Source organism: Phenylobacterium sp. 58.2.17 (assembly GCF_026411515.1).
Lineage (GTDB): Bacteria > Pseudomonadota > Alphaproteobacteria > Caulobacterales > Caulobacteraceae > Phenylobacterium.
The window spans coordinates 105,845-158,357 of sequence record NZ_JAPMTQ010000004.1; the positions used below are offsets into that span (position 1 = coordinate 105,845).

At 66.1% G+C, this 52,513-nt stretch carries 64 protein-coding genes and 1 other annotated feature (2 of these 65 cut by a window edge); of the genes, 25 read left to right on the forward strand and 39 right to left on the reverse strand.

Translation table 11 applies throughout. The features are described from left to right. A protein-coding gene (locus OUA97_RS04960) for a universal stress protein (RefSeq protein WP_267230709.1) crosses the window boundary here: on the forward strand, positions 1-116 show its end. 721 nt of this gene lie to the left of the window's left edge; only the last 116 of its 837 coding nucleotides appear in the window; its start codon lies off the left edge, out of view; it ends in the stop codon at positions 114-116. Positions 117-126: 10 nt separating this feature from the next. After that, positions 127-942 carry a universal stress protein gene (locus tag OUA97_RS04965; RefSeq protein ID WP_267230710.1) on the forward strand — a complete coding sequence of 272 codons (816 nt, stop codon included), beginning with the start codon at positions 127-129 and terminating at the stop codon, positions 940-942. 4 nt (positions 943-946) lie between these two features. On the opposite strand, the gene OUA97_RS04970 is transcribed toward OUA97_RS04965, so the two are convergent. The 5 genes from OUA97_RS04970 to OUA97_RS04990 all read right to left on the reverse strand — a co-directional run bounded on the left by OUA97_RS04970 (position 947) and on the right by OUA97_RS04990 (position 5,212). Next, positions 947-1,336 (reverse strand): response regulator, encoded by a 390-nt coding sequence (locus tag OUA97_RS04970; RefSeq protein ID WP_267230711.1) that lies wholly within the window; start codon positions 1,334-1,336, stop codon positions 947-949. A gap of 76 nt (positions 1,337-1,412) precedes the next feature. Next, positions 1,413-2,012, reverse strand: coding sequence for a response regulator FixJ (gene fixJ / locus OUA97_RS04975; protein WP_267230712.1), 600 nt, complete (start codon positions 2,010-2,012; stop codon positions 1,413-1,415). Next, on the reverse strand, positions 2,002-3,486 hold the full coding sequence (locus OUA97_RS04980) for a sensor histidine kinase (protein ID WP_416362410.1): 1,485 nt from the start codon (positions 3,484-3,486) through the stop codon (positions 2,002-2,004). The genes fixJ and OUA97_RS04980 overlap by 11 nt, the downstream gene beginning before the upstream one ends. A gap of 236 nt (positions 3,487-3,722) precedes the next feature. Then, entirely contained in the window at positions 3,723-4,550 is an 828-nt protein-coding gene (locus OUA97_RS04985) for a universal stress protein (RefSeq protein ID WP_267230713.1), read from the reverse strand. Between the two features lie 17 nt (positions 4,551-4,567). Then, on the reverse strand, positions 4,568-5,212 hold the full coding sequence (locus tag OUA97_RS04990; RefSeq protein WP_267230714.1) for a helix-turn-helix domain-containing protein: 645 nt from the start codon (positions 5,210-5,212) through the stop codon (positions 4,568-4,570). Between the two features lie 202 nt (positions 5,213-5,414). Here OUA97_RS04990 and OUA97_RS04995 point away from each other — a divergent pair, with 202 nt between their 5' ends. From OUA97_RS04995 to OUA97_RS05010, 4 genes are read left to right on the forward strand one after another with little or no spacing between them, the layout of a single operon-like run. Continuing rightward, on the forward strand, positions 5,415-5,720 hold the full coding sequence (locus tag OUA97_RS04995) for a hypothetical protein (RefSeq protein WP_267230715.1): 306 nt from the start codon (positions 5,415-5,417) through the stop codon (positions 5,718-5,720). 20 nt (positions 5,721-5,740) lie between these two features. After that, complete coding sequence (locus tag OUA97_RS05000; RefSeq protein WP_267230716.1) at positions 5,741-7,390, forward strand: MBL fold metallo-hydrolase; 1,650 nt, start codon at positions 5,741-5,743, stop codon at positions 7,388-7,390. Positions 7,391-7,401: 11 nt separating this feature from the next. Continuing rightward, positions 7,402-7,740: a host attachment protein gene (locus OUA97_RS05005; RefSeq protein ID WP_267230717.1), complete on the forward strand. Its 339-nt coding sequence runs from the start codon at positions 7,402-7,404 to the stop codon at positions 7,738-7,740. Positions 7,741-7,767: 27 nt separating this feature from the next. After that, entirely contained in the window at positions 7,768-8,562 is a 795-nt protein-coding gene (locus OUA97_RS05010) for a sensor histidine kinase (RefSeq protein ID WP_267230718.1), read from the forward strand. 22 nt (positions 8,563-8,584) lie between these two features. Here OUA97_RS05010 and OUA97_RS23405 read toward each other — a convergent pair whose 3' ends face one another. From OUA97_RS23405 to OUA97_RS05030, 5 genes are all read right to left on the reverse strand, one after another. Further along, positions 8,585-8,734 (reverse strand): BON domain-containing protein, encoded by a 150-nt coding sequence (locus OUA97_RS23405; protein ID WP_416362411.1) that lies wholly within the window; start codon positions 8,732-8,734, stop codon positions 8,585-8,587. Positions 8,735-8,822: 88 nt separating this feature from the next. Further along, the gene (locus tag OUA97_RS05015) at positions 8,823-9,026 is read right to left on the reverse strand and encodes a dodecin family protein (protein ID WP_267230719.1); all 204 of its coding nucleotides are present in this window, start codon (positions 9,024-9,026) and stop codon (positions 8,823-8,825) included. Positions 9,027-9,137: 111 nt separating this feature from the next. Next, entirely contained in the window at positions 9,138-9,599 is a 462-nt protein-coding gene (locus OUA97_RS05020; RefSeq protein WP_267230720.1) for a host attachment protein, read from the reverse strand. Positions 9,600-9,629: 30 nt separating this feature from the next. Then, a complete protein-coding gene (locus tag OUA97_RS05025) occupies positions 9,630-10,052 on the reverse strand; it encodes a DUF2267 domain-containing protein (RefSeq protein WP_267230721.1) in 423 nt (140 codons plus the stop codon). Between the two features lie 34 nt (positions 10,053-10,086). Beyond that, positions 10,087-10,335, reverse strand: a complete 249-nt coding sequence (locus OUA97_RS05030) for an Hsp20/alpha crystallin family protein (RefSeq protein WP_267230722.1) — start codon at positions 10,333-10,335, stop codon at positions 10,087-10,089. Between the two features lie 369 nt (positions 10,336-10,704). Here OUA97_RS05030 and OUA97_RS05035 point away from each other — a divergent pair, with 369 nt between their 5' ends. Further along, complete coding sequence (locus tag OUA97_RS05035; RefSeq protein ID WP_267230723.1) at positions 10,705-11,196, forward strand: pyridoxamine 5'-phosphate oxidase family protein; 492 nt, start codon at positions 10,705-10,707, stop codon at positions 11,194-11,196. Here the strand turns inward: OUA97_RS05035 and OUA97_RS05040 are convergent. The 3 genes from OUA97_RS05040 to OUA97_RS05050 all read right to left on the reverse strand — a co-directional run bounded on the left by OUA97_RS05040 (position 11,193) and on the right by OUA97_RS05050 (position 12,315). Further along, complete coding sequence (locus OUA97_RS05040) at positions 11,193-11,480, reverse strand: hypothetical protein (protein WP_267230724.1); 288 nt, start codon at positions 11,478-11,480, stop codon at positions 11,193-11,195. The two genes, OUA97_RS05035 and OUA97_RS05040, sit on opposite strands and share 4 nt — an antisense overlap. A gap of 76 nt (positions 11,481-11,556) precedes the next feature. Then, entirely contained in the window at positions 11,557-12,069 is a 513-nt protein-coding gene (locus OUA97_RS05045) for a pyridoxamine 5'-phosphate oxidase family protein (protein WP_267230725.1), read from the reverse strand. 96 nt (positions 12,070-12,165) lie between these two features. Beyond that, the gene (locus tag OUA97_RS05050) at positions 12,166-12,315 is read right to left on the reverse strand and encodes a hypothetical protein (protein WP_267230726.1); all 150 of its coding nucleotides are present in this window, start codon (positions 12,313-12,315) and stop codon (positions 12,166-12,168) included. 173 nt (positions 12,316-12,488) lie between these two features. Between OUA97_RS05050 and OUA97_RS05055 the strand changes: the two genes are divergently transcribed. Next, a complete protein-coding gene (locus OUA97_RS05055) occupies positions 12,489-13,325 on the forward strand; it encodes a universal stress protein (protein WP_267230727.1) in 837 nt (278 codons plus the stop codon). A gap of 26 nt (positions 13,326-13,351) precedes the next feature. Here the strand turns inward: OUA97_RS05055 and OUA97_RS05060 are convergent, their stop codons facing one another. After that, positions 13,352-13,738, reverse strand: a complete 387-nt coding sequence (locus tag OUA97_RS05060) for a DUF302 domain-containing protein (RefSeq protein WP_267230728.1) — start codon at positions 13,736-13,738, stop codon at positions 13,352-13,354. A 199-nt stretch (positions 13,739-13,937) separates the two neighbouring features. On the opposite strand from OUA97_RS05060, the gene OUA97_RS05065 reads away from it, so the two are divergent. From OUA97_RS05065 to OUA97_RS05075, 3 genes are all read left to right on the forward strand, one after another. Then, positions 13,938-14,900: a bifunctional enoyl-CoA hydratase/phosphate acetyltransferase gene (locus OUA97_RS05065; protein ID WP_267230729.1), complete on the forward strand. Its 963-nt coding sequence runs from the start codon at positions 13,938-13,940 to the stop codon at positions 14,898-14,900. Then, complete coding sequence (locus tag OUA97_RS05070; protein ID WP_267230730.1) at positions 14,897-16,126, forward strand: acetate/propionate family kinase; 1,230 nt, start codon at positions 14,897-14,899, stop codon at positions 16,124-16,126. The genes OUA97_RS05065 and OUA97_RS05070 overlap by 4 nt, the downstream gene beginning before the upstream one ends. 183 nt (positions 16,127-16,309) lie before the next feature. After that, on the forward strand, positions 16,310-17,302 hold the full coding sequence (locus tag OUA97_RS05075; RefSeq protein WP_267230731.1) for a zinc-dependent alcohol dehydrogenase family protein: 993 nt from the start codon (positions 16,310-16,312) through the stop codon (positions 17,300-17,302). Positions 17,303-17,340: 38 nt separating this feature from the next. Here OUA97_RS05075 and OUA97_RS05080 read toward each other — a convergent pair whose 3' ends face one another. The 4 genes from OUA97_RS05080 to OUA97_RS05095 form a co-directional block, all read right to left on the reverse strand. Further along, positions 17,341-17,940, reverse strand: coding sequence for an NAD(P)H-dependent oxidoreductase (locus OUA97_RS05080; protein WP_267230732.1), 600 nt, complete (start codon positions 17,938-17,940; stop codon positions 17,341-17,343). Further along, the gene (locus tag OUA97_RS05085; RefSeq protein ID WP_267230733.1) at positions 17,937-18,380 is read right to left on the reverse strand and encodes a hypothetical protein; all 444 of its coding nucleotides are present in this window, start codon (positions 18,378-18,380) and stop codon (positions 17,937-17,939) included. The genes OUA97_RS05080 and OUA97_RS05085 overlap by 4 nt, the downstream gene beginning before the upstream one ends. Positions 18,381-18,388: 8 nt before the next feature. After that, positions 18,389-19,156, reverse strand: a complete 768-nt coding sequence (locus OUA97_RS05090) for an SDR family NAD(P)-dependent oxidoreductase (RefSeq protein ID WP_267230734.1) — start codon at positions 19,154-19,156, stop codon at positions 18,389-18,391. Between the two features lie 79 nt (positions 19,157-19,235). Continuing rightward, on the reverse strand, positions 19,236-20,750 hold the full coding sequence (locus tag OUA97_RS05095) for an AAA family ATPase (RefSeq protein ID WP_267230735.1): 1,515 nt from the start codon (positions 20,748-20,750) through the stop codon (positions 19,236-19,238). Positions 20,751-20,915: 165 nt separating this feature from the next. On the opposite strand from OUA97_RS05095, the gene OUA97_RS05100 reads away from it, so the two are divergent. Continuing rightward, positions 20,916-21,560 (forward strand): phosphoribosyltransferase, encoded by a 645-nt coding sequence (locus tag OUA97_RS05100; RefSeq protein WP_267230736.1) that lies wholly within the window; start codon positions 20,916-20,918, stop codon positions 21,558-21,560. A gap of 35 nt (positions 21,561-21,595) precedes the next feature. Here OUA97_RS05100 and OUA97_RS05105 read toward each other — a convergent pair whose 3' ends face one another. The 6 genes from OUA97_RS05105 to OUA97_RS23345 all read right to left on the reverse strand — a co-directional run bounded on the left by OUA97_RS05105 (position 21,596) and on the right by OUA97_RS23345 (position 27,220). Next, positions 21,596-22,195, reverse strand: a complete 600-nt coding sequence (locus tag OUA97_RS05105; protein WP_267230737.1) for an SCO family protein — start codon at positions 22,193-22,195, stop codon at positions 21,596-21,598. Beyond that, positions 22,192-22,656, reverse strand: coding sequence for a copper chaperone PCu(A)C (locus tag OUA97_RS05110; RefSeq protein WP_267230738.1), 465 nt, complete (start codon positions 22,654-22,656; stop codon positions 22,192-22,194). Before OUA97_RS05110 ends, OUA97_RS05105 begins: the two co-directional genes overlap by 4 nt. A 51-nt stretch (positions 22,657-22,707) precedes the next feature. Next, positions 22,708-24,753: a TonB-dependent receptor family protein gene (locus tag OUA97_RS05115; protein ID WP_267230739.1), complete on the reverse strand. Its 2,046-nt coding sequence runs from the start codon at positions 24,751-24,753 to the stop codon at positions 22,708-22,710. An 85-nt stretch (positions 24,754-24,838) separates the two neighbouring features. Then, positions 24,839-25,261, reverse strand: a complete 423-nt coding sequence (locus OUA97_RS05120; RefSeq protein ID WP_267230740.1) for a DUF2946 family protein — start codon at positions 25,259-25,261, stop codon at positions 24,839-24,841. Positions 25,262-25,305: 44 nt separating this feature from the next. Beyond that, positions 25,306-26,655, reverse strand: coding sequence for a PepSY-associated TM helix domain-containing protein (locus OUA97_RS05125; protein ID WP_267230741.1), 1,350 nt, complete (start codon positions 26,653-26,655; stop codon positions 25,306-25,308). A gap of 241 nt (positions 26,656-26,896) precedes the next feature. After that, positions 26,897-27,220: a hypothetical protein gene (locus tag OUA97_RS23345; RefSeq protein ID WP_323690526.1), complete on the reverse strand. Its 324-nt coding sequence runs from the start codon at positions 27,218-27,220 to the stop codon at positions 26,897-26,899. On the opposite strand from OUA97_RS23345, the gene OUA97_RS05130 reads away from it, so the two are divergent. Further along, positions 27,144-27,359: a hypothetical protein gene (locus OUA97_RS05130; RefSeq protein WP_267230742.1), complete on the forward strand. Its 216-nt coding sequence runs from the start codon at positions 27,144-27,146 to the stop codon at positions 27,357-27,359. The two genes, OUA97_RS23345 and OUA97_RS05130, sit on opposite strands and share 77 nt — an antisense overlap. 89 nt (positions 27,360-27,448) lie before the next feature. Here the strand turns inward: OUA97_RS05130 and OUA97_RS05135 are convergent, their stop codons facing one another. The 4 genes from OUA97_RS05135 to OUA97_RS05150 form a co-directional block, all read right to left on the reverse strand. Continuing rightward, a complete protein-coding gene (locus OUA97_RS05135; RefSeq protein ID WP_267230841.1) occupies positions 27,449-28,918 on the reverse strand; it encodes a SulP family inorganic anion transporter in 1,470 nt (489 codons plus the stop codon). Between the two features lie 57 nt (positions 28,919-28,975). Further along, positions 28,976-29,030: a sequence feature (sul1 is cis-regulatory element that is thought to sense ions involved in sulfur or methionine metabolism; They are found in Alphaproteobacteria), on the reverse strand. 95 nt (positions 29,031-29,125) lie between these two features. Continuing rightward, a complete protein-coding gene (locus OUA97_RS05140; RefSeq protein WP_267230743.1) occupies positions 29,126-31,060 on the reverse strand; it encodes a BCCT family transporter in 1,935 nt (644 codons plus the stop codon). A 44-nt stretch (positions 31,061-31,104) separates the two neighbouring features. After that, positions 31,105-32,364, reverse strand: a complete 1,260-nt coding sequence (locus OUA97_RS05145) for a mechanosensitive ion channel family protein (RefSeq protein WP_267230744.1) — start codon at positions 32,362-32,364, stop codon at positions 31,105-31,107. 264 nt (positions 32,365-32,628) lie between these two features. Further along, positions 32,629-32,922, reverse strand: coding sequence for a hypothetical protein (locus tag OUA97_RS05150; RefSeq protein WP_267230745.1), 294 nt, complete (start codon positions 32,920-32,922; stop codon positions 32,629-32,631). A gap of 436 nt (positions 32,923-33,358) precedes the next feature. Here OUA97_RS05150 and OUA97_RS05155 point away from each other — a divergent pair, with 436 nt between their 5' ends. Then, positions 33,359-33,757 (forward strand): DUF2177 family protein, encoded by a 399-nt coding sequence (locus OUA97_RS05155; RefSeq protein ID WP_323690527.1) that lies wholly within the window; start codon positions 33,359-33,361, stop codon positions 33,755-33,757. On the opposite strand, the gene OUA97_RS05160 is transcribed toward OUA97_RS05155, so the two are convergent. Genes OUA97_RS05160 through OUA97_RS05170 form a run of 3 tightly spaced genes read right to left on the reverse strand, consistent with a single transcriptional unit; the run spans position 33,754 to position 35,848 of the window. Next, entirely contained in the window at positions 33,754-34,503 is a 750-nt protein-coding gene (locus tag OUA97_RS05160; RefSeq protein ID WP_267230747.1) for a DUF1295 domain-containing protein, read from the reverse strand. The genes OUA97_RS05155 and OUA97_RS05160 overlap by 4 nt on opposite strands. Before the next feature lie 53 nt (positions 34,504-34,556). Continuing rightward, on the reverse strand, positions 34,557-35,195 hold the full coding sequence (locus OUA97_RS05165; protein WP_267230748.1) for a ChrR family anti-sigma-E factor: 639 nt from the start codon (positions 35,193-35,195) through the stop codon (positions 34,557-34,559). Beyond that, positions 35,192-35,848 carry a sigma-70 family RNA polymerase sigma factor gene (locus OUA97_RS05170; protein WP_267230749.1) on the reverse strand — a complete coding sequence of 219 codons (657 nt, stop codon included), beginning with the start codon at positions 35,846-35,848 and terminating at the stop codon, positions 35,192-35,194. Before OUA97_RS05170 ends, OUA97_RS05165 begins: the two co-directional genes overlap by 4 nt. Positions 35,849-35,925: 77 nt before the next feature. On the opposite strand from OUA97_RS05170, the gene OUA97_RS05175 reads away from it, so the two are divergent. The 6 genes from OUA97_RS05175 (at position 35,926) to OUA97_RS05200 (ending at position 42,533) form a co-directional block, all read left to right on the forward strand. Then, positions 35,926-37,263, forward strand: coding sequence for an NAD(P)/FAD-dependent oxidoreductase (locus OUA97_RS05175; RefSeq protein WP_267230750.1), 1,338 nt, complete (start codon positions 35,926-35,928; stop codon positions 37,261-37,263). Next, complete coding sequence (locus OUA97_RS05180) at positions 37,260-38,063, forward strand: DUF1365 domain-containing protein (RefSeq protein ID WP_267230751.1); 804 nt, start codon at positions 37,260-37,262, stop codon at positions 38,061-38,063. Before OUA97_RS05175 ends, OUA97_RS05180 begins: the two co-directional genes overlap by 4 nt. A 220-nt stretch (positions 38,064-38,283) precedes the next feature. Next, on the forward strand, positions 38,284-39,507 hold the full coding sequence (locus OUA97_RS05185; RefSeq protein WP_416362412.1) for a class I SAM-dependent methyltransferase: 1,224 nt from the start codon (positions 38,284-38,286) through the stop codon (positions 39,505-39,507). 38 nt (positions 39,508-39,545) lie between these two features. Further along, complete coding sequence (locus tag OUA97_RS05190) at positions 39,546-40,631, forward strand: efflux RND transporter periplasmic adaptor subunit (RefSeq protein ID WP_267230752.1); 1,086 nt, start codon at positions 39,546-39,548, stop codon at positions 40,629-40,631. Position 40,632: 1 nt separating this feature from the next. Next, positions 40,633-41,838 carry an ABC transporter permease gene (locus tag OUA97_RS05195; protein ID WP_267230753.1) on the forward strand — a complete coding sequence of 402 codons (1,206 nt, stop codon included), beginning with the start codon at positions 40,633-40,635 and terminating at the stop codon, positions 41,836-41,838. Further along, positions 41,835-42,533, forward strand: a complete 699-nt coding sequence (locus tag OUA97_RS05200; RefSeq protein WP_267230754.1) for an ABC transporter ATP-binding protein — start codon at positions 41,835-41,837, stop codon at positions 42,531-42,533. Before OUA97_RS05195 ends, OUA97_RS05200 begins: the two co-directional genes overlap by 4 nt. 26 nt (positions 42,534-42,559) lie before the next feature. Here the strand turns inward: OUA97_RS05200 and OUA97_RS05205 are convergent, their stop codons facing one another. The 4 genes from OUA97_RS05205 to OUA97_RS05220 form a co-directional block, all read right to left on the reverse strand. Next, the gene (locus OUA97_RS05205) at positions 42,560-43,414 is read right to left on the reverse strand and encodes a class I SAM-dependent methyltransferase (protein WP_323690521.1); all 855 of its coding nucleotides are present in this window, start codon (positions 43,412-43,414) and stop codon (positions 42,560-42,562) included. A gap of 1 nt (position 43,415) precedes the next feature. After that, positions 43,416-43,898, reverse strand: coding sequence for a GNAT family N-acetyltransferase (locus OUA97_RS05210; RefSeq protein WP_267230755.1), 483 nt, complete (start codon positions 43,896-43,898; stop codon positions 43,416-43,418). An 87-nt stretch (positions 43,899-43,985) separates the two neighbouring features. Then, on the reverse strand, positions 43,986-44,429 hold the full coding sequence (gene cueR / locus OUA97_RS05215; RefSeq protein WP_267230756.1) for a Cu(I)-responsive transcriptional regulator: 444 nt from the start codon (positions 44,427-44,429) through the stop codon (positions 43,986-43,988). Positions 44,430-44,440: 11 nt separating this feature from the next. Continuing rightward, the gene (locus OUA97_RS05220) at positions 44,441-46,918 is read right to left on the reverse strand and encodes a heavy metal translocating P-type ATPase (protein ID WP_323690522.1); all 2,478 of its coding nucleotides are present in this window, start codon (positions 46,916-46,918) and stop codon (positions 44,441-44,443) included. Positions 46,919-47,061: 143 nt separating this feature from the next. Here OUA97_RS05220 and OUA97_RS05225 point away from each other — a divergent pair, with 143 nt between their 5' ends. Then, the gene (locus tag OUA97_RS05225) at positions 47,062-47,256 is read left to right on the forward strand and encodes a heavy-metal-associated domain-containing protein (RefSeq protein WP_267230757.1); all 195 of its coding nucleotides are present in this window, start codon (positions 47,062-47,064) and stop codon (positions 47,254-47,256) included. A gap of 3 nt (positions 47,257-47,259) precedes the next feature. Here OUA97_RS05225 and OUA97_RS05230 read toward each other — a convergent pair whose 3' ends face one another. From OUA97_RS05230 to OUA97_RS05240, 3 genes are all read right to left on the reverse strand, one after another. Further along, entirely contained in the window at positions 47,260-47,568 is a 309-nt protein-coding gene (locus OUA97_RS05230; RefSeq protein ID WP_267230758.1) for a YMGG-like glycine zipper-containing protein, read from the reverse strand. Between the two features lie 63 nt (positions 47,569-47,631). Further along, positions 47,632-48,777: a patatin-like phospholipase family protein gene (locus OUA97_RS05235; protein ID WP_267230759.1), complete on the reverse strand. Its 1,146-nt coding sequence runs from the start codon at positions 48,775-48,777 to the stop codon at positions 47,632-47,634. A 54-nt stretch (positions 48,778-48,831) separates the two neighbouring features. Then, complete coding sequence (locus OUA97_RS05240) at positions 48,832-49,227, reverse strand: MAPEG family protein (protein WP_267230760.1); 396 nt, start codon at positions 49,225-49,227, stop codon at positions 48,832-48,834. Positions 49,228-49,365: 138 nt separating this feature from the next. Between OUA97_RS05240 and OUA97_RS05245 the strand changes: the two genes are divergently transcribed. The 4 genes from OUA97_RS05245 to OUA97_RS05260 all read left to right on the forward strand — a co-directional run bounded on the left by OUA97_RS05245 (position 49,366) and on the right by OUA97_RS05260 (position 52,269). Next, the gene (locus OUA97_RS05245; protein WP_267230761.1) at positions 49,366-50,271 is read left to right on the forward strand and encodes a DMT family transporter; all 906 of its coding nucleotides are present in this window, start codon (positions 49,366-49,368) and stop codon (positions 50,269-50,271) included. A gap of 122 nt (positions 50,272-50,393) precedes the next feature. Beyond that, positions 50,394-50,951, forward strand: coding sequence for a tetratricopeptide repeat protein (locus OUA97_RS05250; RefSeq protein WP_267230762.1), 558 nt, complete (start codon positions 50,394-50,396; stop codon positions 50,949-50,951). A 31-nt stretch (positions 50,952-50,982) separates the two neighbouring features. Continuing rightward, positions 50,983-51,351 carry a hypothetical protein gene (locus tag OUA97_RS05255; RefSeq protein ID WP_267230763.1) on the forward strand — a complete coding sequence of 123 codons (369 nt, stop codon included), beginning with the start codon at positions 50,983-50,985 and terminating at the stop codon, positions 51,349-51,351. A 69-nt stretch (positions 51,352-51,420) separates the two neighbouring features. Beyond that, positions 51,421-52,269, forward strand: a complete 849-nt coding sequence (locus OUA97_RS05260) for a neutral zinc metallopeptidase (protein WP_267230764.1) — start codon at positions 51,421-51,423, stop codon at positions 52,267-52,269. 7 nt (positions 52,270-52,276) lie between these two features. Here OUA97_RS05260 and OUA97_RS05265 read toward each other — a convergent pair whose 3' ends face one another. Then, positions 52,277-52,513, reverse strand: the 3' portion of a protein-coding gene (locus tag OUA97_RS05265; RefSeq protein WP_267230765.1) for a DUF1971 domain-containing protein. The gene runs 69 nt beyond the window's last position; 237 of the gene's 306 nt are visible here — the last part of the coding sequence; the start codon falls outside the window, past its right edge — the gene reads right to left on this strand; its stop codon occupies positions 52,277-52,279.

The following is a 52,513-nucleotide window of genomic DNA, read 5'->3' on the forward strand; positions in this document are numbered from 1 at the left end:
CCGATCTCGTTGTCATGGGGCTCTACGGCCGTCCGCGGGTGAGCGAGTGGGTGCTGGGGGGCGTGAGCCGCGAGTTCCTCGACGACCCGCCTGCGCCATTGCTGGTGTCGCACTGAGATGCGCCAGATGGCGGACTTGCTGATGGTGGCGGGCAATGGCCCGGCCGACGCTTACCACGCAAGATCCCTGGCATTGGCGCGACGCCTCAAGGCGCGGCTCACTGGTGCGTTCGTGCGCCCTGTCTTGCCTCCACCCAGTGGCGTCGAAGGCAGGTGGATGTCGGACGACCTTCTTCGCCAATTGATCACGGCGCAGCGCTCGGCCGCGGAAGACGCCGAGGCGCGAGCGCGCGCCGACCTCATGGAAGCGGCCGGCCAGGCCGGGGTCGAAGCCGACTGGGTCGCGGTTGACGCCTTTGGAGGATTGGTTGAGCGCGCGCGGCTGAGCGATCTGGTGATCGCGCCGGTCGGTGGACTTGCAGGCGGCGGTGACGTGGACTTCGACGTCGGTCGACTGGGGCTGGCCTGCGGCCGGCCGCTAGTGGTGGTATCGCAGAGCGAGCCGGCGAGACCCATCGCCCGTCGCGTCATGATCTGCTGGAATGGGACGCGGGAGAGCGCCAGGGCCTGGCGCGACGCTTGGCCCATCATCCTGGTGGCGGACGAGGTCGCCCTGGCGGTCGTATGTCCCAAGGTCGACTTCGACGACCTGGCGGATCTGAGGTTTCGGCTCTCGCGGTGGGAGCGGCGCGTCGACACCCTCGTCGAAGCCGCAGACGAGGGGCTTGCGGCCGAAGTTCTTCGCCGCCATGCGAGCGATTGGGGATGCGATCTGCTGGTTATGGGACTCTACGGACGATCGCGCCTGTCGGAACAGCTCTTTGGCGGGGTGAGCCGCGAGTTCATCGCCGATCCTCCGTGTCCGCTTCTGGTGTCACACTAGATCGTCAGCCCCTGAGCGTCGGTCCGCCGGTCAGCTCGCGGATGGTCGCGAACAAGGCGTCTGTCAGCAGCGGCTTCTCGACGATCGGTATGGCCAGGTTCGTCGCCCGAATCCTCAGATGCGTCGGCAGGTTGGTGGTGATCAAGACGGACGGCGTCGCGACACCCGATGCGCGCAGCCGCATGATGAGCTCCAAGCCGGTCGTGTCGGCCAGCTTCTGGTCGATCACAAGGCAGGCTGCATGCGCGCCGTGGGCCGCATCGAGCAGCGCCCTTCCGGTCGCGAAGGCGCCGACCTGGTAGCCCTCCAATTCCAGGGCGAACCTCAGGGCGTTGAGGACTTCGCAGTCGTCGTCGGCGATCAGCACAAGGCGAGAGTCGGGCGGGGTGATCATCTCTATCCCCCGAACAGCGGGAACAAGACCACCTTGGAGGATTCGGCGGGCGTCGACTTGATATGGCGCAAGTCCCTCAGAGGCCGGCGGACAGTGCGATCCGCATCAGTTCTGAGAAGTTTCGGGCGCCTGTCTTGGCCATCAGATTAGCCCTATAGATCTCGACGGTTCGGGGACTGATCTCCAGTTCATGGGCGATCACCTTGTTCACCTTGCCGGCGACGACGCCAGCCAGCACGTCCCGTTCACGGGGGGACAGCGCCTCCAAACGGCGTTCCGCGTCGGGTCTGGCGTCGTGAGGATCATGGCCGCGACGAAGGGCCTCCTGCACCGCAGAAATCAGGGTCTCGTTCGCGAAGGGCTTTTCGATGAAGTCGATGACGCCAGCCTTCATCGCCTCGACGGCCAGGCCGATATCTCCATGACCGGTCATAACGATCACAGGCGAAACGACGCCCTCTGACTTGAGTTTGCGAACAAGCTCAAGGCCGGTCATGTCGGGCATACGCACGTCGGTGATGATGCAGTCTGCTCGGCGTCCTACAGCCGAGTTGAGGAAGGCGTTGGCCGATTCGTGCTGCCGAGATTCAAAGCCCTGGACGTCCAGGAGAAATGCAACGGAGTGACGCATCGCTTCATCGTCGTCGATGATGTCGATGACCGGCTTAGCGCTCATCGGACGTCTCCAATTCCGCCAGGGGCAAAGTAAAGCAGAAGGTGGCGCCACCGTCCCCGTTGCTATCGGCCCAGATCCTACCCCCGTGAGCCTCGACGATCGTTCGGCAAATCGACAAGCCGACACCCATGCCTTTGAGCTTGGTGCTGACAAACGGCTGGAAGAGCCGCGCCAGCACCTCTGGATCCACGCCGTTCCCGGTGTCCGCGACCGAAATGCGGGCCGAATGCCGATCATCAGGGTCCGTTGTCACGGAGATGGTCAAGCGGCGAAGGGGGCGGCCGTCCATGGCGTCGATCGCGTTGCGGATCAGGTTCAGGGCCACCTGCTGGACCTGGACCTTGTCGACGACGACTTGGCCGACATTTCGTTCGAAGCGCAGGTCGACCCGCACGCCCTGTTCACGTGAGCCGACGAGGGCGAGGGCGCTGGCCTCTTCCATCAGCCGCACCGGATCCTCGAGCGTATGCTGGGTCTCTCCACGCGCCACGAACTCACGCAGCCGCTTGATGATGTCGCCCGCGCGCAGGGCTTGTTCGTAGGCGCGTTCGAGCGGCTCCTTGAGGCGTTCCGGATCGAGGCCAGGAGAGGAGAGAAGGGTGGCTGACCCCTTCATGTAATTCGCAATGGCCGACAGCGGCTGGTTGAGTTCATGGGCCAGCGAGGAGGCCATTTCCCCCATCGCTGATAGGCGTGAGACATGGACCAGCTCCGATTGCAGTTCCTGCAGGCGGCGCTCCTGAGCCCGGGGCTCGGTCAGGTCCCGGACAAAGCCCGTGAAGAACCGGCTCGCTCCCACCCGCGCTTCGCCCACGGCCAGTTCCATCGGAAAGGTGGAGCCGTCCCGGCGCTCGCCGACGACGATCCGGCCGGTGCCGATAATGCGCCGCTCGCCCGTCGATTTGTAGCGGTCAAGATATCCGTCGTGTTCTTCGCGAAACGGCGCCGGCATCAGCATATTGACGTTGCGCCCGATCGCATCGGACGGCTCCCAGCCGAACAACCGCACCGCCGCGGCGCTGAACGATCGGACAATTCCATCTTCGTCGATGACGATCATGGCCTCCGGCACAGTGTCGAGGATCGATTGAAGGTGCACTTCCCTGGCGCGCGCCGCCTGGCTCTGACGGCGTGTATGGTCGCCGACCGTACCGAGTATGGGCCCGAGCAGGGCGAAGAAGCCTAGGTCGAGAAGGTTGGCGGTGCTCCACGTCGCCTGACGCAGGAAGGCCCAACTGATGGCGATGCTCAGGGTGGTGGCCAGGTAGGCGGGCATACTGCCGCCGATCAAAGCGGCTGCCAGGACAGCCGGCGTGTAGATGATGACCAAGGAGCGATCTGCGAAGTGGGGACTGAGCAGCCACTGCACGACGCCACCAACCGCTGCTCCAGCCACGGCGACCGCAAACCCGACCAAGGCCGTCCGGTCGACGGACCTGTCGCGCCGTAGGGACACTGAACGCCCAACCGGCATAGCAGAGCTCCTGGATCTCCCCAGTCGACAGGGTCAATGCAAGGCATTGATCAAGGAGCGCGCCGACTGCGGTGAGATCGCGCGAATATGGCGCCAAAATATGAGCGTGAAAATGCGAGACCAGAGGGCATTCTGGCCATTCCTATGCGCTGGCGGCGATCGGGCGTTTCTTTGCGTTCGTCCCTGTAGGGCGTTTCCAGGCGGCCGCCGACGTGGGCGGGGGCCCCCAGTTCCGCTCAATGGCTTAGCAAGACGAAGTGGCGATCCTGCTCGAGCAAGCTACGGGTAACGCCACCGAAGGCCCACTCACCGAGCCGCGTATGCCCGTAGCCGCCCGCCACCACGAGGTCGGCCCCGAGCTGAACTGCTCGCGCGAGAATCGCTTCTCCGGTCTTGCCCGAAGGACTTAGGACTTCCGTCCGCGCCGTCACCTGATGGCGGGCCAATGCAGCAGCAATGTCCTCAATCCTGGCCATAGCTGGCCCGGGATCGGCCTCAGACGAACACTCCAGGATCAGGACATCGCAGCTCCGCTGCAAAAGCGGTAGCGCATCTGCGACCGCACGACGTGCCTCGCGGGTATCCTTCCAGGCGACGAGGACGGGTGCGTCACTGAGGTAGCTGCCGCTGGACGGGCAGACCAAGGCCGGACGTCCGGCCTTGATGACCAGAGGGCCGACATCGACTTCGGTGTAGCGATCGGGATGGCTAGAACTCGGACGTCGGACGACGATGAGGTCCCCGCCGCGCGCGGCTGCGGTCAGGGCGACGGTCGGCTCCGCCCAACCTGTTCGCCAAGTCTTCTGCCGATCGCCCGTCGCCGCATCGAACACCTGGCGGGCGGCCTCCATCGCCATGTCGTGCTGCTCGCGCAGGATGGCGAGCCATTGATTATCGACCGCGGCATAGGCTCCGCCTGATCGCCGGACGAAAGGGGGCACGGCTGCCGCTCCAAGGCCGATTACGGTCGCTTGGAACTCGTCGGCCAGACCGGCTGCGCATTGGACGTGTGCGGCAAGGTCTGCTTGCGGCGGCACGTGACATAGAAGGCTCTTGAACGGCATGGGACCTTGCTCTTCAGCTAGGCGGCCACCAGACGCGAAAGCCCCGCTGGCCGAACCACCTGGAAGTTCCTGTAGCCGGCGAACCTGACGAGTCCGTCGGATTGAAGCTGGGTGAGGGTTCGCGAGACCGTTTCGATCGTCAGGCCAAGATAGTCGGCGATATCCTGCCGGCTCATCGCCAACGGCGTAATGTCAGACTTCGCCCGCTTGGCGGCGCTCATCAGGAAGCTCGCGACCCTTTCGCAGGCCCCCCTGCGGCCTAGAATAAAGAGATGCTCTTGGGTGCGAGCGAGCTCATGCGCCGTGGCCGTCCAGATCAAATCCTCCAGCCTCTCACGCTGCTCGCCGCAGTGCCGGACGGCCGAACGTTTGGCCGCCAAGATGGTGCAATCGCCGAGGGCGTCGGCTGAAAAGCTGTGCCTGTCCCCGGGTTCCATTCCGAACAGCTCGCCGGGATAGTAGAAGTCGCCGATCTGCCGTCGGCCGTCGCTGAGCAGGCGGCTGGTTCGGACGGCGCCTTCCAACACCTGATAGATTAGGTCGGCGTCTTCTTCCTGGGCGTATATCTCTTCCTCGGCGGCGAAGTGCATGCGCACGCCGATGGGGCCAAATTCGTCGATGGATCGCGCGGAGGGAAGTTCATTGAACACCTGGCCGGGCATCGTCGGTCTCCCTGTCGATACCCAAATCGGTACGACCGGTGAGCGAACGGCGATATTCGTGGCCGGTGCTTAAGGACCTTCGCTTAAGTAGATCTACGGAGGCTGGGCGGGGCTGCCCTGATCGGCGGCCCGATTGATCGAGGTCAAGACGGTGACATCCGCATCGTGGCGTTCTGATTGCTGGCGATAGGAGAGCAGCCCGATGACAAGATCCAAGTCTCAACGGCTCGCGCACGTTGCAGAAGATATTCTGCAGGACGCGGGGCAGGACCTGCGAGCCGCTGCAGGCCGTTTCGTGGAAGAAGTCGGTGAGGCGGCCTCTGCTGGCGCGATCGGCCTTGCTCATGTCGCCGAGGAGTTCGTCGAGGACGCAGCCGCGTGCTCCCGCGACCTTACAACCATGGCCCGAAGAGAAGCCGCACGGCGGCCTGGGGTCGTCGCTGTGCTGGCGGGCGCCGCCATCGCGCTTGTGAGCCTGGGCCTACTGCGCTGGATCCGTCGCGCTTAGGCCAACCAGAGTGAAGCGCCATGCACAAGGATATGCCAGGGTCTCAGGCGATCAAGCTGACGTTCCACGGAGCAGCCGGATGCGTGACCGGCTTCTGCGCCCTCATTGAAACAGGCGCGGCCAGATTGCTCGTCGACTGCGGGATGTTTCAGGGCTCCAAGACTCTGAAGGCCCTCAACTACGACGCGTTTCCATTCGACGCCGCGACGATCGACGCGGTTCTGCTGACTCACGCGCATATCGATCACTCGGGGCTGCTTCCCAAGCTGATGAAGGCCGGCTTCGCGGGGCCGATCTATGCGACGGCCGGGACCCGCGATCTCTGCGCCGTGATGTTGCCGGACGCCGGGGGCATCCAGGAGAGTGAGGTGCGGCACCTCAATCGCCGCAACCAGCGACGCGGCCGACCGGCGGTCGAGCCGATCTATACCGAGCGCGACGCGGTCAAGACGCTCGAACTCTTCGAGCGAGTAAAGCTGGGCGAGGAGACCCCGATCCGGCCCGGGGTCAGCGCGACCTACTGGGAGGCGGGGCATATATTGGGTTCAGCTTCCATCGAACTGAAGGTCGAAACCGCTGACGGGCCGGTATCGCTGCTGTTCTCCGGCGACCTTGGGCCGGGGGGGCGCGACTATTCTCCAGATCCGGAAGGCCCCAGCGGGGTGGACCATCTGATCGTGGAATCCACCTACGGTGACCGCCGCCGGCCAATGATCGATCCTGCCGAGCGGCGTCGCGTCCTGGCCCAAGAACTTGCGGCGGCGCACGCCGCTGGCGGCCCTCTGTTGATCCCTGCGTTCGCTGTCGAGCGATCGCAGGAACTCCTCGCCGATATCCTGACGATCATGAAGGAAGGCCGGGCGCCCGAGGCTGACATCTTCCTGGACTCGCCTTTGGCGATCGAAGCGACCGAGGTGTTTCGCCATCGCGGCTGGAACCGCTCAACCGGGGTCAATCCGTTCGAAGGCCTTTATGCGCGCGACAGGCTCAAGTTTCTTCGCGCGCCTGATGAAAGCGACGGCCTCGATCGGCTGGCAGGCTGGCATATCATTCTCGCCGCGAGCGGCATGTGCGACGCTGGCCGGGTGCGCAAGCATCTCAAGCGTCTCTTGTGGCGTAAACAGGCGACGGTGCTGCTGGCCGGATACCAGGCTGTCGGCACTCTTGGGAGATTTCTGCAGGAGGGTGCTGCGCGGGTGCGCATCGAGGGCGAGGATGTTCGAGTCCAGGCCCGTATCCGGTCGCTCGACATCTATTCGGCGCATGCCGACGCCGATGGTTTGGTTGGTTGGGTGAAGGCCCGCGGCCCTGTCAAGGGTACGACCTTTCTGGCTCACGGCGAGCCCGACGCCCTGCATGGCCTGAGGTCGCGTTTGACTGCGGAGGGGCTTGTTCCGCAATCCCTTGTCATCCCCGATCTGGACGAAAGCTTCGTCTTGAGGGGAGGGGCTGTGAGCAGCGAGGCCGGGCAGCAACCCCGCTTGCCGGCGACGGCTGTCGCCGCGCTGGATTGGCACAATGAACGTGCGGCGCTCCTCTTGGAATTCGACGCCCTGCTCGACGGGGCGCGTTCCGACGCCGCAAGGGCCGCGCTGATCGATCACATGCGTGCGGCGCTCGGTGAAATCCAGGACAGGCGTAGGCGTGGCGCTTCTCTCCCTGCCACGTGACGGGGAGAGCTGTGTCGCAGGTCCACAAGCTGCTGTTCCTGATCGCCTCCAGGGGGCGACGGAGACTTGTGCTGCCGGCGTCAGATGGCCGGTATGCAACGTGTGGGCCTGCGGGCCCCGAGATCGCGGTCCAGCAGCTGGTGCAAGAGGCCCGGCGCATCGTGGCCGAACACCATCTGGAAGGGCTTGTCATCGTCGCGCCTGGAGATGAACTCGACACGCTGCGGGACGAGCTTGAAGCGCATTTGGTTCTCGTCGGCGCCCTTGCCGAGGATCTCTATGACATGTCGGACGATGAGCTGGGACACGTCCTCGACAAGGCGATTCACGCCCCCTGGCCCGAGAGATGAGCTCAGAGGCTAGGCCAGACCAGTGACTTGACCGAAGTCAAAACCCGTCGGGCCGCGCCATCTATCGTGACCCTCGGAGGTGATCGAACCCTTCGGCTGACTGACGAGATGGCGATGATGGACCAACCAACTTCGTGCGACGATTGCCGGCTGTGGCGAGAAGCTGATCACCGTATCGCCAATCACCTGGCCATGCTGGCCGCCTTCGTGCGCCTCAAGGAACTGGAGATCGACCGCGAAAGGGTCACGCCCGAAGCAGTGCACCTGCTGTTGGAGGCCATCAGGACCCAGACCGACGCGGTCGCCAGCCTACACCGAATGCTGAGCGATCAGGGCGCCGAGGCCACCGCAGACCTTGCCCGCCACTTGCAGGCGACCTGTACGCCGCTCGGCGCCCTGCTGGCCGGCCGCGTAGAGATCGGGGTCGAGTGCCCACCCAACTGTCGTGTGACCCCCGACAAGGTGCTTCCCATCACCCAGATCGTGTCGGAGGCCGTCACCAACGCCGTGAAGTATGCCTATCGAGACGGTCGTGCAGGAAAGATCCACGTGCGCGGCCGCCAGGACGGGGCGTCGATGGTCGTCGAGATCGCCGATGAGGGGCCGGGTTTGAAGAACGGGCTGGACCCGCGTTCCGGCGGCGGGCTCGGGCTGAGATTGATGCGCGCACTCAGCAAGCAGCTTGGCGGCGAACTGGAGTTCGTTTCGAAGAGTTCCGGGCTGGTCGTACGGGTGACGTTCCCAGCGGGGCTGAACAGCAACGGTGCGCAGGCGCCGCGTCACGAGTTGAAAGTTGGCGGCGGGAAAGGGGGCCGTCCGTGACGGCCTCCTTTGCCTCGTCCTGCTATCCGACCCTCAGGTGATCGACGACCATCTGAACGCCCGCCGCCGACCAGGCCGCCCGCTCGATGGCCTCGCGTTCGCTCCACGAGTGAACCTTTCCATCAAGCGTCACCCTTCCTTCGACAACTGAAACCCTGCCCAGCCTCCACATCGGCTAATCGCACTAGGGCTGTCGATGACCCTGCGTCTCTGGCTGATCGCTGGGCGGCCCTAGCATCGACGCTGTCGAGGCGGCCGTTTCAGCGACTTTCTTCGAGTTCGAAGGTGATTTTGGCGTTGATCCGGTAGCGGACGATCTGGTCGTCGGCGACCTGCGCCTCAAAGTTCTCGACATAAATCGAGCGGACATTGCGCAGCGTCCGACTGGCCTCCTCGACGGCGGAACGAGCAGCAGCTTCCCAGCTGGTTTCGGATTCTGCGAGGACCTCAATGACTTTCAGCATGGCGATATCTCCAGCCACAGGTTCGTGGCGCTCTCATTCTGAGGCAGGCCCCAGGGAGGGAGTTGATGCAGGTCAAGCGGCGGCCAAGCGTCAGGCCGCGGGACGAGCGTGTCAGCGCGGTGGGAGCCTGGCGGTGGGAACGTCGCCGATCCACTGCTCCAGGCGCTCGACTGGTGTCTTGGTGAGGTCCTTGCCAAGTGTTCCGGCTAGAGAGGCCTTGTCGCGAAGTCGAGCTTCGAGCGGGCCGATCAATCGGGCTGGCGCGGCTATGAAGATGCCGGAAAATCGCTCGCGACGGCAGGTCGCGGCGGCGTGCTCGGCGACCCGATCAAGGAAGCTCTCCTTGGCCGCGCGGAGCGCGTCGCCGCCTTCGATCGCCGAACGTCGAGGGGTTGTGCTTGATTGCGTTCGCGGAAGCGTTCGCGAGCGAACCTTCTCGCGCACCGCATCGAGATCCTTGAGCGCTCTCAACTCGTCGAAGGCCTCAAAGTGACCGGTGGCTTGCGACTTCCTGACGAAGCGTGCGCGGCCGCCGTCGGTCAGGACGAACAAAAGCTGCGATGGAGTTCTCATGTGTAATTCTCCTGCCGCCGGGCGGCTGGATCATGGCAGCAGGACCGGGCGGAGCCCTTTCGGAAGCATCCGAGCCAATTTGCTGACCTCGCCCGGGTCCAACTGTTGTCGTAGGACTGCGAAGACGGCCTGCGCCACATCCTGTCCGGCGCGTGGGAAGCCTTTAGGAAGCCGCGTTTCGACCTGATCGGCGAAGTCCGCGAGGTCGTGGATGTCGAGCGCGAGTTCTGGCTTCCATCCCTCTAGGAAGAAGCCGCGCACAAGCATCGGCAACTGCGCGGACAGCCCCAGCACTGCATCCTGGGGGAGCCGGTCGCGCAGGACGTGCAGCACCGTGCGCAGAGCTTGATAGGCGTCCTGCTTTCCGCAAGGAGGCAAACGCGCCTCTATCTGGTTCAGCCAGGCATTGGTTTCCTGCACGGTGGTGTCGAACACGGCAAGTCCGGTGGTCATCGACGTATCTCCCCGCTCAACCCAGAGGAACAGCCTATGTGGTCGGCCGGATCTCGATCGTCCGCGGCTTGGCCTGATCGCTCCGCGGCGCCTTGAGCGTCAGCACGCCGTCGCGCATGGACGCCTCGATCTTGTCCGCCGAGACGCTGCTAGGGAGTGCGATGCTGCGGGTAAAGGCGCCATAGCTGCGCTCGCTAACGCGATAGTCGGCCTGGTTGGTTTCCCTCTCAGTCTTCTTCTCGCCGCTGATCGTAAGGATGTGGTCCTCGACCGCGATTTTCACATCTTTCCTGTCGATCCCCGGAAGCTCGACGGTGATCTCCAGCCCCCATCGGTGTCCCGGACATCCATTCGCGGACCGTCTCCCCAACCCTCGCCGAGCCTCTCGAAAAGGCGATCAAACTCACGCTGGATGGGCGCAAGGACGCTGATTGCGGAACGGTGCGTGGCGGGCGGGGTCTTGGCTGGCGTTTGAGCGGTCATCTGCGTCTCCCTTGGCTTTGGCCAACTCGTAAAGCCAGCACACCACGGGGCCAGACCCGCGGAGTTGACGCCGATCAATCGTCGACTTGCGCCGGCCTTGCCGAGGGATTGAGCAGGCTCAAACTTGGCTCGCGGCGCCCTGGATAGGGTTCCCGCAAAGGAGCGTGACATGAGCGAAAAACTGACGGATGACGTGCTCGAACTGCTGGAAGGGTGCCGCGACATGACGCTTGCGAGCCTGCTGCCGGACGGCGGGCCGCACGCCGTTGTGGTCAGCTACGCCTCAAGCGGCCTCTCACTTTACTTCGGCTGCGATCCATCATCTCAGAAGGCGGTGAACATTGCGCGAGATCCGCGCGTCGCCATTACGATCACCTCGCCCTACTCGGATTGGTCTCAGATCCGCGGCCTGGCCATTTCCGGCCGTGCGAAGCGCCTCAATGGTGAAGCCGCGGAGAGAGCCGCTGAGTGTTTCATGAAGAAGTTTGACGAGATCGCCCAGTACATCACGACCGGGACCGACATCGCGCTGTTCCAGATCGTGATCCAGCGCGTGAGCCTGCTCGACTACCGACGCGGGTTTGGCCACGTCGCCTACGGTCGGGCTTTGTCTCGTCAGGACGGAAGACTGACCTGGGACAATGCCGCTGCGTCCGCCTAGCGGGCCATGTCCGCCTTGTTATGGGAGTTCAGTCCGTTCCACGCCAAAGCGAAGAGAGCGCCAGCGATAAATCCAAGCAGCGCCGTCACGCCCACCAGGGCGCCGGCGGTGGCCCAGTCAAAGCGCGCGACCCGGAGCGGCAGGTCGATGAAGTGCAGTTTCAAGATGTAGTCTAGAAAACTCTGGCCCATGCCTAGCATGACCAGAAGCGCCCAAAGTGCGTGCCAGCCTCCGACAGCGGCTCCTACCGCCAACCCAGTCTTCGTGACGCTGAGAAAGGGCATGATGAAGCTCCTTCGAGGACCTGCTGCGCGGTAGTTTGGAGCGGGATGTAGCCATTGAGGCTGCTACCCAGGATCGTCAGGTCGTCACAGGTTCCAGGCGCCAGTCCTCAATCACTCGCATCAAACGGCGGGCGCCCGGCGGCTTCGTATAGTCGACGAGGGATATGATCTCCGGCCTGGCTTCCATGATGGCGACAAGCGGCGAGCTTGGATGAGGTGCGAAGGCCGTAGATTTGGATCGCGCCTGCATGGCGCGGTTCAATTGCTTGATCCGTTCGCCGTCCCGAACTTCCATCGCTCTAGCCGCAATCGACAGGCCGCGCGGGGTTTGACTCCCGCCAAGCGCGATGGAAACGCGGGGATCACGGTCGATATTCGCGAACTTTTGACTGTCGCGCGAGACTACGAAGTACAGCGCGTGGTCAAGCCGGAGATAGTTGACCTGCGTTACGTGCGGCCAGCCGTCGCTCCGGACCGTCCCGATCGACATGATCCGGTTTTCGTCCAGTATTTCGAGGCACATGGCGCGAGGGTCGAGGCCGCCGACGGAGTCAGGTGCGATGGACGTGGTCTGTCTTGAGGGCGTCATCGGAGGCCTCGCTGTGGTGGGTTCCATCACTACGACCGTTGAACCACCAACGAGGCGCATTGGTTCTTGGGCCACGCCTCATTGGCAGATCGGCGCTCAGCTCTTGGAGGGCGGAGGCGGGCGGAGCGCCGCCTCGGCCGTCTCAAGCGCCTTCTTGGCCTCGGCGGCGTTCTGCTTCGCCGCCGCGGCATGGCCGGCGAAGCAGATCGGCAGCGCTGCTGCGACGAGGGTCAAGCGAAGCGACATGATTACCTCCTGAGGGATTGAGCCCGCGGAGCATGGCTTGCAGGAGGGCGAGTGCTTTGCGCCGGATCAAATCAAGACGCCGCGACCTCCCGCACGACCGCAACGCCCGCGGCTTGACCTGGGTCAAGTCGGGCCGTCGACGCCGCGCTAGGCTGCACCCAACGGAGGCGCACATGGACTATCGCGATATCCTCATACTGATGGATTCGACCCCCGGGGGATCTTACCGCGCCAAGTTCGGCGCAGATCTCGCTCGCCGCTGGAAGGCGCATCTAACAGGGGTCTTTCTCACCAGCGAATTCCTGCTGCAGTTCGGTGCGGGTGAGTCACTCTATGGTCTGCCCCCGGACGACATCGATTGGCTCTTGAGGGACCACGCCAAAGGCGTGGAGGAGGCCAGCGAGGTCGCAAAGCAGATGTTCCGAGACGGGGTCGGCGAGGGCAACGTCGGGTTCGATTTCATGAAAGTCAGCGGCGACCACCCCGACGCCTTCATCGCATGCGCTCGTAGAGCCGATCTCGTGGTCATGCCTGCCCGAATGCCGGTCTACATGGGGCAGAAGCATGTGTCGGCGGCGGACGTTGCGATGGCTAGCGGTGGGCCAGTCCTGGTGACGCCGACCGACGACTACGCCCCGCCCGTCGGCAAACGCGTGCTTGTCGCCTGGAATGGTTCGCGGGAAGCCGCGCGTGCGCTTCGCGATGGGTGGCCATTCATCCGGGGCGCTGACGAAATTCACGTCCTGATGGTCTCGCCCTCCGGAGCAGACGAGACCGATGGAATGCTGCTGCGCTTGCTCGAGCGTCACGGCGTCAGACCCAATCTCATCGTCGACAGCAGCAAGGACGAACACGCAGCGGATGTCATCGTGCGGCAGATGGCCGAACTCGACATCGACCTCTTGATCGCCGGCCTGTACGGCCATCCCAGGCTGCAGGAATGGGTGTTGGGCGGCGTCAGCCGTCAGCTCTTGCACGACGTGCCCGCGCCGCTTCTTCTTTCCCATTGAAGCGCGGCGGCGCGAGCAGCGAGGGCTCACAAACGCGAAATAGCCGCCTGAAGCTTGCCGCCCACCGCCGCAGCTACGCCGCGCAGATCGGGATTGTCGATGGCGCCCATCGAGGCGATCGGATTGACGGCCGCTACTTCAACGTCCTGACCGTTTGGCAGAAGCTGGACCACGACGTTGCATGGCAACATGGTCCCGACCTTATCCTCCAGCAGCAGGGCCTGGTGCGCCATGGCGGGGTTGCATGCCCCGAGGATGAGATACGGCCGGAAATCGACGCCGAGTTTGGCCTTCAGCGTCGCCTGGACATCGATCTCGCTGATAACGCCGAAACCTTCGGCGGCGAGCGCGCGCCGGGTTGCCGCCACGACGTCCACGAAGTCGCCCGCCACCGACTTGGCGAAATAGTACATGTGTCGCTCCAATGGCTATCGAAGGCGACAGGCTGGCGCCGAAATGCGAGGTCGGCATTGCGCTGGCTCAAGGTTGACGGCCGGTGCGACCGCCGGCTGGCGGCTTGCCGATATCATTTCAAAGTCTTGGCCGCCGTCGCCTAGGTGCGCAATGATCCCCGAGGCTTGCGTGCGATGAGGGCCCGCGCCGGAGAACGTGATGATCGCTGAGAAGGCTGCCGAAATGGGCGCTTCCAACCCTGGGAGCCAGCTCCAACGACTGATGCGGATGGCCGAAGATCAGCCGCCGCTTTTGACGGCCGTGGTCCATCCGGTCGACGTTCTATCCCTGACGGGCGCGATCGAGGCGGCGAAACGCGGGCTGATCGCCCCGATACTCATTGGCCCCAGGGCGAGGGTCGAGGCGGCGGCCCGAGACGCCGACCGGGATATTTCGGCGTTCGAACTGGTGGATGTCGAGCACAGCCATCAGGCCGCAGCGACAGCTTGTGCGATGGCGGCGAAGGGGCAGGCGGCCGCTATCATGAAGGGCGCGCTGCATACGGACGAACTGCTGGAGGCGGTCGTAGCGCCAACCTCGGGCCTGAGAACAGACCGCAGGATGAGCCACGTATTCGTTCTCGACGTGCCGAGCTACCCGCGGCCGTTACTGATCAGCGATGCGGCGCTGAACATCTCGCCGGACCTCGCCACCAAACGTGACATTGTGCAGAACGCCATTGATCTGGCTCACGCGATGGGCGAGCCGCTGCCCAAAGTGGCCATTCTTTCGGCTGTTGAAACCGTCAACCCCAAGATGATCTCGACCCTCGATGCGGCCGCCCTGTGCAAGATGGCCGATCGCGGACAGATCGTCGGGGGGCTGCTGGATGGGCCCCTGGCTTTCGACAATGCTGTATCGCTTGAAGCGGCAAGGGCCAAAGGCATCGTCTCGCCGGTAGCAGGCGAAGCTGACATCCTGATCGTCCCCGACATTGAATCCGGCAACATGCTGGCCAAGCAGCTCTTCTACCTGTCGAGCGCGCAATCGGCAGGGATCGTTCTCGGCGCCCGCGTCCCCATCATGCTTACAAGCCGCTCCGAACCGGAGGCTTCGCGCCTAGCCTCTTGCGCGCTGGCGATCCTCGTCACCCAACACAAACCCGCCAAATATGTGAGATGAGAGAGGGGGCCTCCATCCTGACCCTGAACGTGGGGTCTTCCAGCCTGAAGTTCGCCGTCTATGAAGCCGTGGCGGGGCTGCCCTTGAAAATGGAGGGCCAGATCTCGGGGTTGAATGGAACGCCCCGGATGCGCGCCCGCGCCGCAGGCGCCGCGCGGCTTGACGAGCTCTGGGGGGAACAACTGGGCCTTGAGACCGTGCTCGATCGGCTGTTCGACTGGCTGGCGCTCGACGGATGGACAGCCGACTTGGCGGCGGTCGGGCACCGTATCGTGCATGGCGGACGGGATTTCCACCAGCCTCGCATCTTGAGCGCGGAGGTCCGCGCGAAGTTAGAGGAGCTGTGCTCGCTTGCGCCGCTTCACCAGCCATTCAATCTGCGCGGAGTAGAGATCGCGGAGCGGCGCCTTCCGGGCGTACTGCAGGTTGGAGTGTTCGACACCGCTTTCCATGCGGATCAGCCGGAGGCGGCGCGCCTCTACGCCCTGCCACGAGACCTGATCGATGATGGCGTCGTGGCCTATGGCTTCCATGGTCTGTCCTATGACTACATCGCTGGGGTGTTGCGCGAGCTGGATGCAGAGAAAGCTGGCGGTCGGGCCATTGTATTGCACCTCGGAAGCGGGGGCTCGCTCTGCGCCATGGACCGCGGCCGCAGCGTCGCCACGACGATGGGTTTTTCCGCGCTTGAGGGGCCGCCGATGAGCACGCGCAGCGGATCCTTAGATCCGGGCGTCGTTCTATATCTGCTCCAATCCAGAGGCATGAGCCCGGCGGCCGTGAGCGATCTGCTCTATCGACGGTCGGGCCTCCTGGGCCTGTCAGGGCTGAGCGGGGACATGGTTACGCTGTTGGCCAGCAGCGCGCCGCACGCGAAGCAAGCGCTGGAAGTCTATGTTTACCGCATCGCCCGTGAAATTGGCTCGCTGGCCGCCGCGTTGGGCGGCTTGGACACCCTGGTGTTCACGGCCGGCGTCGGGGAGAACGCCCCAGCGATCCGCGAGCGGGTTGTCGAGCTTTGCGGATGGATTGGCGCGAAGCTCGACACGGCGGCTAACCAGGCTGGAGCGCGCCGGATCGACGCCGGCGGCGAAGTGAAAATCCTTGTCGTTCCGACCGACGAGCAATTGGTGATCGCGCGAGGCGTATACGGCTGCATTCAAGGAGAGCAGGCGCCGGCTGCGCTTGGGGCGGCAGGGTCACCGCTGCGCCCGCCAGGAGCGTGACGGCGGTGACCTCGGCGAGGCTTAGGCCCCACGCGATAGAAGCGCCTTGACTTGGCGCAACGCCGGTGACGGAGGGCGGGGGATGGTGTTCCTTTGGCTGACGGACTTCACATCCCCGCTTGCGTCCGAAATCGGCGTCGTGTCGGCGTTCCGGGTTGAGGCGGGGGAAGCGGCGAGGCTGACATGCGCGCCATGCGATTGCGACAAATCCGCGAGCCTCTCGTAGCCGAGGTTTGCGTCGATCCGACGCCGGGACCAGGTGAGGTACGGCTGCGGGTGCGAGCGTGCGGGGTCTGCCGAACAGACCTCCATATTGTCGATGGGGACCTCTCGCCGATCAAAAGTCCCGTCACGCCAGGTCACGAGATCGTCGGTCTGGTCGAGGCGGTTGGTCCGGGCGTGACGGATGTTCGCCTTGGTGAGCGCCTTGGCGTCTGTTGGCTGGCGGGGACATGCGGCGTCTGCCGGTTTTGCCGCGAGGGACGGGAAAACCTCTGCGATGCCGCCGAGTTCACGGGCTGGAGCCGCGACGGCGGGTACGCCGACTGCGTGATCGCCAGGGCCGACTTTTGCTGTCCGATACCCGCGGAATTCAGCGACGCAGACGCCGCGCCGCTGCTGTGCGCCGGCCTGATAGGATTTAGAGCGTGGCGGGCGGCCTGTGCGGGGGGCGGGGTTCGCCATCTCGGCCTCTATGGGTTTGGCGCCGCCGCGCATCTGCTCGCTCAGCTGGCGATCTTCGAGGGGCAGACGGTCTATGCGTTCACCCGCGACCAAGACGACCTGGCGCAGGCGCTGGCGATGGACCTGGGGTGCGCATGGGCTGGCGGTTCGAGTGAACGGGCGCCGATGGCCCTCGACGCCGCGATCATTTTCGCTCCGGCCGGCGAACTCGTGCCCCTCGCCCTCGCCGCCGTGCGCAAGGGGGGAGCGGTCGTGTGCGGCGGCATCCACATGAGCGACATCCCGAGTTTTGGGTATGCGCTGCTTTGGGGGGAGCGACGTCTCGTCTCGGTCGCCAATCTCACTCGGCAAGATGCGAAGGACTACTTGCCATGGGCCGCTGCTGCGGGCGTCCGACCGCACGCGATCAGCTATCCCCTGGCCGAGGCGAACCAAGCGCTCGACGATCTGCGTTCGGGAGCCTTCGCCGGCGCGGCGGTGCTTAGGCCGTAGTCCTCATCGCTGAGCTCGTGCTCACCTGCCGGGGCCGATCAGGAATTCTGAACTCCGAAATGCTGAGCGGCAGCTACCCGGACTCTGGCGAAAACGTCCGCCGCGGACTCTTCGGTCATGTCCGAAACCACGCCCCCGAAGTGGATGTGGTCGACGACCGTCAGGCCGCAGGTTCCGGCCAGGTGATTGTCGAACAATTGGGTCAAGGCGGTCATAGCACCCGTATCGCGAACCCAGCGATCTGGGGCGCCGGACGTTGTGAAGCTTATCAATCGACGTCCGGTGAGGGCGGGGTCATTGCCGCCTCGCCCAGGCTGAAATCCGAAACCCATGCCGAAGATCCGGTCGACGTACCCCTTGAGGATCGCAGGCGGCGCGTTGAACCAGAGCGGATAGACAAAGACGAATACGTCGACGTCCGCCAATCGCGCGCGCTCCCGAAGCACGTCGTCGCGGAACACCGGCGCCTTGGGGCCTGGAATTTCGGCGGCCTTGAGGCAGGGGTCGAAGCGCATGGCATAGAGATCGCGAACGTCGACCGAGTGGCCCAACTTCTCGGCGGCCGTGCGATAGGCTTGCGCAATCGACGCATTGAGACTTTTGCGGGCGGGATGCGCGACGATGACAGCGTGTTTCACTGTGATTTCCGTAGCCTGCGGTCAGAGCGCGGGGAGGCGCGGGTGGTCCGTAGCCGCCAAACCGCCCAGGGTGTCAGGGCCATCGCCAGAAGGCCAAGCGGCATCAATCCGCCGTGGATCAGATCGTAGTCGGCCAATATGCGGCTCCAATCGGCGCCCACAATCCAGCCGATCCCCAACTCGAAGGCGAGCGTGAGCAACGCCCACATGGCGCCGATCGCCAAGGCCTGTCGCGTCGTGCGGATCCGCATCCAGGGCAGCAACGCCCAGGTGATGGCGAAGATGACGGCGACTCCGACCATCACCGAGAGCTGACGCAGCGCCAGCTCCAGCGTCGGGGAGAGAAACAGGCGGCGCAGGGCGCCCTGCAGGCTCTCGGCGGCCATCAACAACAGCCAGACGAGGACGCCGCGCGAAAGGGCGTTGAGGATCGCGGACATGGCGGTCCTCACCGTGCCGTATAGCCGCCGTCGATCACCAGCTCGGCGCCGGTGACGAACTTGGCTTCATCGGAGGCGAGGTAGACGCAGCCCCAGGCGATGTCGTCCGGCTCCCCGATGTGGCCCAGCGGATGCAACGCGTCGACCGCGAGACGGCCCTGCGCCAAGTCACCCTGAGCCTTCAGATGGCCCTCGACCATTGGCGTCCAGATGAAGCCAGGGTGGACGGAGTTCACGCGAATTTTCTCTGGCGCGTAGAGCAGCGCGTCGGTCTTGGTCATCAGGCGCACCGCCCCCTTGGAGGCGTGGTAGGGGGGTACGTCGGGCGCGCCGATCAGACCGTAGATCGAGCTTAGGTTGATGATGCTGCCACCGCCGGCGCGGCGCAGGTGGGGGATCACATGCTTGACGCCAAAGAATACGCCTTTGACGTTCACCGCCTGGACCGCGTCCCATTCCGCTTCGGTCAGCTGGTCTGTCGGCTTGTCGGCTCCCGCGACGCCGGCGTTATTCACCAGGATGTCGATATGGCCGAACCGCCTAGCGACGTCGCTAAGCACATTCTCGAATTCGGCTTCGCTGGATACATCCAGGCGCCAAGCTGCAGCTTGAAGGCCGCGCTCGACGAACTCATCGACGAGCGCGTTGGCTTCGTTGAGCCGCACGTCGCAGACGGCGACCGCAGCGCCCGCCTCGGCCATTCGCAACGCTGTGGCGCGTCCGAGGCCCAAGGCGCCGCCGGTGATCACCGCGACCTTGCCGTCCAGCCTGCCCATGGAGACCTCCTTAGTCGTCCCCTGGGAACCTAGGCGCCTGGAGCGCGGGGGCTTTGCGCCGGATCAATCGGCGCGGCGGTCAGCGCGGCATGACGCGACGACGAACGTCATCCACCAGGGCAGGGAGAGGTTGGTCGCCGTCTAGGTTGATCCAGGCGCCAAGGGATCGAGGTTCGACCTGATTCAAGGCGACCTCGACCGTCGCATCCGAAGCGTCGCCTTGGCGCTGGGCGACGCGCGCGGCCCGGACCTCCGGCGGCGCGCTTACCCAAATGCCCTGAAACGCATAGCCTTGCCTCGCGCTCTCAATCCCGGCGCGGAACGAGGCGTCGCTGTAGGTGGCGTCTGCGACCACGGAAACCCCGGCGCCAAGGGCCTCACGCGCGCGATTGGCCAGGGCGTCATAGACGCTGGCTCGGGCGGCGAAGCGGTAGGATTCTTCGGTAAGCCGATCATGTGGCTTCGCTCCGGCCAGACGCTTGCGGATGACATCGGTGCGGAGAACGCGTGCGCCGCAACAGCCGGGAAGCTCGTGGGCTACAGCGCGGGCGAGGGTGCTTTTGCCGCTCCCGGACAGGCCCCCGATCGCGAGCAGCCGGGGCAAGGAGGGTTCGAGCAAGTTCCTCCCCAGGGCGCGGTAGGAGTCCGCCTCAACCAGATTTCCGGCCTCGGTGGCGACCGCCATGCGGACGGCGGCGCGGAGGGCCATAAATAGCGGCAACAACGAAAGCGCCGCTTCCGCCTCGCCGGTGGCGTCCCAGTAAGTGTTCATGGCGATGTTGGCGTGGCCGCTCAGCCCGCGTGCTCGCAGATCCATCAGCAGAAAAGCCAGATCGTAGAGGACGTCTGCGCTGGAGAGGGCGGGATCGAACTCCAAGGCGTCAAACGGCGTGACGCGCCCCTCGAAGACGCAGATATTTCGCAAGTGGAGATCGCCGTGGCCGCGGCGCACGGAGCCGGACTCCCGCCGCGCCTCAAGCACGGGCGACAGGCGCGATATCGCCCTCTCGAGCGCCTCGAACAGAGGTTGAGAGGCTGGGGCGACTCCTAGCGCTGCAGCTCCTTCCGCCTCCGTCTGGCGCAGGCCTTCCACGATGCGCCGATAATCGACTGCGTGTCCGGTTCGGCCCAGAGGAGGGAGGGATGCATGGAAACGGGCTATTGTCGCAGCAGCCTCGGCGATGAGATCGGGCGTGAGGGCGCCTTCGTCAGCCAGCTCGGAAAATAGCGCTCCATCCGGGAAGCGCCGCATCTCCACCACCCAATCCTCGATCCGGCCCTCGCCGCCGATCCGGACGTCGCCGCACGCATCGCGGGTGACCGGAAGCACCCGCCTGTAAAGGTCAGGGGCAAGCTGACGATTGACCTCCAGTTCCGCTTGGCAAGCCACGCGTCTCGCCTCGACTGACGACATGTCGCCGAACGGATGCCTGACGCTGCGCTTAAGTTTGTAGACGTGATCTCTGCCCAGGAAGACGTGCGACATGTGCGTGTCGACCCGCCGAAGCGGCCCTTCGTTCCCCGCCGCGCCGCTTTCAATCGCATCGACAATCGCGCGCTGACTTTCCTGCACGGCTGATTTGGAGTTGCGCATCGACACCTCACGCCTTGCCCGTCCGCTATCGGTCAAACGAGACCGCAGCACTCCGCAGGCGGCATTCTGACATTCGGGCGTCCCGAGCACGATTGACTTGGCTCAACGCGTGCGAGGGGCGAGGCCTCAAACTTGTTTTGGTCGGGCTCGCTCGGGAGAAACGGCATGTTCCTGAATCGCACGGAGGCCGGGCGCCAGCTGGCGGACACCCTCGCCGCGCGCAACTTCGCAGCCCCGATCATCTATGCCTTGCCACGGGGCGGCGTTCCGATCGCGATAGAGATCGGGCGGCGGCTAAACGCGCCAGTCGACATCGTGCTGGTGCGGAAGATCGGGGCGCCGGGCTCGCCGGAACTCGCAGTGGGAGCGGTGACGGATGGCGCCGAGCCCCTTACCGTCATCAATCCAGACGTGGCGCGCCTAACTGGGGCCAGCGACGAATACCTCCAGCAGGCGCGGGGGCGCGAATTGGCTGAGATCGAGCGCCGCCGTAATCTCTACCTCGGGGATCGCCCACGGCCGAGTCCGGCAGGTCGCACGGCGATCATCGTCGATGATGGCCTTGCGACCGGCGCCACTGCTCGCGCGGCCGGCGCCGCGTTGAGAGCGCAGGGGGTTGGGCGCCTGGTGCTCGCGACGCCGGTAGCGCCAGCTGAGGCGATTGCGGCCCTCGCGGACTCGTTCGACGACCTCATTTGTCTGGAAAAGCCTGAACCCTTCCATGGGGTGGGCGCGTGGTACCAGGATTTCCATCAACTGTCGGACGAAGAAGTCATCGAGGCCCTCCGCGAGTTTTCGGCGGGTCGCTAGTGGTCACGCTCGCGGGCCGCGCCTGAGGCCTCCCGCTACCCTCTCCGCTGGGCCAAGCTCCTCAATTGGGCCACTACGCGCTCATGAGGCGCACCATAGGCGATCGGTTCGACAAACCTGCCGTCGGCGTCGAACAGGTAGACGGACGACGAGTGATCCACGGTGTAGGTCCCGCCCTCGACCGGGACTTTCCTGTAGTACACGCGGTAGGCCTTGGCGGCCTCGGCGATCGCTTCCGGGGTTCCTGTGAACCCCCGGATTCTCGGGTCGAAGTTGGATAGGTAGAGCTTCATCTGCTCGGGCGTGTCGCGGGCCGGATCGACCGATACGAAGACGACATTGAGCTCGTCGGCTTCAGGGCCAAGTGTCTTCAGTGCTGAAGTCAACTCCATCAGCGTCGTGGGACAGACTTCGGGACAATAGGTGAAGCCGAAGAAAATCGCCGTCGGCTTGCCTATCAGGCTCTTCTCGGTCACCGGCGCTCCTGTCATTTCGACAAGTTCGAAGGGGCCGCCGATGGGCGCGCCGGCGTCGGCTGGCTTGGGTGTGGCGCGCAGGCCGATGATCGCGATCGTCCCGATCAGGAGCGTCGCCATCAGCGCAAAGCTCAGAAGGATTTTGCCTTGCCGCGTCACCGGCCATGCTCCTGAGAGTGGCCGCCGGGCATGGCGGGCAGGCGAATGGGGGCGTTGATCGTCTGGGCAGGAGCCTTGGCGAACTTCAGCGTCAGCGGGACGCGTTCGCCCTCGGCGAGTTGCTGCTTCGGAGCAATGAGCATCAGGTGCTCGGCGCCGGGCTTGAGGGCGACCGGTGTCGCCTTCGGCAGGGCTAGGCCGTCGTCCAGCTTGCGCATGCGCATGACGCCGCCGGTCATGTCCATGGTGTGGATTTCGCCGCGGTCGGCGACGGTCGTCTCGACCCCGACCAGGCGGTCGTCGACGTTTGCGGTCAGCGTCAGGTAGCAGGCGCCAGCCAGAGCGCCCGCGGGGGTCGGGCGACACCAGGCGTCGGCAACGGCCACGCTCGGCGGCGTTTCTGGCCTGGGGCTGCAGGCCAGAACGAGAGTCAGCGGGATCAGGGCGAGGACGGGTTTCATCGGAATCTCCGGAAGAGGGGGCGGCGGGCCGGTGGCCCGCCGCGTTCAAGATCAAAATGCGACGGTGACGCCGCCAAACACGGAGCGGCCGTCCCCCGGCCAATAGGCGGCTGAAGCCGCAGTCGCCTTGATCTGGGCCTGGACGTTCGAGATGTAGGCCTCGTCCGTCAGGTTCCTCATATCGATGAACAGCGAGACCTTGTCGTTGAGGGTCCAGCCGCCGTTGAGGTTGAGGATCGCGTAGGACGGGCTCTTGGTGGTGTTTTGGAAGTCCACCCAGGCGTCTGAGACGGCCCACTCCACCGACGGCGCCACGAACCAGCCGGCCGGGTGATCGTAGCGGAGTTCGGCGCGGTAGAAGTGCTCGGGCACGATCGGCAGCCGATTTTCCCGATACTGGGCGTCGCCGTCGAACCGGAAGTCCGACCAAGTGTAGGTTTGGCGTAGACGGATCTGAGGGGTGATCTTCCAGTCCAGCGCCGCGTCCAGGCCCTGGTGGATCGTCTTGTCGGCGTTGAAGGTCGTGGCCGGAATGTTCGGCCCCGGCGTGAACTGCAGCATCTCGTTGTCGAGTTGCGCGCGGTACAGGGTGACGTCCCACGTCACGGGGCCGCGGCGGCCCCGTGTCCCGACTTCCGCCGTCCAGGCCTCCTGGGCTTCGACCGGAGCGAACCCGTTCCCAGTCGGCGACATCGAGCCGTGGTTGGGCGGCTCGACCGACTTGGTGAGGTTGGCGAACACCTGAGAGCCCTGTTCGTCTTCCCAGAGCAGACCGATCCGCGGGGCGATCCAGTCGTAGTCCTTGGACGCCTTGAGATCGAAGGTGGCCGGCATGCCGGGAATGGCGAAGCTCTGATAGTCGCGGGTGGCGATACCCCAGGTGGCGCCGGCCACGAGGGCCAGTTGATCGCTCACGAACAGGCGCCCCTCGCCGAAGACGTCGCTCGCCGTGGCGTTCTGCAGGGAGCGCGAGGTCGGCGCGCCTCGGGCGCCCTTGATGTTGACGTAGAAATTGGAGTCCAGGTCGCCCTTGCGCAGCCAGACGCCGGCGTAGCCGTCGGCGCGCATTCCGGCGATGGTCCCATCCCAGTCCAGCCGCCCGAAGACGCCGTAGTTGCGGCTCTGCTGATCGATAACCTGGAAGATCGGATGATCGAGATCCTTCCAGATCGCATAGACCCCGCCTTCGAAGACGAGCTCGTCGCTCACCCGCCAAGTGCTCCTGAGCGAGCCCCGGAGCCCGCGCTGATTGCGGCTCTGGTCATTGAGTACGTTGCCGGCCGCCGCCTGGCGCGGGTCGGCGTCGAACTGAGCGCGGGTCAGGGCGCCGGGGATCTCCTGGTTGATGTTCGAGCCGTTGATGATCAGCCGCACCTCGCGGTCTTCACCAAAACCGCGACCGATGTTGAGCGAGCCGAACTGGATGTTCTGCTGGCTCTGCGGACGCCAGCCCTGGCCCGTCTGATTGGTGCCCGCGATGAACACGTCCCAGTCGCCCGCCTGGCGCGCGACCGCGATATGCTGGCGGAGCAGGCCGAACGAGCCGCCGTCGATCCGCATCTGGTTCTCGAAGCCGGCGTTCGCGCCGGTGGGCGTCACCATGTTGATCGCGCCGCCCAGCAAGGCGCCGCCAAAGCGCAACGCATTGCCGCCGCGATAGACCTCGGTGTAGCGGGCCAGCAGCGGGTCGGCGATCTGGCTATCGCCATAACCATCTGCCTCGTTGAGCGGCAAACCGTCCTGAGCGATCAGCAGGCCGCGATTGTGGTTGGCGTTGCCGATTCCTGAGCCGCGGATCGAGATGCGTATGTCGCCGCCCCATTTCTTCTGCGCAAAGACGCCAGGCGCGTCGCGGAGCATGTCATCGAGGGCGATCGCGAAGCGTTGCTCGTAGGATTCAGCCGAGATCACCGACACGGCGCCGGGCGTCTCTGAGAGGCGTTTGCGGGCGTTGGCGACGACCGCCGGATCTTCCGGGTTTGGTTGGGCGGTGACGATGACCGAGTCGACGGTCGTGGCCTGACCGTCGTCGGCGACGGCGGTGAGCGGAAAGGCGAGCGTGAGCGCGGCCGTGGAGGCCAGCAGGAGAGACTTCATAAGATTTTGGGTCCTTGCGGCTGCGGCGATGCGCAGCCGAGAGCGTGCTGAGTAGTGGCGAATGACGGCCATTGAGGCCGAGACGTCAGATCAGCAGGCTGGGAGGACCGCGGGCCGGAAGCGGGGGCGCGGCGAGGCCGCGGCCAGGCGCAAGAGTGAAGGCCGGAGTCACCGGGCTTGAGGCGGCGTAGGTAATGAACTCGACGCGAGAAGCATCGAGGAGATTTGGCGCGGGCGCGCCGACGCCGTGGCCGGCGAACAGGCAGGGATTATGGGGCGCGGCCTTCCCATCTGTCCCTTGTTCCTCATGTCCGGGCAGGACGTCGCCAGGTGCGACCACCAGCGCGCCCTGGCCCGTGCACAGCACAAGCGGGAAGGGGAGGTCGTTGGTCGGGGCCGCCGCCATGAAGCCGGCAGGAACCAAGACCTTGAAAGCCACCGCGAGCACGGCCAGCGTCAGGCAGACGCCGCGCCAGGCCGGCGACCGGCGCAGATCTGACCAAAGCACGCGGGTGCTCGTGGCCGATCGGTTCCTGATGCCGGAGGCGCGCATCAAGCCTTCCGGGGGACGCTTCTGGACGCCAGGCGGATCAGACCATCCATGCCCAACACGACGATCAGCGACACGCCGACCAGCGGATAGATGATGGCGAGCGGCACGACGACCGCGGCCAATCCGATATAGGCGCCTCGCGTCAGCGCTCTTGGCGGCGCCGCTAGCCGGCCTTTCGGCCGCCGCTTCCACCACATGACCAACCCCGAGACCCCAAGCAGCCAGATGGCGATGCATCCCGCGAGCATGACGAGCTTGTTGGCCAGCCCGTATTGCTGTCCCTGGTGGACGGCGATTCCCCATTCGATGGTCTTGGCGGCCGGGCCGAAGTCGCGATAGCCGATGTCGGCGAGCACGCGGCCGTCGGTTGGATCCAGATAGATCGTACGGGTGTCCTGCACCTTGTCGGGCATGTAGGACGCCGGCCAAGGCTTGCCCGGCGCCGACGGCAACGACAGCGCGTAGGGGCGCTTCAGGCCCGCGACGTCAGCGCTCGCGACCGCCCCGTCCAGGTCGAGAGCATGGACCTCCGCCATGTCACCCATGTCGTGACCGACATGGATGTCAGCCTCCTGTAAGGCCCAAGGAACGGCCGGCGGGTTGTGCGCCTGATGCAAGCCAGGGCCGCCAGGTGCAGTCGGGCGCCCCCAACCGGCCTCAGTCGTCATTCTGCGGACTTCCTTGCCCCAGACCGCCGACCACGGCATCCCGGTCGCGGCCAGGAACACGATGATCGCGCCGGCGAAGATGCCGGTGACCGCGTGCAGATCGCGCCAGAACACCCGCTTGGCAGGCGCGCCGCGCACGGAGACGACACCCCCGGTCTGACCGCGAGGCCACCAGAGCACCACACCGGTCGCCACCATCACAATCGCCCAACCGGCCACGACTTCGATCAGCAGGTTGAAGATTGGCCCGGCGATATCGAGGCTGTGCAGCCGCTTGACGACGTCCATGAAGCCGCCGTCGGCGATGGTCCCCAGCACGCTGGCGTCGTGCGGGTTTACATACACAGCCTGCCGGGAACCGCTCGGAGACTCGACGACGAGCTTGGCGGAGTCGGTGGGCTGGGCAGGGACGACCAGCTGAACGAGTTTGCCCGGTGCGGCGTTCAGGGCTGCGTCGGCCCAGGCCTGCGGCGCTGTCGACGTCGCAGCAGGCGGGACATGGAGAAGGCGCCGGTTGAGCGCCCCCTCGATCTCCGGCTTGAAGAGATAGAGCCCGCCGGTCAGCGCCATCAGCATCAGCACCGGCATCACCGCGAGGCCGGCGTAGAAGTGCCAGCGCCAGAAAGCGCGGTAGAGACCGCTCACGGCGGTTTCAGGCGGGCGCGCATCGGAGAGCGGCATGGCCATCACCAAGCTGAGCAGGCGCCCGTGACAACCACGCGGTCGACCGTGTTGGTCGGCGCTTCGAGGGCGGCGTCTGCGGGGGCGGAGAGTGGAAGCGCAACGCCAAGGGCTGCGCCGTATGCGAGCAGAGACTTCATACCGGGTCCTTCGACGCAGCTTGGGCGTCGTGAGCTGATGAGCAGGCGGCGATCTCGGCGCATAGGCGCGAGTCGGCGCGTCTTGGCGCGGGGCCAGGAGGTCAGATCAGCTGAGCAGGAGGTCCGCGAGGGGGAAGCGGCGGCCCTGAAACGCCACGTCCAGGAGAGACGGCCGCCGTGGGCACGGGCGCTGCGGCCGCATAGGCAGCGAATTCGACGCGCTCGATATCGCCCACCGAAGATGCCGTAGCTCCGGCGCCATGTCCGGCGAACACGCAGGGCGTCTCGTGCTTGGCCTTTTCGCTTTGATCGTGGTCGCCGTGCTTCGAAAGGGGCGCGCCAGGCTCGATGCTGACGGCGCCCTGGGCGGTGCAAAGCACGATCGGGATCGGCAGCTCGTTGCGAGGTTCGGCCGACACCATCATGCCGGACGGAACCAGGACCTTAAGCGCAACCGCCAAGGACGCCAGCGTCAGAAAGACGTGGCGCCAAACCTGTCCGAAGCTGGAATCTCGGCGCGGCACGGCGGCGCTGTTAGCTCATGCGCGCGGCGACGTCATGTGAATTCCCGCGTTGATGGCCCGAAGCGGACTCGCGGAGTCTCGCTTTCGACGCCCCGCTAATGCCGGAAACTGGCGCATTCGAGACGCAGTCTAGTGCGCTAGATTGGGCAGGTGCGTCTTGTCGTGGCGCCCCACCTTGTCCACCAGAGCCTTTTCCGCGTCCGTCATGCCGCTGACGACGACCTCGGCGCCCTGGCGACGATAGCGGAACACCACCTTGTCCACGGCGGCGACGCCGGTCAGGTCCCAGAGGCGGGCGTCAGTGAGGTCGATTTCTACGCGGCGGGGCTGGCCGTGGTGCTCGAACCCGGCTGCAAACAGGTCGGCGGACGCGAAGAACAGCTGCCCCGAGACCCGGTACCGGAGCTCACCTTCCGGCGCGTCGACCTCGTCCACGCGAATGGTCTTGCCCACCTTGCGCATGAAGAACACGGCGCTGAGCAGGACGCCCAGCATCACCCCCTTGGAGAGGTCGTGGGTGGCGACCACCGTCACGGTGGTGGCGATCATGACAATGGAGGATTGTACCGGGGTCGAGGGCAGGCGGCGCACCGAACCCCAGTCGAAGGTGTTGATCGAGACCATGATCATGACCGCGACCAGGGCCGCCATCGGGATCCTCGCGACCCATTCCTGCAGCACCAGGATTAGGAACAGCAGGAACAGGCCGGCCCATAGGGTTGAAAGCCTGCCGCGGCCTCCCGACGAGACGTTGATGATCGACTGGCCGATCATGGCGCAGCCGGCCATGCCGCCGAACAGGGGCGAGAGAATGTTGGCGATCCCCTGGCCGCGGGTCTCACGGTCCTTGTCGGACGGCGTGTCGGTCAGATCGTCCAGCAGATTGGCGGTGAGCAGACTCTCCAGCAGGCCGACGAAAGCCAGGGTCAGCGACACCGGCGCCACGACGGCCAGGGTCTCCCAGGTGAGCGGAACCTGGGGCAGGCCGAACGCCGGCAGGGTCTTTGGCATCTGGCCCATATCGCCGACCGTGCGTACGTCCAGGCCGCTCAGCATGGCGAAGGCGCTCAAGACGACGATGGCGACCAGCGGCGCGGGCACGGCCCGGGTGATGCGCGGGAAACCGTAGATGACGACGAGGCCGGCGGCGACCATGGCGTAGGTCTGCCAGTTGGCTCCGATCAGCTCGGGCGTCTGGGCCAGGAAGATCAGGATGGCCAGTGAATTGACGAAGCCGGTCATCACCGAGCGGGAGACGAACTTCACATAGCGGCCCAGCCGGAGCAGGCCGATCACGATCTGGATCACGCCGCACAGCAGCGAGGCGGCGAACAGGTACTGCAGCCCATGCTCCTTCACGAGGCCGAGCATCAGCAGCGACATGGCGCCGGTGGCCGCGGAGATCATTGCCGGCCGACCGCCTACGAACGAGATGGTCACCGCGATCACGAAGCTGGCGTAGAGGCCTACGGCAGGATCCACGCCGGCGATGATCGAAAAGGCGATGGCCTCCGGGATCAGGGCGAGGGCGACCACGGTCCCCGCGAGCAGGTCGCGGCGGGGGTTTGCGAGCCATTGCTGGCGCGCGGAAGCGATGATGGACATGCGAGTTCGAGACATCAGGCGCACGTGACGCGGGACGCATCAATTCGGCGCAGTTTCCCGGCGGATCGGCGGCCGAGATAGCCACCCGCGCAGCGGCGGGTCCGTGGTGAGGGGAACTCAATGAACTGCGGCGGCGCCTGTTGCAAGGTGCTGGTGACCGGCTCCGCCGGCTGATCCCCGCCGAAGCGGCGACAAGGCGCCTCAGGCAGAGGGCCGACCTGGACCAAACGCATGCTGGGCGCGCCAATGTGCGAGCTTTTCGAGTATGTCGTCGATCAGCTGCTCCTTCGTGAAGTCCGTGACGTCGTAGGCCGCCTTCGGAGCCATATGGTCGGCAGATGCGCGCAGGCGCCACTCGAAGGCGCGCCGACCTTCGGGAGCCTCGAGAGGCGAAAACGCCGGGAGGGGCCGGGCGATTGCGCGTAGTCGGTATTCGAAGTCGGCCGAGGGCCCTGCCGCATGCAGATAGATGCCGTCAGGCTCCCTACCGATGGACGATTCCACACCCTCGTCCGCGAGCGCGTCGCGAACCGACGACAGGGCCTCAAGTCCGGTCCCGCTCAACCGGGCTTCCGCATCGCCGCGCCGCATCGGGGCCAGGATGCGTTTGAGCCGCGCGCCCATCGGCGGTTCGCGCGACGCCGCTGCTCCGCGCAGGTCCGCCCGCATCCCGCGATGAAGTCCCCACGCCAGCAGGATCATGATGATGGCGAAGGGCAGGGCCGCGACGAGGGTCGCCGCCTGGAGCGCGCTCAGTCCTCCCGCCAGAAGGAGAAGCGCCGCCGCGCCGCCTTCGAGGCCGCACCAGTAGACCCGCTGCCATTTCGGAGTCTCATCGGCGCCGCCAGAGGCGATGGTGTCGATGACAAGAGATCCGGAGTCAGCCGAAGTCACGAAGAACACCACGATCAGGGCCACAGCGAGCGATGAGGTCACCGCCGTCCCCGGTAAATGCTCGAAGAACTTGAACAGGGCCGTGGAGAGATCGCCCGCGACCGCTTGGCTGATCGCGCCGGCCGCCTGGCCCATGTCGAGGGCCATGGCCGTATTGCCGAACACGGTCATCCAGAGGAACGAGAACGCGCTCGGCACAAGCAGCACGCCGACGACGAATTCGCGCACGGTGCGTCCGCGCGAGATGCGCGCGATGAACATGCCCACGAACGGCGACCAGGCGATCCACCACGCCCAGTAGAACAGGGTCCAGTTCGCCATCCAGCCTCGAGGCTCGTAGGCGTACAGATTGAAGGTGCGGATGAAGAAGTGGTCGAGGTAGAGCCCGAAGTTCTGGACCAGCGCCTTCAGGAGAAATCCCGTCGGGCCAACGACGAGCACGAACGCCATCAGCAGGACGGCGAGCGCCAGGTTCAATTCCGAGAGGCGGCGCACTCCGCGGTCGAGACCGGTCAGAACCGAGATGGTGGCTAGCCCCATCACGCCCGCGATCAGCAGCACCTGGGTGACGTGATCGTTGGGAACCCCAAGCAGATAAGCCAATCCGCTGTTGATCTGGGCCACGCCAAGTCCGAGGGAGGTGGCGATGCCAAAGAGCGTGCCGCAGATGGCGAAGATGTCCACGGCGTCCCCGATGGGGCCGTGGATTCGATCGCCCAGGAGCGGTCGCAGGCCTGAGCGCAAGGTCAGCGGCGCCCCCTTTCGGTGCGCGAAGAAGGCGAGGCTCAGTCCCACCACGGCGTAAACCGCCCAGGCATGGACACCCCAATGCATGAAGGTGATGACCATCGCTTCGCGGGCGGCCTCAAATGTGCCCGGGGCGGCTTCTGGAGGCGATGCGTAGTGCTGGACCGGCTCGGCGACGGCGAAGTACATGAGACCGATGCCCATGCCTGCGGCGAACAACATCGCGAGCCAGGACACATACGGAAAGTCCGGCTCGACGTCGTCGGGTCCCAAACGGATCTTTCCCAAGGGACTCAGGGCCAAATAGATCACAAAGGCCAGGAAGCCTGCGACGGCCACGATATAGAACCATCCGAAGGCGTCGATGACCCAGGCCTGGGCGGCCTTGAACGCGTAATCCGACGCGCCCGGCGCAATCGTGGCAAGAGCGAGCAGGCCGGCCACCACGACGCTGGCGCCCCAGAACACCCGCGGATTCATCTTGCGCTCAAGCATTGGATCCATCCTTCCTGTCGGACTTGGAATGGAACTCTCGGCCGTCAGGCCGAAAGCGGGCGCCCGTGCATGAGGACCAGTCGTTCGACGTCCTTCCCGCTGGGCGACTGGAAAAGCTGTAGGCCAAATTCGGGGAGTATGGCGATCAGGTGATCGAAGATGTCCGCCTGGATGGCCTCATAGGCGGCCCAGGCGGTTGTGTTCGTGAAGGCGTAGATCTCCAGCGGCAGGCCCTGCGGAGTGGGCTGCAACTGGCGAACAAGCAAGGTCATGTCCTGCGAGATCGACGGGTGCGCGTGCAGATAGGCGAGGACGTAGGCCCGAAACGTACCGATGTTGGTGACCCTGCGCGTATTCACCAGGTCGCCGCCGGCCTCGTGTACGGCCGCATTCGAACGCTCCAGCTCCGATTGCTTTTGGACAAGGTAGTCTTCGATCAGAGCAAAGCGCTGCAGACCGATCCGCTCGTCAGGAGACAGGAATCGGACGCTGCCCTGGTCGACGAGCAGCGTCCGCTTGATGCGTCGGCCGCCTGTTTCGAACATGCCGCGCCAGTTCTTGTAGGACTCCGTGATCAGTCGATGCGTCGGGATCGTCGTGATCGTCTTGTCCCAGTTCTGCACCTTGACCGTGTGCAGCGCGATGTCGATCACATCGCCGTCGGCGTGAAGTTGGGGCATCTCGATCCAATCGCCCACGCGAAGCATGTCGTTGGACGTCAGCTGCACCGAGGCGACCAGGGAGAGGATCGTGTCCTTGAAGACGAGCATCAGCACCGCCGCCATCGCCCCAAGGCCCGAAAGCAGCAGCAGCGGGGATTGCTCCATCAACGCCGCGGCGATGAGGATCGTCGCGCCAGCGTAGACGATGATCTTGAAGACCTGGAGGTAGCCCTTGATCGGGCGTGCGTCCGCGCCAGGTCGCTGTCGATACAGCGTGTTGACGACGTTGAGCGCGGCGCCTGCAGCTAGCGCAAGGGTCAAGACCATGTAGGCGCCGGCGACGTTGCGCGTCACGGTCACGACCGGCTCCGCGAGGTGCGGAATCGCCGACACGCCACGAGCGACCAGGATGGCGGGAACGACGTTCGCCAGGTGGCGCGCAACGGGTGTCAGCTCGTCCGCGACCTGCGGCCCGAGACCGATCCCCGCGCGCCAGAACAGTCGCTGAATGATCTGTCTGACGACAAAACTGACTGACGCGGCGCCTAGGGCGAGCGCAGCCAGGCCGAGCAGGCTTTGCAGCCAGGGAGGGAGGGCCGTCAGGGCTGTAAGCAGATCTTGGATGGGGTGGTCCTTGTTCAATGCAGCGGCAGCGACCGACTGCGCGGTTGGTCATCGACTGGCGGAGCGAACCGGGGAGTTTTGACACTAAGCGCAAAGCGCGCGCGCTTTCGGCTCCGTCCGCAGCTTGGCAGGCCTTGCGTCAGGTCCCGCGTGTCCCGGGCCCAAATATCGCGCTGCGTTGACGGTATCGGTATGGATGTCGCGATGTTTGTTCAGTGGCCCATGGCAGCCAGCTCGACCTGAAAGGCCTCGCGAAGCGAACGTGTTTGGGGCGGGCCGTGCTCAGCTGGCGCGGGAGACCAAAACGGACGGAACGCCCCACTGGGCTTCCAAGGCGACCGCGAGTTCGCCCCCGCCGCGCCGTCCCGCGAGGACATCTTCGATGATGGCGAAATCGGCAGGGTAGTGGGCGAGGAGGGCCAAGGCTTGGGCGGCTGTATCAACGGGACCAAGAATATTCACGCCCCGCTCATGCAGTTGCTCCATGAGGCCGTCCCTGTGTGGAGAGCTCATCGCGGCGACCACCACGTTGGAGAAGCGTTCCAGCTCGTCGATTGTCTTCTGAGGCACTTGCATGGACGATGCTTTGCCTGATGGGGATCTGATCCGCCGTTGAAATATTGGTGATGCGGGTCAAGTCGATGTGATGCTTCTCTGACCATACGCGCCTGCTGCGCTGATCATCGACGATTTAGGTCTGCAGCCGTGAGGCCAGCTTTCGGTCTGAAGCGAAGTAGAAAGCGCCTTCGCAAGGCAGAGCGTTGGCAGGGCGCAGGAGCGTCCCGTCGCATCCGCCCACAAGCGAACCTACTCGACGTTGGCCGGCTGTCGCCCAGCAGGATCGCACGCCTCAAGGCACGCCGCCGACGACCTAGCCCTTTGAGTGTTTGCATCGTGGCGTCCTTGCACGCCGGCCGCTGACCGACGCCATCGCTTGGGATGGCCTCGCGACGATCCAGAAAGCCCCTGCATTCGTAGTGTGGTGGTAGCTTGGAGATACGCCTTGAAGATCGTGGTTTCATTCCTTCTGACGTTGGCGACGTTCGCGGTGATCGACACCGTCTGGTTGGGCGCGATGGCCGGCCGTGTCTATCGCCCCCTCATCGGGGCGATGCTGGCTGAGGAGTTCCGGCTGGTCCCGGCAGTGTTCTTCTATTCCCTGTATGCCGCCGGGCTGACGATGTTTGCTGTCCTGCCGGCCCTGGCGACTGGCGAGTGGAAGAAGGCGCTGGTCTGGGGCGGGCTGCTCGGGCTGTTCGCCTATGGGACCTACGATCTGACCAACCTGGCGACGCTGAAGACCTGGAGCCTGAAGCTCACCATCATCGACATGGCTTGGGGTGCGACGGTAAGCGCCGGCTCCTCGGCGATCGCTTGCGTCCTGGCGATGCGCCTGCTGCGCGCCAGCTAGCGGCGCGGGGGGCGCGGGAAAAAGGCGCTGGTGCGAGCGGCGTAGGCAGCGAAGGCCTCGGGGCGCGAGCGAAGCATGTGCGCCTCCAACAGCGGTACGCCAGAGACCCGCGTCAGCAGCCAGTACATGTAGGCCGGCCCGGTTAGGGCTAGCCATCCCCAAGGCCAAGCCCCGCTCATGTCGATCGCCAGGATCGGCCAAGCGCACCATCCGAGCCACTCGAAGAAGTAGTTGGGATGTCGCGACCAGGCCCAGAGACCGAGGTCGCAGACCGCCCCTCGATGAGAGGGATCGGCCTTGAAGGCAGCCAGCTGGCGATCGGCCGCCGCCTCGCCGATGACCGCGATCGCCAGGACAAGGGCGGCGAGTCCGTCCTGCGCCGTTAGGTCCGGACCCGGCTTGCGCGCCGCCGCCAGCACGCTAAGGGCTAGAAAGGCGGCGGCGCCTGCCTGCAACATCAGGAAGCCGAACATTCGGGATTGGAAGCGCGAGCCCCATTCCCTGCGCAGCTGGGCGTACCGGGCGTCCTCGGCCTCCTTTGCGGCGCGCGCGGCGATGTGGAGACCCAGCCTTAGGCCCCATGCGCCGATCAAGACGGCGGCCAGGAACTGACGCGACGACGGCGAGGCCCCATCGAGCGGAAAAAGCGCGACGAGCACGCCCGCCGCGCCCAGGCCCAGCGACCAGAACGCGTCGGCCCAGCCGCCCTGGCCCGTGAGACGTTGGACCAGCCAGGCGGTGGTCATCACAAGGACGAGAAACGCAGCGGCTCCCGTCCAAAGCGCGAGGAGGTCGACGATCACAGCCTGACGAAGGGCTGGATCAAGCGGCCAAGCCAGCCGTCGAGGAGGATCTGCCCATCAAGGGCGGCGACGCACAGGCACGGCTCGTCCGAGACGACACGCGGCCGGTGCAGGACGGATTCGTCGGCCTCCTCCAGGTCGCCGACATCAAACCTGCTGGTCTCGGTGGCGTAGGCGCCTGAGAGGACGCACGTCAATTCGACCCCGCCGTGAGTGTGGCGGGGCGTCTCCCGGCCGGGATCGATCTTCAGCAGGATGACGCGGCAATCGCCGTCGCGCGGCGCATGGACGTCGCGCACCCTCATCCCGGGGCCGACCCAGCGCCAGGGCCCAAGCCCATAGCGTCGCAAAGGCGCGGGCAGTTCGGGCATATCGTTCAGCGGGGCGGGCGCTCTTGCCTCGCCGGCGTCGGTCTCGATGCGCGCCAAGGCCCGCGCCAGGGCGTCGTGCGAGAGCGCAGAGGGATCGATGGTCTGCAAAAACTCACCGCCGACCGCCTGCAGGCGCCGTACCCACGCGTCGTTGGCCGGTCGCAACGCCAGATGCGCTGCGACCACCACCGCTTCCGGCGGGCTGAGCGTTCCAGCGGCATAGGCGATCAGGCGTTCTTCAGAGGGATTCCGCGTGGAGTTCATCGGGGAGACTCCTCGGAGGGTTCGAGGATGGCGCGTAGTTTGATCATGGCGTTGCGGATGCGGGACTTGACCGTGCCCAGCGGCAGGCCGAGCCGGCGGGCTATTTCGGAATGGGGATCGTCGAGGAAGAACGCCAGGCGCAGCACCTCGACCTGATCCGGGTTCAGTCGGGTAAGCGCCTCGCGTACCCGCCGGGCTTCGTCGGCCTGTACAAGGATGTCATCCGGACGCGGAAGATCGTCCTCGTCCTCGATCTGTGGCGAGGGCAGGGCTCGGGCGTCGCGGCGTAGGACATCCAGGCGTCGGTTGCGGGCGATGGTGAAGATCCAGGTCGCTGCTCGCGCCTTGCGGGCGTCGAACAGGTCCGCCTTGCGCCAGACGCTCAACATGGCGTCCTGGGCGAAATCCTCGGCCACGGTCGAGCTGACCCCCGACTTCATGAGCCAGGCTTTGAGACGGGGAGCGAAGTGCTCGAACAACTGAACGAACGCCTCGCGGTCACGCCGCAATGCGACGGCCTCGACAAGGCGATCGTAAAGGAACTCGTCTTCAACGTCTCCGCTCATCGCGCCAGCGGGCTTTTCAGACGATGTGAATGACGAAGCTTCGACATGCATGAACCCTAATACGCTTGGCGGAAAAGTCTGGATCAATCCCGATCCGTCCGGGCTGTCCGGCCGTATTGGCTAGGCTCGCGTCGATGTCGATCGCGGGATTGGCCGGAGCTCCCATGTCGTCAACTATCGCCCATCGGTCCCTTGCGCCGCTGAAGATCGCCGTGGTCGGCTCCGGCGTCGCCGCCCTGTCCTCGGCGTGGCTTCTGTCTCAGCGCCATCGGGTCACCGTCTACGAGAAGGCCGACCGTCTCGGCGGCCACTCCAACACGGTCGTGGCGGAGACGCCGCAGGGCGAGGTGGCTGTAGACACCGGTTTCATCTGCTTCAACGACGCCACCTACCCCAATCTGATCGCGTTGTTCGACAAGCTGGGCGTGAGGTCCCGCGCCACCGACATGTCCTTCGCGGTGTCTCTGGATCAGGGACGGTTCGAATACGCCGCGCCGGGCCTGTTCGCCCAGCGCCGCAATCTCGTACGACCGCGCTTCTGGTCGATGCTGGGTGAAATCCTGCGTTTCTATCGTCAGGCGCCGGAGGATCTGGAAGGGCTGACCGATCCTCAACTCACCCTCGGCGAATATCTGAAACGCCAAGGCTTCAGCGAGGCGTTCCGGGACGATCACCTCCTGCCGATGGCGGCGGCGATATGGTCCTCGCCGGCCCACACGCTGATGGATTATCCGGCCGAAGCCTTTATCCGCTTCTGCGGCAACCACGGCCTCCTGAAACTCGTCGATCGCCCGATGTGGCGGACCGTCGAAGGAGGCAGCCGGGTCTACGTCGAGCAGCTGGCTCGAGCGATAGCTGACATTCGGCTCGGCGTCGGGGTGCGGGCGGTGCGGCGCACCGATGGCGGCGTGCTGGTCCAGGATGATCAAGGGCGCACCGAGTGCTTCGACCATGTCGTCATCGGGACTCACGCGAACCAGGCCCTGGCGATGCTGGCCGAGCCGAGCGCCCAGGAAAGCGAGACGCTCGGCGCGATAAAGTACAGCCGCAATCTGACCGTGTTGCATACAGACAGCGATCTGATGCCGCGCCGACGGCGCGCGTGGGCGAGTTGGAACTATATCGGCGCGGGCGAAGGGCTTTGCGTCACCTATTGGATGAACCGCCTGCAGGGCCTGCCAGGCCAGGATCTGTTCGTCACCCTCAATCCGCCCCGCGCTCCCAAAGCTGGCGCGCTGTTGCGCAGCGAGATCTACGAGCACCCCATTTTCGATCCGGCCGCCATTCAGGCCCAGAAGAGTCTCTGGAGCCTCCAGGGGCGCGGCGGGGTCTGGTTCTGCGGCGCATATTTCGGCGCGGGCTTTCATGAGGACGGCCTGCAGTCCGGCTTGGCCGTCGCCGAACAACTCGGCGGCGTGCGGCGCCCCTGGTCGGTCCGGGATGAGAGCGGTCGAATTCATCTGACGCCCTTCGACGAGAGCGCCTGGGGGCAAGCCGCGTGACGCCAGACTCCGCGCTCTACATCGGCGGCGTGACGCACCAGCGCCTCCGGCCCGTCGCGCACCGGCTGAGTTACCGGGCGTTCTGGCTCTTGCTCGATCTCGATGAGATCGACGGGCTGGACCGCAGCTTGCGCGTCTTTTCGCGCAATCGGTTCAACCTGATCTCATTTTACGACCGCGACCACGGCGATGGATCACAAGGTCCGCTGCGCGTCCAAATCGAGGGCTGGCTTCAAAAGGCCGGCGTGGACATCGGCCGCGGGCCAATCCGCATCTTCACCATGCCTCGCCTGCTGGGCTACGTTTTCAACCCGATCAGCCTCTACTTCTGCCATCGCCCCGATGGCCGCTTGGCGGCGATGGTCTATGAGGTGACCAACACCTTCGGTCGCCGCCATTCGTATGTGATCCCCGTCCCAATCGAGGATCAGGCCGACGGCGTGATCAGGCAGGGCGCGGCCAAGGCTCTCTATGTCTCCCCCTTCATGGGCATGGAGATGGATTACGAGTTCCGCGGTCGCGTTCCGGCGCAGCGTTTCGATTTGACTGTTCGTGGGCTGGACGCGGACGGACTGTTGATCACCGCTGGTATGACGGCCAAGCGCCGCGCCATGCGGGACTTCGAGTTGCTGTCGGCCGCGCTCATGCGGCCGTTGATGACCCTGAAGGTCGTGGCGGCGATCCATTGGGAGGCGTTCAAGCTCTGGCTCAAGCGCGTTCCGTTGACCTCCCAGCCTTCACCGGCCCCCGACAAGGTGACGCTCCAGGCCGGCCCGCGTGAGAGCCGCCTTGGGCGATGAACTCCCTACGGCCGCGCGATCGGTACAGGCGCCGGATCGATTGCGCCGGGGGCGAGGGGACCGGCGGCCGCCGTGAGCCGATCCGACCGCTCTCCAAACCCACAACCCAGCCCACCGAAGCACTCGGCGACAGCCGGCGTGCGCAACTGAAAAAGGCCTCGCCTTTCGCTGGCGAGAAGGACGCTGCATGACCCATGCCATTACACGAGATCAACCGCGCATGGCTTCGATCGTGCGAGCCGGAAGGAGCGGTCATGCGCCGTCGCCGGCCTTCGAGATGCTGTCGCGGAAGCTATTGGCCAACTGGACATGGGGGCAGCTGACCCTCGACTTGCCGGACGGCTCCAGGCGTGCGGCAAACGGAACCGAGGCCGGTCACGCGGCTGAGATGACGGTCGCCGACTATCGCTTTGCGACACGGGTCTTCACGCGGGGCGATATCGGCTTCGCCGAGGGCTATGTCGCCGGCGAATGGGACAGCCCCGATCTCGCTGTTCTGCTTGAAGCCCTGGCTAACAACTACGAACACATTCGCCGTCTTTACCAAGGGGACATGGCGAACTGGGCGATCAATTGGCTCGGACACCGGCTGAACCGCAACAACCGCAGCGGATCTCGGCGCAACATCCACGCTCACTATGATTTGGGTAACGCGTTCTATCGGGCGTGGCTGGATCCGACGATGACCTATTCGAGCGCGCGGTTCGAGCACGCGGGCCAGCCGCTGGCCGAGGCTCAGAGGGCCAAGTATCGCTCCATCGCCCGCATGATGAATCTGCAGGCCGGGCAATGCGTTCTTGAGATTGGGTGCGGTTGGGGCGGCTTTGCGGAGTTCGCGGCGCGCGAGATCGGAGCCTCCGTGACAGCCGTCACCATCTCGCGCGAACAATACGAGTTCGCATCCCGTCGAATGTTCGAGGCCGGCTTGTCTGAGCGCGTGGACATTCGGCTCGTTGACTATCGGGACATTGGTGGACAGTTCGACTGCGTCGCCTCGATCGAGATGTTCGAGGCCGTCGGGCGGGAATACTGGCCGACCTATTTTCGCAGGATCCACGATCTATTGAAGCCCGGCGGGCGAGCGGGACTGCAGATCATCACCATTCAGGACGCTCTGTTTGACGACTATGCGGCGCGTACGGACTTCATCCAGAAGTACATATTTCCGGGTGGTTGCCTGCCTTCGGAGCGGAAGATAGCGCCGATTGTTTCTCGCGCAGGCCTGACCCAGATCGACGTCGAACGCTTTGGTCGTGACTATGCGGACACCTTGGCGCAGTGGGCGCAGCGGTTCGACGCCGCATGGGATGAGATTCGCACGCAGTCACCGACCTTCGACGAGCGTTTCCGACGGTTGTGGCGCTTCTATCTCGCCTATTGCGAGGCCGGCTTCCGCTCTGCACGCACGGACGTGGTTCAACTCGCGCTTGGGCGCGCGGCGTAGGCGCGCAAGGCTGGCCTGGTCTGGCCAGGTGTCCCACCGTGGTTAGCTACAAGAGCAAGATGGCTATCAATCGCAAGTCGGTCGCTTTTATCGGTCTGGCGGGTGTCCTGGCGGCCGGCCTGGGCGTGCTCTTTGCTGTCACACGGCCGGAGGAGATCGCCACCTCGACGGTGACAATGCAGAAGACTGAGCGTGTCATCGCGGTCGTCGGGCGAGTTCGACCCGTCGATCGCGTCGACGTGAGGCCGCTGTACGCCGGTCAAGTGCTTCGATTGCTGCATGACGAGGGCGACACCGTTGCGGCGGGCGAGCCTTTGGCGGTCATCAAGGCCGTCGTCGAACAGGCCCAAACTGAGGCTGAACTGGCGCGCGTTCAGTCGGCTCGCGCGCGGGCCGCTGAAGCCCTGCAAAGCTATCAGCGGACAAAGACCCTCTTTGATCGCGGCTTTGCGGCGGGGGCCGCGCTGGATCAAGCGAGCGCCGCGCTGCGCGCGGCGCAGGCCGACGTGGGAGCCGCCGAAGCCACGGCAAAGGTCGCTGCGGCGCGGACGAGGGAATTCGTCGTCCGCGCGCCCAACGCCAGCCTCGTGCTTTCTCGGCCCATCGACGCTGGCCAGGTCGTGGACACGAACACGACGCTTTTCGAGCTCGGCAGCCTGACAGGCGGCGAGATCGAGGCCGAGGTGGACGAGGCGTACGCTGACGCCATTCAACCGGGAATGGCCGCACGATTTGCGGCGACCGGCTCTAAAGCCACCTTCGTCGGCCAGGTGAGTGAAGTCTCTCCCCGGGTGGACGCTGCGACCGGCGGCCGGCTGGTCAGGCTGACCTATGGCGAAATGCCCGGTCTGGTCCCAGGCCGGTCGGTCGATGTCACCATTGTCGTGCGGCCCGCTGAGACGGTGATCCTGGTTCCACGCAGCGTGGTGCTGGACGCCTCGGTGGCGCCGAAAGTCTATGTCCTGGGGAAGGACGGCGTGGTGGGCGTTCGGGCGGTGCGCATCGCAGACTGGCCTTCTGGCGATGCGATCGTGGAGAGCGGGCTGGCCGAGGGAGATCGCGTCCTGCTTGATCCTGCAAAGGCGTCGCCCGGCGAGCGGGTAAGGGGAAGGGCGGAGCGTTAGAATGTTCGCCTTCATGATGGCGCGGCGCTACCTCGCTTCGAACCCGGCCCAGACAGCGCTGCTCCTGGCCGGCGTAGCCCTGGGCGTCGTCGTGTTCGTGTTCATTACGGCTCTGATCGAGGGGCTGGCGGTGCGCCTGACGGACGAAGTCACGTCCAACAGCGCTCATGTCAGCTTGGAGCCGGATATCCAGCGAGGACGCATTCTCGCTGCGCCGGGGGTTAGGAGCGAAGGCCCGGCTCTGGTCTCGACGTTCCAACGTCAGCAGATCCGCCAATGGCGCGCCGCCGTCGATCAGATCCGTGCCCAAGGCGGGGTGGCCGGCATCAGCCCTCAGATTACGGGAAGCGGCTTCCTGCTACGTGGGGAAGCGGTTCAACCCGTCTCGGTCACCGGCCTGGAGCCGGACGGCTTGGATGTGATCTCGCCGATCAGTACGCACATCATAGCTGGGACCGCAGTGCTCGGCGCGGACGGCGTGCTTGTGGGCGAACGCCTTGCCAACGAACTCGGCCTGGGGACCGACCAGCCGGTGCTGCTTCGCACCGACCGGGGAGCCGAACGATTGCTTACCGTTCGCGGAATATTCCGGACTGGCCTGGAGAGCCTGGACTCGCGGGTTCTATTTCTGAATCTGCAGACGGCAAGGCCGCTATTCCGGTTGCCGGAAGGCGTCTCAAACATCGAGATCAAGCTGGAGCGGCCGGCCGAGGCCGTCGCCGTCGCCCGCGCGCTCAAGGAAGCGACAGGGCTGCGCAGCACGCCCTGGCAGGAGAAAAACGAATCTCTGGACGACGCACTCCGCGCACAAGGCCAGACCGGTCGACTGATCCAGCTGTTTTCTCTCGTGTCGATCATCATCGGCGTGGCGAGCGCGCTAGTCCTTTCGGCTTATCGCCGACGGCCTGAAATCGGGATCATGCGGGCGACAGGCATCTCATCAGGCTTCATCGCGCAGGTTTTCATCCTGCAGGGCCTGATCATCGGCCTCGTCGGCGGGGCGATCGGGTGCCTGGTCGGATATGGTCTCTGCCAGGGCCTCGCCTCGATCGCCCGGCCGGACGGCCGCCCGGTTTTGCCGATCGCGCCCGAACGCGGCGGTTACCTGACGGTGTTCGTGTTGGCGACGCTTGGCGCCGTCGCCGCTTCGGCGTGGCCGGCGCGCTCGGCCTCGAAGGTCGATCCCCTGGATGCGATCCAGCTATGAACGCATTGCTCAGCGCCAGAGGCGTCGAGAAGCGCTTTCAAAACGGGGACGAGATCACCCAGGTGCTGAAGGGGATCGATCTCGAGCTCCGGACTCGGGAACTCGTGGCCCTCGTCGGAGCCTCGGGGTCTGGCAAGTCGACGCTGCTTTCAATTCTCGGCCTGCTGCTGAGATCCTCCGCCGGCGAGATCTGGGTCAACGGAGAGCGGATTGACGACCTGCCCGAAAACAAACGCGCCGCCTTCCGCAACCAGAAGCTCGGATTCATTTTCCAGGCCCATCATCTGCTTCCGGATTTCAGCGCGCTCGAGAACGTAGCCCTTCCAGCCGCAGCCCCGGCTGGGGGCATTTCCAAGTCGATCCGCGCACGCTCAGCCGAATTGCTGGGCCGCGTCGGATTGGAAGACCGAATGGACTTTCGGGCTACCCGGCTTTCCGGGGGCCAGAAGCAGCGGGTGGCGATCGCAAGGTCGCTCATCAACGGCCCGCTGCTGGTGCTTGCCGACGAGCCGACGGGAAACCTAGATCGCGAGTCGGCCGATCAGGTCCTTTCCTTGATGCGGGAAATGAACCGGCAAGACGGCGTCACCTTCCTGATCTGCACTCATGATGAGCACGTCGCATCCCAGTGCTCACGCCGCATCGTGCTCGTCGATGGGCGGGTAGGCAGTGAGAGCTCGTCCTCCAACCTCTAGTCTGGACGCTTAAGGCCTTGCGGCGCTTAGCCCGGCCGGGTGGCGGAAAGTCCATACATCAGCGGAATCCTGGGCATGGACGGGGGCGGGGCGAGGCGGCCGCCGCCGAGGTCCTGCATGTTCGCGAACGCCGCCCAGCCGTTCGAATAGGGGTACTCAACCAGCCGCTCGAGCGTCAGGCCGGCCTCGATCAGAGCGCTGACGACTTCGCCCACGCCCCAGTAGAATTCGAAGGCCGGATTGGGATTGCGGAACTCCTCGACCCCGGGGTGGTAGGCGTCGAGCGCCAGGGTCTCGCCGGAATCGGCCACATAGTCGCCGACGCCGTCCGGCTCCTCGATCGGCCCTTCGGCGAAGTAGTCGTGACGCGGCGTCCATTGCGGGTCGAACACCAGCGAGAAGGGATGGAACTCGACCATGCCGAAGCGGCCGCCGGGCTCCAGCAGGTCGGCGACCCCGCGGCCCCAGGCCTTCAGGTCGGACAGCCAGCAGATCGTGCCGTAGGAGGTGAAGACCCGCTCGAATCTGCGGCCTTCCGTCCGGGCCTTGGCGAACCAGTCGAGCAGATCCGAGCGTTCGAACCGGGCCGCCACCCCGCTCTCGGCCGAGAGCCTGGCGGCGAAGGCGACGGCCTCATCGGAGATGTCGACGCCGGTCACCCGCGCGCCGAGCCGGGCCAGGCTCAGGCTGTCCTGTCCGGAATTACACTGCAGGTGCGCGAGGCTGCGCCCGGCGACGTCGCCCAGCATGTCCAGCTCTTCGGGATAGAGCGTCGATCCGCCGGCGCGGAAGAACGCCGCCTGGTCGCCCTTGTGGCTGTTGTGGGCGCGGGTGGCCTCGTTCCAGGAGCGGCGGTTGGCTTCGTGCAGGTCAGGTCGCATGTCAGGTCTCGAAGATCAGCAAGGCCTCGGCCTCATCGCCCAGCATCTCTCCGGTCGGGCGAAAGCCCAAGCGCGCATAGAAGCCGGCGGGGCTGGCCTCGCCCAGCCCGTAGCTGGTGTAGAGCTCGGTGACGCCCTTGGCGCGGAGGCCGCGGACCACCATCGCGAGCGCGCGCTGGCCGACGCCCTTGCCCTGGTAGGGGCCGGCGATCATGAGCCGCCACAGGAACGCGCCATCGTGCTCGATGCCGTCATGCCAGTCGCCGCCCAGGTGCAGCATCACGAACCCGGCCGGCTCCTCGTCCACATAGATTCCGCGGAACCAGGCGTTTTCGGAATAGTGCGCCTCGGCGATGGATTGGCCGTTGTCGGCGACCTTGCCGCGCTGGGCCTCGGACAGGGTTTCGCTCAGGTCGCAGATGTCGGTCACGCTTTCGGCGGTGATGCGGCGCAGGCTGACTTCGAACGGGGCGGTGGCGGTCATGGGCTCCTCGGGGGCGGAAATGGGCCGCGGGTTTGCCCGCATCTGCGTCGAGAAGCCGTCGAGACGCCGTGGAGGAAGCCTGGGGGCTCAGTTCCCTTGAACCTGGGCCCGCCGGCTCTTGGGCTTCGGATCGGACGGCAGCGCCCCCTGGGTCAGGTCGGCCAGGATCGGACAGTCGGGGCGGTCGTCGCCGGCGCAGCAGTGCGAGAGGTGGCGCAAGGTGTCGGCCATGGCCTGCATCTCGGCGATGCGGGCGTCGAGGTCGGCCAGGTGCCGCTCGGCGATCGCCTTGACCTCGCGGCTGGGGCGCACGCGGTCGCGCCACAGCGACAGGAGCTGGGTGATCTCCGGCATCGAGAAGCCGAGCGAGCGGGCGCGGCGGATGAAGCGCAGCTCGTTGATCTCGCGCTCGTCGTACTCGCGATAGTTGGCGTCGGTGCGCGCCGAGGGCCGCACCAGCCCGATCTCGTCGTAGTAGCGGATCATCTTGGTCGTCACGCCGGACGCCTTGGAAGCCTGGCCGATGTTCATGGGAGTCTCCTCTAGACCGCCACTGGAGGCCGGAAGGCCTTCAGCCGCAGGGCATTGGTCAGGACGCTGACGCTCGACAGCGCCATGGCGCCGGCCGCCGCCATCGGCGACAGCAGCAGGCCAAAGGTCGGGAACAGCACCCCCGCCGCGACCGGGATCAGGACGACGTTGTAGCCGAACGCCCAGATCAGGTTCTGGCCGATGTTGCGCATCACCGCCCGGCTCAGGGCGGCGGCGGTGGCCACGGCCCGCAGGTCGCTGCGCATCAGCACGACGTCGGCGCTCTCGATGGCGACGTCGGCGCCCGCGCCCATGGCGATCCCGACGTCGGCCGCGGCCAGGGCCGGGGCGTCGTTGACCCCGTCGCCGACGAAGGCGATGGCGCCGAACCGTTCGCGCAGGGCCTTGATAGCTGCGACCTTGCCGTCCGGCAGCACCTCGGCCTCGATCTCGTCCAGGCCCAGCTTGGCGGCCACGGCGCGGGCGGTGTGGGCGTTGTCGCCGGTGATCATCGCCACCTTCAGTCCCATGGCGTGCAGAGCGGCCAGCGCCTCCGGCGTCGTCGGCTTGATCGGGTCGGCGACCGCCAGGATCGCGGCGAGCTTGCCGTCGACCGCGACATAGAGCGGGCTCTTGGCCTCGGCCCCCAGACGCTCGGCGGTGGCGGCGAACGCGCCGACGTCGAGGCCCAGCTTGGCCATGAAGCGGTCGGCGCCGACCTGCACCAGCCGCCCGTCGGCCCGGGCTTGGGCGCCGAAGCCGGGAACCGCCTCGAAGTCCTGCGGCTCGGCTACCGCCAGGCCCCTGGTCTTGGCCGCCTCGACGATAGCCTCGGCGATCGGGTGCTCCGAGCGGCTCTCGACCGCCGCGGTCAGGGCCAGGACCTCGTCCTCGCCGAACCCGCCCGCGGCTTGCAGGTCGGTCAGGGCCGGACGGCCCTCGGTCAGGGTGCCGGTCTTGTCGAAGGCGACGACCTTGACGTCGCGCAGCGCCTGCAGCGCCTCGCCGCGGCGGAACAGTACGCCGAGCTCGGCGGCCTTGCCGGCGCCGACCATGATCGAGGTCGGCGTCGCCAGGCCCATGGCGCATGGGCAGGCGATGATCAGCACCGCCACGGCGTTGACCAGGGCGAAGGCGAGCGCCGGGCTCGGCCCAAAGACCATCCAGACGGCGAAGGTCAGCAGCGCCGCGGCGATCACCACCGGCACGAACCAGGAGGTCACCTTGTCCACCATCGCCTGGATCGGCAGCTTCGAGCCCTGGGCGGCTTCGACCATGCGCACGATCTGCGCCAGCATGGTTTCGGAACCGACCTTGGTGGCGCGGAAGCGGAAGGCCCCGGTCTTGTTCACCGTCCCGCCGACCACGGTCGCGCCGACGGTCTTCTCCACTGGGATCGGTTCGCCCGTGATCATGGATTCGTCGATGAACGAGGCGCCGTCGACCACTTCGCCGTCGACCGCGACCCGCTCGCCCGGACGCACCGCGACGACGTCGCCGGCGACCACCTCGGCGATCGGAACCTCGACTTCCTCGCCGCCGCGCACGACGCGGGCGGTCTTGGCCTGCAGGGTCATCAGCCGCTTGATCGCCTCGCTGGTGCGGCCCTTGGCCTGGGCCTCGAACAGCCGGCCCAGCAGGATCAGGGTGACGATGACCGCGGCGGCCTCGTAGTAGGCGTGGTCGGCGCCGGCCGGCAGCAGGAACGGCGCAAAGGTCGCCACCGCCGAATAGGCGAAGGCTGCGCTGGTCCCCAGCACCACGAGCGAGTTCATGTCCGGGGTGCGGCGGATCAGGTTCGGCACGCCTTTGCGGAAGAACCGCAAACCCGGCCCGAACAGCACGATCGCGGCCAGCACGAAGCTCGCCAGCCGCCAGGGCTGCTCGCCGATGCTCGCGGCCAGCCAGTGGTGGACGCCGGGGATGAAGTGGCGGCCCATCTCGATCACGAACAGCGGCAGGGCGCCGGCCGCGGCGACCGCGACGGCGCGCTTCAGGCCGGTGATCTCGGCCTCGCGGGCCTCGCGTTCGCGGTCGGCCAGGTCCGGGGCGGCGGCGCGGTCGATATCCTCGGCGCCATAGCCGATGGCCGCGACCGCGGCGATCAGCTGCGCGGTCTCGGCGCCGCCGGCCAGGGCGCGGACATGCGCCCGCTCGGTCGCCAGGTTCACCTGGGCGTCCAGCACGCCGGGGACGGCCTTCAGCGCCTTCTCGACCTTGGCCACGCAGGAGGCGCAGGTCATACCCTCGATCTTGAGGTCGACGGTGCGGTCCAGCGGCTCGTAGCCGGCCTTGCGGATCGCCTCGACCACGGCGGCGGTGTCGCCCTCCGGCGTCAGTTCCACATGCGCCCGCTCGGCGGCGAGGTTGACGCTGGCGGCGGCCACCCCCGGCACGGCGGCGATGGCTTTTTCCACCCGTCCCACGCACGAGGCGCAGGTCATGCCCAGGACGGGAATTTCCAGCGGCTTCAGGATCGGCTGCGACATGACGGGCTCCTCGAACTCTTGATGCCCGTCCTTCATGAACTCTCCCATCATGGGATGGTCAAGCGGCGATATTCAGTTTGACCTTCCTGCCGTGGGAAGGTGCAGAACCGCTCCAGAGTGATCCTCAAGGAGTAGATCGGATGATGAATTTCCAGGTTGAAGGCATGTCCTGCGACCACTGCGTGCAGTCGGTGACCAAGGCCGTGCAGGCGGTCGAACCCCGGGCCAAGGTCACGATCGACCTGGCCAGCGGGCGGGTCGCCGTCGACGGAAGCGAACGTCGCGACGCCGTCGCCCAGGCGATCAGGGACGCGGGCTACAGCGTCGCGGCGGCCTAGCCGTCAGTTGCGGCGACTGCCGTCTTCCCAATAGTACCGGCGTGCGCCGGGGTCGTAGTAGTAATACCGACCCGCACGCTCGTCGTAGTACTGGCGGCGGTTGACGTTGCTGTCGTGCTTGGGCGTGGTCACCGCGCCCAGCGCCGCCCCGGCCGCGCCGCCGATCAGGGCGCCTGTCCAGGAGCTGTCGACCGCGCCGCCGATCGCCGCCCCGGCCAGACCGCCGGTCGCCGCGCGCTCGGTGGTGGTGGTGCCGCAGGCGGCCAGGAGCAGGACCGAACCGACTGCGGCGGTCTTCAGACTGAGTGTCATCGCGAACCTCTCTGGGTTACGCCGTCCCATGGAGACGAACGGGCGCGCTCCGAGGCTGGTTCCCTAATCCGGCCGGGCCCAGGCCTTGCCGGTCATCGCGTTTTCCTCGCCCAGCTTGAACAGCCTGCGCATGCTCTCGGGCTCGAAGTTCAGGCTGCCGCTCTCGGCGTCGCGCGGCACCTCGGCGATCTCGAATTCCATGCGGTTGCGCTCGGCGAAGGCGCGGTTGGCGGCGATGTGGGCGCGCAGGTTGGTCTTCATCATGGTGTCGAAGGCCCGGCCCAGGATGGTCGGGGCCCGGCCGCGCACCACCGCGAAGGTGGGGTCCAGCTTGCCGTTGACCAGCACGAAGATGCGCCCGGGCGTCATCGCCTGGCCTTCCGGAGCCTCCCAGAAATAGAGCCCCTCAGGGATCGAGACGAACGGCGCGGTCACCCCGCCGTCGACATGCATCTCGTCGATCTGGTGGCCGTCGGCGTCGCCGATCGGGATGATCACCGGCGGGAACACGCCGGGGATGGCGGCCGAGGCGACCAGCACCTCGCGGAACAGCTTCAGCGCGTCGGGGCCGCCGCGCGAGGCGATCTCCCCCATGTCCCAGACCACGGTCTGCTGGCTGTCGAGGTTGGTGGTGGCGATCAGCAGCCGCCGGCCCTTGGCATGCTCCTGGGCGATCTCGTGCAGCATCACCGAGGTGCAGTAGGTCTCGACCAGGCCGCGTAGATGCTCGGGGCTGTAGAGGCTGGACGAGAACAGCACCCCCAGGCCCTGACCCTTGAGCACCGTGCTGGCCCGGCCGCCAGCGTAGGCCTCGCGCAGCGTGGCGTCCCAGCGCGGACCCAGGAAGGCGAACGGCGCGATCAACGCCCCGGTGCTGACCCCGGTGACCACCTCGAAGCTCGGCCGGGTGCCGGCCTTGGTCCAGCCGGCCATCACCCCCGCGCCATAGGCGCCGTCGGCCCCGCCGCCGGAGATCGCCAGCACGTCGACCCGCCGGTCGCCGGTGTTCGCCAGTTGCCGCTGGGTGCGGCTGGTGAAGGCCAGCGCCGAGGCCTGGTCCGAGGCGTCGAAGCGGATGTCGGCGGCCGTCGGCGGCAAGGCGCGGTGCGCCTCGTCGGCGGTGAAGTCCTCGCGAGAGAACGATGCGCAGCCCGCCAGCGGGGCGGAGGTCAACGCCAGGACAAACGCGGCCAGTACAGAACGACGCAACATCGGCTCTGTTGCCGCACGCTGGGCGTGCGGCGTCAAGCGGCCTTCGCGCGGTTAGGGCAGCAGGATCGCCTGGGCGATCATGCCGAGACCCACGATGCTGACCAGCCAGGCCAGTGAGCGCAGGTGGCGCACGCCCCAGGCGTAGAGCGGCACATAGGCGACCCGCGCCCAGAAGTAGATCTGCGCGCCGAGCGCGGTGGTCTCGTTCTCCTTGCCCGCGACGTTAGCGATCAGCACCGCGCCCAGGAACAGCGGCAGGGTCTCGAACAGGTTGTCCTGCGCGCGCTTGAGGCGCTGGGCCCGGTCGCTCAGCGGCGGCATCTCGCCGTCGCGCGGGCCGGTGTTCCACTTCAGGCCGTATTGAGCGGTCCTGGCGATGTCGAAAAGCAGGATCTGCGCGAAGGCCAGGACAAGCGTCCAGGCCGCCATCATCAAACCGATCGTCATGCCGAATCTCCCCGAGTTTGACCCCCACTGTGGGGCCAGCGGCCCGTCACGGCGAGTCGCAACGGCCGCGGCCGGGTCCGGCGACTATGGCGCTGGGCGGGCAGGGCCTCTATGCACGGCGCTTCCAAGGAGAGAGCTGTGCCCGCCGACCCGCCGTCCCACGCCGTCACCCAGAGCAACGGCGCGGGGATCGCCCTGCGCGTGGCGGCGATGGCGTGCATGGCCGTGCTCGCCGCGCTGGTGAAGGCCTGCGCCGAACGCGGCGCGCCGGTGCTGGAGATCGTCTTCTTCCGCAACGCCTTCGCCTTCGTGCCGGTGCTGCTCTACGTCTCGCGTACGACCGGGTTCTCGGTGCTGAAGACCAACCGCCTCGGCGGCCACGCCACCCGTGCGGCGGTGGGGCTGGTGGGCATGGTCTGCGGCTTCACCGCCGTCTCGATGCTGCCGCTGACCGAGTCGACGGCGCTGTCCTTCGCCTCGCCGCTGTTCATGACCGCGCTGTCGGCGCTGATCCTCAAGGAGGTGGTCGGGGTCCATCGCTGGGCCGCGGTCGCCATCGGCTTCGTCGGGGTGCTGATCATGGTCCGCCCCGATCCCGGCCACATGGCCAATCTGGGCACCGCCTTCGCGCTGCTCGGCGCGCTGGGCGCGGCCGGGGCGATGATCGCCATCCGCGAGATCGGCCGCACCGAGCCGGGCCCGACCATCGTCTTCTACTTCACCCTGGCCGGCATGCTGCTCGGTCTGGCCAGCCTGCCGTTCGGCGGCTGGACGATCCCCGACCTGACCACCCTGGCCATGCTGATCGGCGCGGGCCTGATCGGCGGCACGGGGCAGTTGTTCCTGACCGAGGCCCTGCGCCGCGCCCCGGTCGCGGTGGTGGCGCCGTTCGACTACAGCCAGCTGATCTGGGCCGGGATCATCGGTTACCTGGTCTGGGACGAGATCCCCCGCGCCGCCACCATCGCCGGGGCGCTCGTGGTCGCCGGCAGCGGCGTCTACATCCTCTATCGCGAGACCCGTCGCCTGCGTCGCGGCGCCTGACGGCGCTTGGCGCTGAGATTGACAGACCGGCGTTACGGGAGGACTCTCGCCGATGCCGGACGAACGCGCGCCGGGCCCTTCCCAGCCTGACCTCGGCCGTCGCGGACACACGGAGGCTGACGATGTTCAAGGGGGTCATGCTCGCGATGATGGCGCTGGCCATGCTGGCGGTCGCGACGACGGCGGAGGGCGCGGTCAGCGTGTTCGGCGGCGGCCTGGCCCAGGATTGCGCCGACGCCGCGATCCGCGGCGAGGACGATCCCAAGTTTCAGGATTCCTGCACCCTGGCGCTGGAGACCGAGTTGCTCGATCCGCGCGACCGGGCCGGCACCTTCGTCAATCGCGGCGTGCTCAAGCTGCGCCGCGCGGCCTTCTCGGACGCCGCCCGCGACTTCGATTTCGCCGTCCGCCTGCAGCCGGAAATGGGCGAGGCCTATGTCAACCGCGGCGCGGCCTCGATCGGCCGCAAGCGCTACGCCGAAGGGCTCAGCGACATCAACCGCAGCCTCGAACTGGGCGTCAGCGAGCCGGAAAAGGCCTACTACAACCGCGCCCTGGCCCACGAAGGTCTCGACGACCCGAAGTCGGCCTATTTCGACTACCAGAAGGCGTTGGAAATCGCCCCCGATTGGGACGCCCCGCGCCAGCAGTTGAGCCGCTTCACGGTTTCGCGCCGCTGATGCGGAGCCTTGCGGCCGGTTTGGACGTTTGATGACCATGCGACCGATGCTCCTCGCCCTGGCCGTTCTCGCCGCGTCCGCTTCGCCGGCTCCGGCCCAGGCGCCGCGCGATCCCGTCGCCCGCGACCTGACGATCCGCAACCAGGAGCTCCAGGCCCAGCAGATGATCGACCGGCAGCGGTCGGTGGCGCTGGAGAACGACCTCAACGCCCTGGATGCGCGGGTGCAGAGCCAGGAGCGCCTGTTGGGGCTGCAGGCCCAGCGCGGCCCGACCCTGGCGCCGCTGGACCCCGGGGTGCGGCCGCCGCCCCTCAACATGGGCAGCTACGCCACGATCCCCGACGCGGCCCTGGCGGCCTCGAACGCCCGGGTCCGCGAAGCCTCGCAAAACAAGCGCTGACAGCCGCGCCGTTCGGCTCCATCCTCTCGCCGGGCTGGGGCGTCGAGGCGTCACGGGAAGGATTGGGACATGCGTTGGCAGGGCGGCCGAAGAGGCGGCAACATCGAAGATCGCCGCGGAATGAGCGCGGCCGGGGTCGGGGGCATCGGGCTGGGCGGCCTGGCCTTGGCGCTGATCGGCTATTTCGTCTTCGGAATCGATCCGTCGACCACCATGTCTGTGGTTCAGGGAACCGGCGGCCAGGCAGAGCAGCAGGAGGGCGTGCGGGGCACGACCCAGGACGCCGGCGGCCAGTTCGTCGATGTCGTCGAACAGTCGACCACCGATGTCTGGAGCCAGATCTTCGCCGCCGAGGGCCAGCGTTATCGCCGCCCGGCCGCGGTGGTGATCTATGACCAGGCGACCGGCACCGGCTGCGGCATGGGCCAGTCGGCGATGGGGCCGTTCTATTGTCCGGCCGACCAGAAGATCTATCTCGACCTGGCGTTCTGGAATGAGTTGGAGAGCCGCTTCGGCGCCAAGGGCGAGGCGGCTCGCGCCTATGTCATCGCCCACGAGGTCGGCCACCACGTCCAGAACCTCACCGGCGCCGCCAACAACGTCGAGCGTGGCTCGCGCGGCGCAGACTCCTCGGCCGTGCGGCTGGAACTGCAGGCCGACTGTTATGCGGGCGTCTGGGTCGCCCACGCCCCGGCCGCGTCCGGCGGCCAGGTGGCGCTCGATCCCGCCGACATCGAGGACGGCATCCGCGCCGCCGCTGCGGTCGGCGACGACGCGATCCAGAAGCAGGCCCAAGGCCGCGTCATGCCCGACGCCTTCACCCACGGCTCCAGCGAGCAGCGCATGCGCTGGTTCCGCATCGGGGTGGAGAAGGGCGATCCGGCCGCGTGCGACACGTTCCGGGCCGGGCGGCTCTGAGGCCGCTTCAGTCGGGCGCCTTCAGAAACTCGACATAGAAGCGCACCGGGCCGGTCAGCGTCACGTGGTGGACAATCCCCGGCTCGACCACGCCGGGCGCCTCGGCGGGCGTCAGCAGGCGTTCGGCCGCCTCGCGCCGCGGATCGGTGACGCGGTAGAGCAGGGCGCCTGCCATGACCTGGATCCGTCCCCAGACCCCGGCCTTGGTGTTGTGCTCGCCGAGCAGGCCGGCGGGCGTCGTCGT

Excerpts from the sequence above, each read along its gene's own strand:
- OUA97_RS04965 (WP_267230710.1), top strand. The coding sequence starts at position 127 with ATGGCGGACTTGCTGATGGTGGCGGGCAATGGCCCGGCCGACGCTTAC.
- OUA97_RS04970 (WP_267230711.1), bottom strand. The coding sequence starts at position 1,336 with ATGATCACCCCGCCCGACTCTCGCCTTGTGCTGATCGCCGACGACGAC.
- fixJ (WP_267230712.1), bottom strand. The coding sequence starts at position 2,012 with ATGAGCGCTAAGCCGGTCATCGACATCATCGACGACGATGAAGCGATG.
- OUA97_RS04980 (WP_416362410.1), bottom strand. The coding sequence starts at position 3,486 with ATGCCGGTTGGGCGTTCAGTGTCCCTACGGCGCGACAGGTCCGTCGAC.
- OUA97_RS04985 (WP_267230713.1), bottom strand. The coding sequence starts at position 4,550 with ATGCCGTTCAAGAGCCTTCTATGTCACGTGCCGCCGCAAGCAGACCTT.
- OUA97_RS04990 (WP_267230714.1), bottom strand. The coding sequence starts at position 5,212 with ATGCCCGGCCAGGTGTTCAATGAACTTCCCTCCGCGCGATCCATCGAC.
- OUA97_RS04995 (WP_267230715.1), top strand. The coding sequence starts at position 5,415 with ATGACAAGATCCAAGTCTCAACGGCTCGCGCACGTTGCAGAAGATATT.
- OUA97_RS05000 (WP_267230716.1), top strand. The coding sequence starts at position 5,741 with ATGCACAAGGATATGCCAGGGTCTCAGGCGATCAAGCTGACGTTCCAC.
- OUA97_RS23405 (WP_416362411.1), bottom strand. The coding sequence starts at position 8,734 with ATGTGGAGGCTGGGCAGGGTTTCAGTTGTCGAAGGAAGGGTGACGCTT.
- OUA97_RS05015 (WP_267230719.1), bottom strand. The coding sequence starts at position 9,026 with ATGCTGAAAGTCATTGAGGTCCTCGCAGAATCCGAAACCAGCTGGGAA.
- OUA97_RS05020 (WP_267230720.1), bottom strand. The coding sequence starts at position 9,599 with ATGAGAACTCCATCGCAGCTTTTGTTCGTCCTGACCGACGGCGGCCGC.
- OUA97_RS05025 (WP_267230721.1), bottom strand. The coding sequence starts at position 10,052 with ATGACCACCGGACTTGCCGTGTTCGACACCACCGTGCAGGAAACCAAT.
- OUA97_RS05035 (WP_267230723.1), top strand. The coding sequence starts at position 10,705 with ATGAGCGAAAAACTGACGGATGACGTGCTCGAACTGCTGGAAGGGTGC.
- OUA97_RS05040 (WP_267230724.1), bottom strand. The coding sequence starts at position 11,480 with ATGCCCTTTCTCAGCGTCACGAAGACTGGGTTGGCGGTAGGAGCCGCT.
- OUA97_RS05045 (WP_267230725.1), bottom strand. The coding sequence starts at position 12,069 with ATGACGCCCTCAAGACAGACCACGTCCATCGCACCTGACTCCGTCGGC.
- OUA97_RS05050 (WP_267230726.1), bottom strand. The coding sequence starts at position 12,315 with ATGTCGCTTCGCTTGACCCTCGTCGCAGCAGCGCTGCCGATCTGCTTC.
- OUA97_RS05055 (WP_267230727.1), top strand. The coding sequence starts at position 12,489 with ATGGACTATCGCGATATCCTCATACTGATGGATTCGACCCCCGGGGGA.
- OUA97_RS05060 (WP_267230728.1), bottom strand. The coding sequence starts at position 13,738 with ATGTACTATTTCGCCAAGTCGGTGGCGGGCGACTTCGTGGACGTCGTG.
- OUA97_RS05065 (WP_267230729.1), top strand. The coding sequence starts at position 13,938 with ATGATCGCTGAGAAGGCTGCCGAAATGGGCGCTTCCAACCCTGGGAGC.
- OUA97_RS05070 (WP_267230730.1), top strand. The coding sequence starts at position 14,897 with ATGAGAGAGGGGGCCTCCATCCTGACCCTGAACGTGGGGTCTTCCAGC.
- OUA97_RS05075 (WP_267230731.1), top strand. The coding sequence starts at position 16,310 with ATGCGCGCCATGCGATTGCGACAAATCCGCGAGCCTCTCGTAGCCGAG.
- OUA97_RS05085 (WP_267230733.1), bottom strand. The coding sequence starts at position 18,380 with ATGTCCGCGATCCTCAACGCCCTTTCGCGCGGCGTCCTCGTCTGGCTG.
- OUA97_RS05090 (WP_267230734.1), bottom strand. The coding sequence starts at position 19,156 with ATGGGCAGGCTGGACGGCAAGGTCGCGGTGATCACCGGCGGCGCCTTG.
- OUA97_RS05095 (WP_267230735.1), bottom strand. The coding sequence starts at position 20,750 with ATGCGCAACTCCAAATCAGCCGTGCAGGAAAGTCAGCGCGCGATTGTC.
- OUA97_RS05100 (WP_267230736.1), top strand. The coding sequence starts at position 20,916 with ATGTTCCTGAATCGCACGGAGGCCGGGCGCCAGCTGGCGGACACCCTC.
- OUA97_RS05110 (WP_267230738.1), bottom strand. The coding sequence starts at position 22,656 with ATGAAACCCGTCCTCGCCCTGATCCCGCTGACTCTCGTTCTGGCCTGC.
- OUA97_RS05115 (WP_267230739.1), bottom strand. The coding sequence starts at position 24,753 with ATGAAGTCTCTCCTGCTGGCCTCCACGGCCGCGCTCACGCTCGCCTTT.
- OUA97_RS05125 (WP_267230741.1), bottom strand. The coding sequence starts at position 26,655 with ATGCCGCTCTCCGATGCGCGCCCGCCTGAAACCGCCGTGAGCGGTCTC.
- OUA97_RS05130 (WP_267230742.1), top strand. The coding sequence starts at position 27,144 with ATGCTGACGGCGCCCTGGGCGGTGCAAAGCACGATCGGGATCGGCAGC.
- OUA97_RS23345 (WP_323690526.1), bottom strand. The coding sequence starts at position 27,220 with ATGATGGTGTCGGCCGAACCTCGCAACGAGCTGCCGATCCCGATCGTG.
- OUA97_RS05140 (WP_267230743.1), bottom strand. The coding sequence starts at position 31,060 with ATGCTTGAGCGCAAGATGAATCCGCGGGTGTTCTGGGGCGCCAGCGTC.
- OUA97_RS05150 (WP_267230745.1), bottom strand. The coding sequence starts at position 32,922 with ATGCAAGTGCCTCAGAAGACAATCGACGAGCTGGAACGCTTCTCCAAC.
- OUA97_RS05160 (WP_267230747.1), bottom strand. The coding sequence starts at position 34,503 with ATGACCACCGCCTGGCTGGTCCAACGTCTCACGGGCCAGGGCGGCTGG.
- OUA97_RS05165 (WP_267230748.1), bottom strand. The coding sequence starts at position 35,195 with ATGAACTCCACGCGGAATCCCTCTGAAGAACGCCTGATCGCCTATGCC.
- OUA97_RS05175 (WP_267230750.1), top strand. The coding sequence starts at position 35,926 with ATGTCGTCAACTATCGCCCATCGGTCCCTTGCGCCGCTGAAGATCGCC.
- OUA97_RS05185 (WP_416362412.1), top strand. The coding sequence starts at position 38,284 with ATGGCTTCGATCGTGCGAGCCGGAAGGAGCGGTCATGCGCCGTCGCCG.
- OUA97_RS05195 (WP_267230753.1), top strand. The coding sequence starts at position 40,633 with ATGTTCGCCTTCATGATGGCGCGGCGCTACCTCGCTTCGAACCCGGCC.
- OUA97_RS05200 (WP_267230754.1), top strand. The coding sequence starts at position 41,835 with ATGAACGCATTGCTCAGCGCCAGAGGCGTCGAGAAGCGCTTTCAAAAC.
- OUA97_RS05205 (WP_323690521.1), bottom strand. The coding sequence starts at position 43,414 with ATGCGACCTGACCTGCACGAAGCCAACCGCCGCTCCTGGAACGAGGCC.
- OUA97_RS05210 (WP_267230755.1), bottom strand. The coding sequence starts at position 43,898 with ATGACCGCCACCGCCCCGTTCGAAGTCAGCCTGCGCCGCATCACCGCC.
- cueR (WP_267230756.1), bottom strand. The coding sequence starts at position 44,429 with ATGAACATCGGCCAGGCTTCCAAGGCGTCCGGCGTGACGACCAAGATG.
- OUA97_RS05220 (WP_323690522.1), bottom strand. The coding sequence starts at position 46,918 with ATGTCGCAGCCGATCCTGAAGCCGCTGGAAATTCCCGTCCTGGGCATG.
- OUA97_RS05225 (WP_267230757.1), top strand. The coding sequence starts at position 47,062 with ATGAATTTCCAGGTTGAAGGCATGTCCTGCGACCACTGCGTGCAGTCG.
- OUA97_RS05230 (WP_267230758.1), bottom strand. The coding sequence starts at position 47,568 with ATGACACTCAGTCTGAAGACCGCCGCAGTCGGTTCGGTCCTGCTCCTG.
- OUA97_RS05240 (WP_267230760.1), bottom strand. The coding sequence starts at position 49,227 with ATGACGATCGGTTTGATGATGGCGGCCTGGACGCTTGTCCTGGCCTTC.
- OUA97_RS05250 (WP_267230762.1), top strand. The coding sequence starts at position 50,394 with ATGTTCAAGGGGGTCATGCTCGCGATGATGGCGCTGGCCATGCTGGCG.
- OUA97_RS05255 (WP_267230763.1), top strand. The coding sequence starts at position 50,983 with ATGACCATGCGACCGATGCTCCTCGCCCTGGCCGTTCTCGCCGCGTCC.
- OUA97_RS05260 (WP_267230764.1), top strand. The coding sequence starts at position 51,421 with ATGCGTTGGCAGGGCGGCCGAAGAGGCGGCAACATCGAAGATCGCCGC.